Origin of the sequence: Pectobacterium araliae (assembly GCF_037076465.1) — a bacterium.
GTDB lineage: Bacteria > Pseudomonadota > Gammaproteobacteria > Enterobacterales > Enterobacteriaceae > Pectobacterium > Pectobacterium araliae.
Genome location: NZ_AP028908.1, coordinates 2,880,851 through 2,938,521 on the forward strand (window position 1 = coordinate 2,880,851; position 57,671 = coordinate 2,938,521).

Genomic DNA, 57,671 nt, shown 5'->3' on the forward strand with positions numbered 1-57,671 from the left:
AAACGCGGTCAAGATGAAAACCAGCCTGCGCCGCAATTTGAACGTAAGATGACCAACAATATTATTCTGAAAAAGCTGCGTGTCGCGTTTTCACTCAAAACGGATGATATTCAGGCGATCCTGCTGGCACAAAATTTTCGCATTTCAGTACCGGAAGTCACCGCGATGATGCGCGCACCTGACCATAAAAACTATCGCACCTGCGGCGATCAGGTGATCCGCTATTTCCTGAAAGGGCTAACGGCGCGAGTCCGTAAAAGTTAAAAGCAACGCGTTAGCGAAAGAACGTGAGCGTTGCCTGACTGACCTTTCTCGTAAAAGCATCAGCAACGCTCAATTTTTAGTGCGGTATTGTTTAGCTCAGTATCAATGCTGTGTGTCATGCAAGATGGCCGCGACCAGTTGCTCCAGCTCTTCTTCCTCAAGCTGAGTGACCTGCTGCACGCTGTTCTTATCCATTCCCGTTAGCAATAAATTACGGGCAATTTGTCTGGCACTGTTTTTCATCCCTTGTTCAATGCCCTGCTCCAATCCTTGCTGAATACCGTGTTGGATGCCTTCCTCGAATCCCATTTTTTTCAATTGTTCTGCAATCGTCATAATGTCCTCCTGACCAGTTGATAGCGGTGCAGCCAGTGCGTCAATGAAATCTGCGGGTTTGGATGTGTTTCCCGCTTGTGCAATATAAAATAACAGCGCCCGACGCTGCGTCAGCGGCACCGACCAGCGTTCAAATAGTAACCCAATCTCACGCGCCAACTCCAGCATATCACGGGTACGAATATGCTTCTGTACCAGTTCCAGTAACGCCATCCGTCGGTGCGTGCGGATTTCATCGTCTGGCATGACAGTTAAATCCACCAGCGGGAAAGGCTGTTCATACAACGCTTGTGCCAGTACGGGATCGGTGAAACTGTCCAACCAGCGGAGGCTGTAAGGATAAGGACGCGCTCTGCCATGATAAAACAGCAGCGGCACCACGAGCGGTAAGCGATCGTGTCCCTGATCCAGATGCTGCTGCATGGCAGCCAGACAATAGCGCAGCAGCCGGAAAGCCATCTGCTTTTCCGGGCGGCTTTGGTGTTCAATCACACAATAAATATATCCTTTACCTGCGGTGGTACGCAGCGAGTACAGCACGTCCGATATCCGCGCGCGCAGCTTTTCATCAATAAACGACGCGGACTCCAGTTGCAGCGTGTTGAAATCACACCGTGCACGGATTTCATCCGGCAGATGGATAGTCAGAAAATCCCGTGCGATCGCGATATCGCTGAGAAACTGTTTGAAGATCGCATCATGCGATGGCATCTCGTCCCCTTCCCTGTAGACCATGACTAAAAATTCAGTAGGGAGGGTAACGGGGATGCGATAACAAAACAGGAAACAGCGGAGAAAGTGGAAAGCGCCTCGAAGAAAAACACGTTCTTTCACGTTAAAAAGTACTTCACATTCAAAATGAGGCGCTAATCGTCAAAAAGAATCTGTTGCCGTCAGGCGGCTGCATGCTTTTCCATCATCAAACGTGCAGGGGCTGCATCAACATGCAGCGCCGGATGACGGCAGAAGCGCACGACGTCACCCACCACCAACAGGCTCGGCGACTGTGGCTGATAGCGAGCCAACAATGCCGGTAAGGTTGCCAGCGTCGCGGTCAATAACCGCTGATCCGGCTGGGTACCGCGTTCAATAATCGCGACAGGCGTCTGCGCGGACAGACCGTGTTCGATCAGGCGCTGGCACAGTCGACTGCTGTGGCTCAGCCCCATATAGAACACCAGCGTTTGCTGGCTGTCCGCCAGTGTCGGCCAGTCCAATTGCGGTTCGCCATCGCGCGAATGGCCGGTCACGAAGCGTACCGACTGCGCGCAGGCACGATGCGTCAGCGGTAGCCCCACTGCCGCCGCACAGCCTGTCGCGGCAGTAATACCGGGCACCACATGACAGACAATCCCGGCCTGCTGGGCATAATTCATCTCTTCGCCGCCGCGACCAAAAATAAAGGGGTCGCCGCCTTTCAGGCGGATCACCCGTTGCCCAGCCTGCGCCAGTTCAACCAACAGCTGATTGATTTTCTCCTGCGACAAACGGTGGCAGCCGCGCGTTTTTCCGACATCGATACACAGTGCCTGCTCCGGCACCAAATCCATAATCTCCGCCGACACCAGCCGATCGTAGACCACCACATCCGCCTGCTGGATTGCCCGCAACGCCTTCAGCGTCAGCAGTTCTACATCGCCCGGCCCTGCGCCTACCAGCCAGATTTCACCGCCGAGTACGGGCTGACGGCGCTGGCCTGCGGCCAATATTGATTGTGTTGTCATCATGTCACACCTCATTACGCCGTGGCGCTCAACCTGCTTTTTTCAATTCATTGACCGTTATCGGCACATGCTGACGCAATAACGCCTTCAGTTCAGGGATACAAGAACCGCAGTTGGTGCCGCATTTCAGCGTGCCGCCTAACGCTGCCACGCTGTGGCAGCCTTTACGAATCGCGCCGACGATGATCGCTTCGCCAACGCTATAGCAACTGCAAATCGTGGTTCCCTGCTGCACCTGTCCTTGTGGAGCCTGACCTGCCAGCAGCGCATGGCGCTCGTGCGGTAGCTGCGGTGGAGTAATAAACGCCTGACGCACCGCATCGCTGTCGATACGCAGCGCCTGTGCACTCACATAGCAGGCCAACACCACGCGGCCATCGCGCCAGCCAATCAGGTGAAATACGCCATTGCCCTGCGCAACCTGACACTGCATATTCTCCAACCCATAGTGTTCGGTCAGCCATGCCTGCCAGTCGTCTACTGGCTCGCGGTCAGCAAACAGATACTGCGTCACGCCTTCACGAGGGATCTTGCTCCAGTAGGGAGTGGGCGGCGGCAGAACATCATACTCTGCGGGTAAGGTTAATGGCGCTGAAACGGGTTCGTCGGCAAAAAACAGCGTGGCCTGCCAGGCGGTATGCCAAGGCTGGATACGCACCCGACTGTGCTTACTTTCCGGCTGACCGGAATACGGATCGGTAATCGGTGCGACTAAACTGTCAGCCCGCGCCTGAGCGCTGAACTGCTGATTCCAATGCATCGGTACAAACACACTGCCGCGTGCTTGCCCGGCATCGAGTCGCGCCCGCGCCAGCATCCAACCATGCACCGACGACAAACGCACCAGATCGCCCGCCTGAATATCATGCGTCTGCGCATCCTGTGGATGCAGCTCGCAGTAGGGTTCGCTGATATGACGCATCAGCCGAGCCGCTTTGCCAGTCCGCGTCATGGTGTGCCACTGATCGCGAATACGCCCGGTGTTCAGTATCAGCGGATACGCCGCGCTCCACGGACTTTGCGGCAGCGACGGTGTTACCGCCACCAGACGCGCTTTACCATCGGCATGCCAGAATCGGCCATCGTCACCCAGTCGGGCACGTCCGTTCGGAAATGCCGCATTCACTGGCCACTGTATCGGTTCCAACTGCTGCCACTGCTGATTGCTGAGCGTCGCCAGCCCGCTGATATCAAACGCACGGCTACCGTCATTCTCAAACCCGGACAGCGCCGCATGTTCACGAAAAATCTCTGCGGGATGCTGATAGGTAAACGCTTCAGCAAAACCCATACGCTGCGCTACCTGATTCAGCATCCACCAGTCAGCTTTGGCTTCCCCCGGTGCGGTCAGAAAGGCACGCTGACGGGAAAGGCGGCGTTCGGAATTGGTCACCGTGCCGTCCTTTTCTCCCCAGCCCAGCGCGGGCAGTAAGATATCAGCGGTTTCTGCGGTATCGGTATGACGCATCACCTCGGAGACGATCACCAGCGGGCAGCGTTCCAGCGCCTGTTTCACCCGATCGGCATCCGGCATCGACACCACCGGATTAGTGCCCATGATCCACACCGCTTTAATATCGCCGCGTTCAACCGCGCGAAACAGTTCCACCGCATTCAGACCGGGCTGCGTCGCCACATTATCGCTCTGCCAGAAGCGCCCTACGCGCTCGATGTCCTGTGGCGTAAAACCCATGTGGCTGGCAAGCTGATTAGCTAACCCGCCCACTTCCCGTCCACCCATCGCATTTGGCTGTCCGGTTATCGAAAAGGGGCCGGAACCCGACACGCCGATTTTACCGCTCAGCAGATGCGCATTAATGATGGCGTTGCATTTATCACTGCCCGAGGACGATTGATTTACGCCCTGCGAATAGAGCGTGACCACTTTATCGCTGGTGCTGAACAGGTGATAGAAACACTCGATATCGGCTTCATCTAACCGACAGAACTCCGCGACCTGCGCCACCGACCACGCCTGCGCTGACTGTAATGCCTCTTCCACGCCGGAAAAACGCTCGGCCAATTCGGCGATATCGATGCGCGAACCCTGTGCAAGCCAATGCAGCAGGCCATTGAACAACCCAGCATCGCTGCCGGGCTGCAGCGGTAAATGCAGATCGGCAATGTCGCAGGTCGCGGTACGTCGAGGATCGATCACCACCACCTGCATCTGTGGCCGCTGCTGTTTCGCCTGCACCAGTCGCTGGTACACCACCGGATGCGCCCAGGCGGTATTAGAACCGACCAGCACCACCACATCCGCCAGTTCGATATCTTCATAACTACAGGGAACGGCATCCGCCCCTAGTCCGCGCTTATAGCCAATCACCGCAGACGCCATGCACAGCCGCGAATTGGTATCCATATTGGCGACGCCAATAAAGCCTTTCATCAGCTTGTTGGCGACGTAGTAATCTTCCGTCAACAGCTGGCCTGAACCATAAAACGCGACCGACTGCGGGCCGTGCTGCTGCATGGTCGCCAGCAGCCGTTCGGCCACCGTATCGAGCGCCTGATCCCAGCTCACTCGCCGCCCTTCCACCAGCGGCCACAGCAATCGGCCTTTCAAATCCAGCGTCTCTCCCAGCGCAGAACCTTTGACACACAGACGCCCGAAGTTCGCAGGGTGTGCGGGATCCCCGCTGATCTTTACCGCCCCTTGTCCATCGTGTTCTGCCAGCACGCCACAGCCGACACCACAATACGGGCAGGTTGTCCGACAGACGCGCGCGTTCATGATGCTTTCGCCATAGCCGTCTCTGCCAGCGAGACGCTTTCAGGCACGGCCAGCGGTTGACGGCATACCCAGATTTCATCATCTTCCACGCGCACCGGCCACGCACGTACGTACAGCCCGCTGTCATCCGGGCTGACGCCATCCCGCAGCTTGAAGCGTTTTTTGTACAGCGGAGAAATCACGACTGGCTCACCCGCCACGTCACCCAGTAGCCCACGCGACAGCACGTTCGCCCCACTGCCCGGTTCGTGGTTTTCTAACGCGTACACCTGCTGCTCGCTACCCGGTAGGTGGAACAGCGCGATCTGCTGCTGTCCGAGGCGCGCCGCCATGCCAGCATGACGCGGAATATCGCCCAGCGTCGCGACCTGCACCCACTCCGCTTCATGCGCGGCGGGTTTTAGCACCGCGGGTTCTGGCGATACCGCTTTCTCATGATCCTGTGCCGGACGGATCTGCCCACGCTCCGGCACCATCACCACCGCTTCATCCGGACTATCGCTATTCAGGAAGCCGCGGAACAGCGCCAGGCGTTCCGGGCTTTCCAGCGTGGTTTGCCATTCGCACTGGTAGGCATCCACCACGCGCTGCATCTCTTTATCTAACTCTTCGCCGATGTTCAGGCTGTCTTCCAGAATCACCTGACGCAGATAGTCGATACCGCCCTCCAGATTATCCATCCAGGTGCTGGTGCGCTGGAGGCGATCGCCGGTGCGGATATAAAACATCAACACCCGATCGATGGTGCGCAGCAGGGTTTCCATATCCAGATCGCTGGCGAAGAGATCCGCATGACGCGGTTTCATGCCACCATTGCCGCACACGTACAGATTCCAGCCTTTATCGGTGGCAATCACGCCGATGTCTTTGCTTTGAGCCTCCGCACATTCACGGGTACAGCCGGACACCGCCATTTTGACTTTGTGCGGCGAGCGCAGCCCCTTGTAACGATGCTCCAGTTGGATCGCCAGCCCGGTGGAATCCTGCACGCCGTAGCGGCACCAGGTCGAGCCCACGCAGGATTTCACGGTACGCAGCGATTTACCGTAGGCATGGCCGGTTTCGAATCCGGCATCGATCAGCTCACGCCAGATCTCTGGAAGCTGCTCTAAGCGAGCACCGAATAAATCCACCCGCTGGCCGCCAGTGATCTTGGTGTACAGGTTATAGCGCTGCGCAACCTGACCGATAGCGATCAGGCCTTCTGGCGTGATCTCCCCCGCCGGAACGCGCGGTACAACGGAATAGGTGCCATCTTTCTGGATGTTGGCAAAGAAACGATCGTTGGTATCCTGCAACGGCAGGTGCTGCGGTTGCAGCAGGTAGTCATTCCAGCAGGAGGCCAGCATTGATCCCACCAGTGGCTTACACACTTCGCAGCCCAAACCGTGGCCGTAACGCTCAAGGAGACTGTCGAACGAGCGGATCTCATGCACGCGGATCAGGTGATACAGCTCCTGACGTGAATAGGCGAAATGCTCACAAATGTCCTTCTTCACTTCGACGCCCAGCTGCGTCAGTTCGTACTCCATCACCTGTTTAAGCAACGGCACACAGCCACCGCAGCCCGTCCCCGCTTTGGTGCAGGTTTTCAGCGCACCCAGTTCGCCGCAGCCGCCCGCCACCGCCGCCGAGATATCGCCTTTGCTGACGTTATGGCAGGAGCAAATCTGTGCGCTGGCGGGTAATGCCGCCACGCCCAATCCTTTCGGCGCATCACCGGAACGCGCGGGCAAAATCAATCCTTCCGGCTGTGTAGGCAACGGCATACCGTTGAGCATCATTTGCAACAGCGTGCTGTAATCACTGCTGTCGCCGATCAATACAGCACCCAGTAAACGCTTACCGTCGGCAGACACGACAATTTTCTTGTAGACCTCGTTCGGGCCGTCCGTCCACTGGTAGCTTTGGCTTCCCGCCGTGCGCCCATGAGCATCGCCAATCGAGGCGACTTCTACGCCCAACAATTTCAGCTTGGTGCTCATGTCCGCGCCAGTAAATGGCGTATCGCGCTGCGCCAGCGTATCCGCCACGCTGCGTGCCATCTGGTAGCCCGGTGCCACCAGCCCGAAAATTTGCCCTTTCCACAGCGCACACTCGCCGATGGCGAAAATCGCGTCATCGGAAGTCTGGCAGCGGTCGTCAATCACAATGCCGCCGCGCGGCCCTTTCTCTAAATCTAAATCGCAGCTATCTGCCAGTTTGTCGCGCGGGCGAATCCCGGCGGAAAACAGTACCAGATCGGTTTCCAGCACGCTGCCGTCAGCAAAGCAGAGGCGATGCACCGCTTGCTCGCCGTCGGTGATTTCCCGCGTTTCTTTGCTGAGATGAATCTGTACGCCCAGCGCTTCAATCTTGCGGCGCAACATGGTGGCACCGCCGTCATCCAGCTGTACCGCCATCAGACGCGGAGCAAACTCCACCACATGCGTGTCCAGCCCCAGTTGACGCAAGGCGTTTGCGGCTTCCAGCCCCAGCAGGCCGCCGCCAATCACCACGCCAGACTTGCCCTTTTTCGCCTGTGCTGCAATCGCATCCAGATCGTCCAGCGTGCGATACACCAGACAGCCGGGGCGCGTGTTGCCGGGAATCGGCGGAACAAAGGCATAAGACCCCGTCGCCAGCACCAGTTTGTCGTAGGCGGTTTCTCTGCCCTGCGCATCACACACGCACTGACGTTCACGATCGATAGCCACGATCTCGCTGGCACTGCGCAGCTCAATGCCGCTCTCGGCAAAAAAGCCGTCTTTTACCAGCGACAGCGAAGCGGCACTGCGGCCGGAGAAATACTCGGAGAGGTGAACGCGGTCATAAGCTTCATGGCGTTCTTCGCCGAATACGACGATGTGGTAATGCTGATGCAGGTCGCGTTCAACCAGCTGTTCAAGAAAATAGTGGCCGACCATACCGTGGCCGACGACCACCAAAATAGGTTTGCTCATGACAGGGATCCTTACAGCTTCAGGCTGTGGGTCAGAATCAGGGGAAGAAAGGCCGAAAAGCAGCGAGGCAGGCGGAATCATCTCGCCTTCTGTCGCGCTATCCATCGCGGCCAGCAGGCGCTGGCTGTCGTCAGTGTCGCCATACAGCAGGACTCCGCTCAGCCGACCGTCGCGAACGAGCAGACGACGGTAGTGCTGCGTCTGCGGATCAAAAAGGGTGTACACCTCATCATCCGGTGTAACGTTAATATCGCCGCCGCTGACCACACCAATACCGGTGACCTTCAGTCGCGTCGCCGCCTGCTCACGCTGGTAGTCTGCCGGTGTATGTCCGGCAAGGCGCTGTGCCACCAGCGTGGCCTGGGCGAAACACGGGGCAACCAGCCCAAATATTTCGCCATTGAGTTCACAGCATTCACCGATCGCGCTGATATACGGGTCGGCGGTTTGCAACTGTCCATCCACCAGTACGCCACGGTTGCAGGGCAAGCCGCATTCCCGCGCCAGTTGACTGGCAGGAATCACGCCCGCCGTCACCACCACCAGCCCCGCCGGAATCGTTCGGTCATCGCCCAGTGCGACCGCCGTCACCCCGCGCTCATCGCCATACAGCGCCACAACCTGCACATCCGTCTCGCAGGCAATGCCGCGTTCGCGCAGGCTGTCGCACAGTAGGTCACTCGCCGTGGCATCCAGTTGACGCTCCATCAGAACCGGAACACGATGCAGCAACGTGACGTCGGCACCGCGCAGTTGCAGCGCCGCGGCGGCTTCAATACCGAGCAAACCGCCGCCAATCACCACCGCAGGAACGGACTGGCGAATCGTCGCCAACATCAGCTCGACATCATCCAGCGTGCGGAAGCCGCACACGCCCGCCAGATCGATACCCGGCATCGGCGGCATAAACGGCGTGGAACCGGTCGCCAATACCAGATGATCGTAATGCAGTTGCCGTTGCGTGGTTGTCACCTCACGCTGCTGGCGATCGATATGGATTACCCGCTCACCCAGCAGATAATTGACCGGCAGCGCCGCATCGTCGTCGAGAGCCGCTGGCGTCAGCAGCGTATCCGTAAACGCTTTTTCGCCGCTCAATACCGGCGACAGCAGGATGCGGTTATAGCTGGCGCGCGGTTCATCGCCAATCACGGTGATTCGGAAGCGCGTTGCGGCCAGTTGGCGCAGCACATTGACGAATCGCGCACTCGCCATCCCGTTACCAATCACAATCAGATGCGGTTTCATCATCGTTCCGGCCTCGCTGTCAGGCTGCTTTAGGCTGTTTTTCATATAAGAAATGCAGCACCTGCTGACGGTAATGGTGGTAGCGTGGATCGTCGGCCAGTACGACGCGTGAACGCGGACGTTCCAGCTCAACTTTCATGATTTCACCAACCGTCGCCGCCGGGCCGTTGGTCATCATCAGCACGCGATCCGACAGCAGTACCGCTTCGTCGACATCGTGGGTGATCAGCACAATCGTGGTTTGCAACCGCTGCTGAATCTCCATCACCGCATCCTGAAGATGTGCGCGGGTCAGCGCATCCAGCGCGCCGAACGGTTCATCCATCAGCAGGACTTTCGGCTTCATGGCCAGCGCGCGGGCAATCCCTACACGCTGCTTCATCCCGCCGGAGATCTCATTCGGCCGCTTGTTCAGCGCGTGCTCCATATGCACCAGTCCGAGATTGTGGGTAATCCATTCGTGCATTTCGCGCTTGTTCATCTGGCCGCGAAACACCTGGCGTACCGCCAGCGCCACGTTTTCATAGGTGGTCAGCCACGGCAGCAGCGAGTGGTTCTGAAAGACCACGCCGCGCTCCGGCCCCGGGCCGTCGATTTCACGGTTGTCACACAGCAGACCGCCGCTGCTCGGCAGCGTCAGGCCAGCAATCAGGTTCAATAACGTGGACTTGCCGCAGCCGGAATGGCCGATCAGGCTGATCGTCTCGCCAGTGTGAATATCAAAACTCACCTGATCCAGCGCCAGAAACTCACCGCTGGCGGTATTGAAACGCTGGCTCACCTGCTGCACTTGAATAATGGGTGTTGTACGCATCGTCGGCTCCTTAGCGGTTGTCATAGCTGAAACGGTTAGCAATCCACACCAGCCCCTGCTCAAGCAGCAGACCGATAACGCCAATCACCACGATGGCGATAATGATGTTTTCCACATTCAGGTTATTCCACTCATTCCAAATCCAGAAGCCGATACCGACGCCGCCGGTCAGCATTTCCGCCGCAACAATCACCAGCCAGGCGACACCAATCGACAGACGCACACCGGTCAATACGTTAGGCAGCACCGCCGGCAGCAGGATTTTGCGCATGATGGTGAACTCAGAGAGCTTCAACACCCGCGCCACGTTCAGGTAATCCTGCGGGATACGGCGCACGCCTTCGGCGGTGTTGAGGATCATCGGCCAGATAGAACAGATAAAAATCGTCCAACTGGATGCGGGTTCGGCACGCTGGAACAGCAGCAGACCGATAGGCAGCCAGGCCAGCGGACTGACCGGGCGCAGCAGCGAAATGATCGGGTTGAGCATGTTAGCCAGAAAGTTAAAACGCCCAATCAGGAAGCCAGTGGGAATCCCCACCAGCGCCGCCAACCCGAAACCGATGCCGACACGTTGCAGTGAGGCCAATACGTTCCAACCGATGCCCTGATCGTTCGGCCCTGCGATGTAAAACGGATCGGCAAAGAGGCTGAGCGCCGCAAGCCAGGTCGTCCACGGCGTCGGGAAGTTTTCGCTGTTGAGTGCGGCAATCTGCCAGACCGCAACCAGCAGCCCCAGTCCCAGTACCGCAGGGAAAAGTGGTTGAAACAGCTTGCGCAGCAGCGGGCGGTAGGCGAAAGCCGGTGCCTTTGCCGGCGTTGCGGGTTTAGTCGGCAGCGGCGTAATGTCGGCGCTGCGTACGGTTTCCGGGGCGTTATCCGCGGTAATGGGAATGACCTGAGCCTGGTTTTTCATCATCAACCTCACTTATTTCTTCACGCTAAAACTGTTGGCATAACCCGCCGGATCGCTACCGTCCCAGCGGACGCCATCGATGAGCACGCTGCTGCGCATGTCGCTACCGGGCAAGGGCACATTCCCCACGGCATCGGCCGCCTGCTTATAGATATCAATACGGTTAACCTGCTTCGCGACAGCCAGATAATCCGGCTCTTCGGTGAGCAAGCCCCAGCGTTTGTGCTGGGTGAGGAACCACATGCCGTCGGACAGGTACGGGTAGTTCACGGAACCGTCGTGGTAGAAACGCATCGCGTGTTCGTCTTTCCAGCTTTTCCCCAGCCCGTTCTCGTACTGTCCCAGCATGCGTCCAACGATAGTTTCTTCTTTGGCATTGATGTACGCACGTCCGGCAACCACGCCAGCCGTTTCTCGGCGGTTGTCGTCCGAGGTATCAATCCAGCGCGAAGCCTCAAGAATCGCGGCGGTCAGCGCGCGGGCGCTATTTGGGTTGGCGTTTACCCAGTCCGCACGGATGCCCAGCACTTTTTCCGGATGATCTGGCCAAATATCTTGCGAGGTGGCGGCAGTAAAGCCGATGTTTTCGCTGATGGCACGCTGGTTCCACGGCTCGCCGACACAATAGCCAACCATGTTGCCAATCTTCATGTTCATCACCATCTGCGGCGGCGGCACCACCACGGTACGCACGTCGTTCAGCGGATGAATGCCGGCTGAGGCCAGCCAGTAATAGAGCCACATGGCGTGCGTGCCAGTTGGGAAGGTTTGCGCGAAGGTATAGGTGCCCGCTGGGCTGGCAGCGATATGCTTTTGCAGTGCCGCCAGATCCGTGACGTTGGCTGCACGCAGCTGGTTCGCCAGCGTAATGCCTTGTCCGTTTTGGTTGAGCGTCATCAGTGCCGCCATGTTGCTCTGCGATCCAGACAGCCCCATTTGCAGGCCGTATAGCTGACCATACAGAATGTGTGCGGCGTCCAGCTCGCCCGATACCAGTTTGTCACGTACCGCCGCCCAACTGGCTTCTTTGCTGGGAACAATGGTGATGCCGTATTTCTTATCGAAACCTTTCACTGCGGCCATCACAACCGAGGCACAGTCCGTTAACGGGATAAACCCAACCCGAATTTCCTTTTTCTCCGGTGCATCGGAACCCGCAGCCCACGCACTATTCATCAACCCTGGTAGCATCAAGCTGCCCCCCAGTGCGGCACTCCCCAACAAAAACTGGCGGCGAGAGACGGTCATGCTTTTGGTTTTGGAATCACTCATCAACGACACCCTTGTGCAAAAACGCCTTTTCAGGCGGTAAAAACAAAAACGGCGTCCACAAGCCCATGCAGAATCTGCACGCTTATGGACGCCGTTGTCCGATTAACACCTTCCGCACCGCCGTTGGCCCGAAACGCATTATGAATGTTTGGTTGTTGCTAATGAGTTAAAGCAAGGTTTGTGCCAGATATCACAGTTTTGCGTATTGACGAAGAGAAGGGTTTAGTTGAGAAGTGGACTGAAAATTCATTAACCATATGTAAAATATGGTGATTGTTTCGTGCGCCACAATATTGCTATTTCTATGCTACGTCGTAGCACGCGCCCGACACGGGGCGCTCAATCGCCGCCGCCCCGTGACCCCTGGCTTTTTCGCGAGAAATAACGTCGCTACGCGATACCTTCAGAAAAAACAGCCTCTTAACGGACCGCCGTTGACGCGTTCCCGACGCGGCAACGGCTTTCGCGGCTTCCCTGCCGCTCATCCTAAGCCTGTTTTTTCCTCAGCGTTATTTACGCTCATCACAACACAACGACGGCGAGAACCTGCCCATATTCGTTATGCAATGCCCCCTTATCAGGCCCCTCCTTGCACCGCCAACTGGCAGAACACGCACAGTTCATGTGCATATACCTCTTAAGGGGTATCACCAAATACATCAGCCACCGCGAGCATCGCCGTCGCGATGTCAATCAGCTTTTTATTCTGGCTCATCGCCATGCGGCGTAGGGTTTTGTAGGCCTCTTCTTCACTTAACCCACGGTGTTGCATCAGCAAGCCCTTCGCACGATCGATCTGTTTCCTTTCATTCAACGTGGCTCGCAACGCAGCCAATTCATGATCCTGCGCCTGTAAGCGACGCGACTGTTGCTGCACCAGCGACAGCAGCGATCTTCCCAGCTGTGGGCTAACACCATCACTATGCAGCCAGCCGGGCTGCGCACTTTGTCCTTCCACGTCGTGACCAGCGATAAATATCGAATAACCGGGATCGCCATGCTCCTGCTGCGCCATCAGTTCTTCGAGATCCGCACGCTGATCGCTGCACGCCTTGTCCGCCGCCGCAATACGGGTGCGGCAGCGCCGCATCAACGTCTGCTCCAGCTCATCTTCCATCTGTTTCATTTCATCAATGCGCCGCGTAGCAACCGAAAACCAGTGCAGGCTATCGACTTCTGACAGTTTTTCAATCGGGCTGCGCGTACACACAATGCGACGTAGGCGCTCAAACTCGCTGTCTACCGCAATAGTGCACCAGCGCCGCTGGCTTTCTTCGTCGCTAAAATTCAGAAAGGTATCGAAACAGCGCTCCTGCCGTTCAATTAAATCCAGTAGCTTTTGCCGGGTGTCCTCATCAACACTGCCCCCAGCATAAGCCGCCGCACCAACAGCACGCTCCTGCCCTGCCAGCTCTTTACCCTGCATAAAGCTGAACATAGCAATCAGCGCACGGGAAATTCCCGGATCGGCCGCCGTGTCGGACACCTCAAAAACCAGCGCCAAGAGGTTACGAATAATGTCGTTGAAAAACGTCATCGCCTGCGGCTGAGGCAACAAACGCTGGCGAATCTGCTGACGCAGCGCGGGCAGCAGGCTCAGCGCATAAACCACGCTGGCAACACGGCTGAATAAACGGCTCGCCTGCGGCAATTCTTCCGTCATTTTTTCCAATCCGGCCAGATGCGTCATCAAGTGCGTCTGCGCCACCTGCACGTCTTTCTCACGTAGCGCCAACTCATCGGCGAACAATCGTCCGTCGGAGCAAAGAAACAGGTTGGCCGTTCCCCGTTCACGCTGTAATAGATGCACGATCTGGCTGATTTTACCCACCAATTCACCGCTTTGCAGCAGGTAACGCAAGCTGTTCAGCTCACACTGGCGCGAGGCAAGTAAAAATCGAATTGTCGTTGAAGGCTCCGCCACCATCGCCGTCTCTCCTGAAAAAACCACATTCAGGAATATGCAATTAGCGCGCCAGTTAACTCGGGACAGTTCAGGAAAATGCAGCAATAAGTGCCGTTATCTTTTTTAATCGGCAGCGTCTATTCACGGTGAAATAAATGTGCGATTTTCCAGTCAGAGAGAAAATGGCGATAGCGGGAGAAATAGTCTGTTGATCGTTTTTACCTGTTACGCCCTCAGGGAAAAATAAAAATCAATACAAAAAGTAACTGTTATATTTACCCTTATTCAATCTGTACCAACAACTTCATAAACACGATAAAGGTTATATCGAAAAATAAGAATTAAAAACTTAAAAATAAAAACACCACAAATTAATATAATAAAAAATAAAATAAAACATGATAATACCCTGAAATTGACACAAGTTAGGTTTCTACTCAACCGAACGAAACTGTACTATTTATCCTTCAGTTTTTGCACGCTATAATCCCCGCACGTTTTATTTACTATTCATTCTTATCTCACTTCAATCAGTGACGTTAATTTCTGACGGATGCAAATATCGTCGGCGCTAATTTATTCGCATTTTATTCATCACTATTTATTCCGGCAAGCATTGGAATAACAGCATTTTCCTGCCTGAAGCTAGGAGCCTAACATGTTTGATGTCGTTGAGCTGTCGCGGCTGCAATTTGCCCTGACTGCCATGTATCACTTTCTTTTCGTCCCGCTGACGCTGGGGTTGTCTTTCCTGCTGGCCATTATGAACACGACTTATGTGTTGACCGGCAAGCAAATCTATAAGGATATGACCAAATTCTGGGGCAAGCTGTTCGCCATCAATTTTGCGCTGGGCGTGGCAACCGGTCTGACGCTGGAATTCCAGTTCGGCACCAACTGGTCTTACTATTCTCACTACGTGGGCGATATTTTTGGTGCGCCGCTGGCAATGGAAGGACTCATGGCGTTCTTCCTCGAATCCACACTGATCGGCCTGTTCTTTTTCGGCTGGGATCGCCTGACCAAAGTCCAGCACATGCTGGTGACCTGGTTCGTCGCGCTGGGTTCCAACTTCTCCGCCCTGTGGATTCTGGTCGCCAACGGCTGGATGCAAAACCCGATTGCCGCCGAATTCAATTATGAAACCATGCGCATGGAAATGCTGAGCTTCGCCGAACTGGTGCTGAACCCGGTCGCGCAGGTGAAGTTTGTGCACACCGTAGCCGCAGGTTATACGGCAGGTGCGATGTTTGTGCTGGGGATCAGCTCTTACTATCTGCTGAGAGGTCGCGATATCGCTTTTGCCAAGCGCTCGTTCGCCATTGCCGCCAGTTTCGGTCTGGCCTCGGTGCTATCCGTGATCGTATTGGGTGATGAATCCGGCTATGTGATGGGTGATGTGCAGAAAACCAAGTTGGCCGCGATCGAAGCCGAATGGGAAACACAGCCTGCCCCCGCCTCTTTCACGCTGTTCGCCATCCCCAATCAGGAAACGATGCAGAATGATTATGCGATCCACGTTCCCTACCTGCTGGGGCTCATCGCCACCCGTTCGCTCGACAAACCCGTCGTCGGCATGAAAGACCTGATGACACAGCATGAGATACGCATTCGTAACGGCATGACGGCCTATGGTCTGCTGGAGGAACTGCGCTCAGGTAACACCGACCCCGCCGTTCGCGCAAAATTTGAGGCCGCCAAGCGCGATCTTGGCTACGGTCTGCTGCTTAAGCGCTATACCGATGACGTCGCCAACGCCAGCGAAAACCAGATTCAGCAGGCAACCAAAGATTCGATTCCTCGCGTCGCACCGCTGTATATCGCTTTTCGCCTGATGGTGGGCTGCGGCGTGCTGATGCTCGGCATTTTTGCTCTGTCGTTCTGGAGCGTCATACGCGGCCGCATGGGGCAACGCAAATGGCTGCACCGCGTGGCGCTGTATGGCATCCCCCTGCCCTGGATCGCGATTGAATCCGGCTGGTTCGTCGCCGAGTACGGTCGCCAGCCGTGGGCAGTCGGTGAAGTTCTGCCTACCGCCATCGCCAATTCGTCTCTGGAAGCACACGACATCCTGCTGTCGATGGGGCTGATTTGCGGACTGTACACGCTATTTCTGATCGCAGAAATGTATCTGATGTTCAAGTTTGCCCGACTGGGGCCAAGCAGCCTGAAAACCGGCCGCTACCACTTTGAACAACCGACAGCATCGCCACTCGCTGCACCTGCAAAATCTTAACGGGAGCCATAATAATGCTGGATTATGAAACATTACGTCTGATTTGGTGGGGATTGATTGGCCTGTTATTCATCGGCTTCGCCATCACTGACGGCTTTGATATGGGCGTAGGCATTCTGCTGCGCCTGCTCGGCAAGACCGATACCGAACGGCGGGTGATGATTAATGTGATCGCCCCGCACTGGGACGGCAATCAGGTCTGGCTGATCACCGCGGCGGGCGCACTGTTCGCCGCCTGGCCGATGGTTTATGCCGCCGCGTTCTCCGGTTTCTACTTCGCTATGATTCTGGTGCTGGCCGCGCTGTTTTTCCGCCCGGTTGGCTTTGATTATCGCTCCAAGCTGGAAAACCACCGCTGGCGTAATATGTGGGATTGGGGCATTTTCATCGGCAGCTTCGTCCCCACGCTGGTGTTCGGCATCGCATTAGGCAACCTGTTACAGGGCGTGCCGCTGAGCGTCGATAAGTATTTGCGCCTCACCTACCACGGTGGGTTCTTTGGCCTGTTGAACCCGTTCGGGCTGCTGGCAGGCGTCGTGAGTGTTGCCATGATCGTCGCACACGGCGCGATTTACCTGCAAATGCGCACCACAGATGCACTTCAGCGTCGCGCGCAAAAAACCGTCCTAATAGCCAGCGCGCTGATGAGCATCATCTTCTTACTGGCTGGCCTGTGGGTGCTGACCGGAATCGACGGCTACATGATTACCTCCACGCTGGATAAAGCGGCTCCATCTAATCCACTGAATAAAGACGTGATCCAGCAGGCCGGTGCCTGGTTAACCAACTTTAATGCGCATCCCGCGCTGTGGGCGATCCCCGCATTGGGTGTAGTTCTGCCGTGGTTCACCTGTCTCTTCTCGCGTGTGAACCGCTGCGGCTGGGGTTTTCTGACCTCATCATTGACGATTGTCTGTGTGATTCTGACGGCAGGGATTACGCTGTTCCCGTTCGTGATGCCTTCCAGCTTTGATCCCAATGTCAGCCTGACCATCTGGGATGCGACGTCCAGCCAGCTTACGCTTCAGGTGATGACCATTCTGGCCTGCATTTTTGTCCCCACCATCCTGCTTTATACCAGTTGGTGTTACTACAAGATGTTCGGTCGGATCGACGCCCGCTACATCGAAGAAAATAAGCATTCCGTTTACTAACGACTTGAGGAGAAAGAGAATGTGGTATTTCGCCTGGATACTCGGCACGCTGCTGGCCTGCGCGTTTGCACTGGTTACCGCGCTGGCGGTTGAGAACCATGAAGCAGCAAAAGACGCTTAAGAAAGAACGGCGCCCCTTCCAGCAGGTGCGTCATCATTTCGTACGGAGACAGCCATCAGGGCAGACGAAATCCGCCAAGGGCGCTAGAATGCAAACGCTGCGCCCAAATCGGATGCCCTCTTTTAACCTGAAATCAGACGACAACATGACAACGCCCAGACAGGACAAAACCCCGTGGTGGCGTCAGGGGAAAACCCCGGACTACCGTTTTTCATTAGCGAATGAGCGCACTTTTCTGGCGTGGATTCGCACCGCGCTGGCGTTTCTTGCGGGTGCTGTCGGTATCGATCAATTTACCGTTCATATCGATCCGCTGGTGCGTCAGGGGCTGGCTCTGCTGCTGGTCGTCTGCGCGGCGTTGCTCGGCGGTCTGGCCTATCGTCGCTGGGTCAGCAATGAGAAAGCGATGCGTCAGGAAAGTGATATGCCGTATACATCGATGCTGCTGATCGTGACGCTGTTTATCAGCCTTATTGCTATCGCGCTTGCCGCGATGATCCTGTTCGGGTAGCACATGGAAACCACTCGCGATCCGGGTTTACAGCCGCAGCGAACCGGCATGGCCTGGACACGCACCCTGTTTGTAATGTTGATAAATAGCTTGCTGTGTTTTCGCCTAAGTATGGTCGATGACAGCCACGCCATTTTTGCCTGCGCCATGCTGCTCTTGTGCGTCTCTACTCTGATGTCGGTGCTGGCGATTCTGCGCTACCGCTTTAGCGCCGCTTGCCAACCCGTGCTATCACGCGCCAGCCACGGACTGATCGCGCTAACATCAGCATCAATAGTGCTCACCGCTCTGGTATTGCTGCTGCACTTCAGCGGTATATGGCAAGGATACATTTTCTGAAAGAAAAGCGGTGAAGCCCAAACGTGCTTCACCGATTAGACTGGCTATTCGATCGTACTTTCCGGGAACAGGAAGGGGTTGATGCTACTGCGAGAAAAACCTTCTTCCTCCATTTTCACATCCAATACCAACGAGGCCAGATCGTCGGCGACGGCTTCCACGCGGTGATCTTTTTCCTGATACAACAGCTTCAGATACGTGCCACAGTGACCGCAGCTTTCCGTTTTGATCGCGGAGTTTTCACTATCCAGCGACCAGTAATTAAGCTCGCTCGATTCTTCACAGTTGCTGCATTTCACCCGCACCATGTGCCATTCGCTCTCGCACAGATTACAGTGCAGATAACGCAGTCCACTGGTCGTACCTAACTGCACCACGCCCGATACCGGAATACTGCCGCACACAGGGCAGAACTGGCGATGTTCGCCGGGTACTGCACGCGCTTTACCGGGCAGTTGGCTTGCCATCTGCGCCCAAAACAACGACAGCGCCGCCCAGATGAACGGAGCTTTATCGTTGCTTTCGGCACGAAACTGGTGTTGCAGCAGCGCCGTTGCCTGCTCTTCCAGCTCCTGCTCTGAGGCTTTTTCCAGATTCTCCAGCGTAGCTAACACCTGTCCGCTGGCATCCGGTTTCAATTCTTCAATCAACGCATGCAGTAGCGTGTGCCAGTGCGCATCACGCGGAAATACGGCGATATCAAGCGGCGGACGTTCACCGGACTGTTTCAGCACGCCACTCAGGTCAAGTTGCAACGGATGATCGTGTAATACCTTCTGCTGGGCTTCCACTACACCTGCGGCGAAGGTGAGATAATCCCCCAACGGGTGATCTTCAGCTAACTGACGCAGACGTTCCGCACGGCTGCTATACAGGCTTTTCAAATTGGCGAAAAGCAGCGGAGGGATATTTCCTTCCGACATCGATTTTTCGTTCTGTTCTAACTGTTCCTGAGGAACAATGCGAATACTCATCAGGGGGATTTTTCCTGTTATTTACGTTGTCTATCCGATAGATTTCGGGGTGCGGGAAGGCTACCAACGCGGTCCGGGTACAATAGCTAACACCAATCGCTTAAAGATCGAGATACACGGGGCGACCACAGGGGTGAACCCTCCCTACGGGAACCTCCCCCTGTGTTTCCCCTAAAAACGGGCTTAAATGATCAGCATTCGGGTATCGCTCAGCTTTAGCCGGGATTATACGCATCGTGCCTATCGACTTCCTGATTTCCGGCAAGGTTATGGCTGTTTTTCGCCATCGATGCCGTCACCTTCCGTCATGACGGAAACAGTAGCAGAAAAGCGGCAAACATCTCCACACCTCTAAAGGGGTGATCGGGTCAGACGCTCGCCTATCTGCGCCCGAATCAGCGATGCTAAGACGATCACGCTTTGTTCACAGCGGTCGTCCCATTCGTAGGACGCGTTAAAGCGGAAATAGCGATCGAATTGGTCGCCGGTCGTGAACATTTTCCCCGGCGCAATGCTGACGCCCCGCGCCAGCGCACAGCGGTATAGCGCCGTGCTGCTGACACCTTCAGGCAACTCCAGCCAGAGAAAATAACCGCCTTGCGAATGATGAATGCGGACTTCACTGGGAAAGTGTCGGCATAGCGACTGTAATGCCGCATGTTTGCGTTGCTCCAGCGCCCGGCGCAGGCGGCGCAGGTGGCTGTCATAGCTGCTGGTCGCCAGATAATCCGCAATCGCCAGTTGCATCGGTGCGCTGGTTGATAAGGTACTCATTAACTGTAAACGCTGAAGATTTCCCGCATAGCCCCCCGCCGCCACCCAGCCAATGCGGAACCCTGCCACCAGATTTTTAGAAAACGAGGAGCAGTGCAGAATCGTCCCTGTTTTATCCAACGCTTTCGCGGGCAGCGGACGTTGCAGGCCAGTATATAGCTCGCTATAAACGTCATCCTCGACCAGCCCAACACCCTGTTTTTCCAGCATTGCCACCAGCCGCTGTTTCTTCTCCCAGGACAACGTGTAGCCGAGCGGATTATGGAAGTTGGTCATCAGCCAGCAGGCTTTGATCGGGTAGTCATTCAACGCCTGCTGCAACGCATCGAGATCGATGCCCTGCTGCGGATCGGTCGCGATCGCAATCGCTTTGAGTTTAAGGCGTTCAATCGCTTGTAGCGCGCCGTAAAATGCCGGAGATTCGATCGCCACGTAATCGCCCGGCTCCGTCAATACCTGAAGGCTGAGATTGAGAGACTCCATCGCCCCCGCCGTAATCACAATTTCATCGGGCGAGACGGCAATCCCCTGCAACGCGTAGCGCTGAGCGATGTTCTTCCTCAGATTCTCGTTACCCGGCGGCAAATTATCCAGCGCACTCTGTGGCTGCATATGACGCGCCACCGAGGCCAGTGAACGCGTTAACTGGCGCTGCGGAAAGAGTTGCGGATCGGGAAACGCCGATCCGAACGGCATCACCGCCGGATCTTTGCTGGCCTGAAGCACGTCAAAAATGAATGCGTTAACATCCACGTCTTCGGTCAACTGAACGCGTTCCTGCCCAACGGGCGAATGCAGGCTGTCTGCGGGTATTGGTTGCAGTTGCGGAGCGGCGTAGTACCCCGACTGCGGGCGCGACACAATTAGCCCCTGGCTTTCCAGCAGTTGATACGCATGCAGCACCGTCATCAGGCTCATGCCCGCATGCAGTGATTTTTCCCGCAGCGAGGGTAATTTGTCACCCGGTTGCCAGATCCCTTCCTGAAGTTGCTCACGAATCTGGTGAGCGAGCTGTTCAAACTTTGCCATAGCACTGTACAAAATCCAGCAGGATCTTGCGCGCCCAAACAGGCTCTTGCGTGATGTCCATCATCCTATCCACATCCCAACCGCCCTGTCGCAGCGCCGTTTCATTGTGGCGCAGGCACGTCCGCATGATGTCCGCGCTGAATTCCGGGTGGAACTGCACGGTCAAGACTTTATCGCTGTAGCGGATGATCTGGCAGCCGTCCATCTCTGAACTCGCCAGCACCTGCGCGCCTTCTGGCGCTTCCAGCACGGATTGCTGGTGGGTCAGGTAAGCGCCAAACTGCGGCGGATAGTCACGCAGTAAGGGATCTTGTGCCGCGGCTTCATGAGTTGTCACAATCTGAACGCCGACTTCCTTGCCGTTCGGGTTATCCCCTACTTTGCCGCCCAACGCATCGGCCAGCAACTGATGCCCATAACACACCCCCAGCAGCGGGACATCCGCATAATACGCTTCACGCAGCCAGCCAGCGGTGTATTCACTCCAGTCCAGCCGATCCGTAACCATCGACCACGAGCCAGAGATAATCACTGCCGCCAGCGTATCAAACGGCGGCAGCGATTCCCCAAGGTCGGGACGAACCACCTGCACCGGCTGCGTTTTCCCCTGTACCGCATCGGTAAACCACTTCCCCTGCTGCCCAACCTGAGACGCAATACCTTCCGGCGGTTGGCCCAGCTGAATCACCAGCAATACCTTTTCGCTCATCGTCCTGTTCTGCCCGTATTTGAAAAACCATCAACCTGAAAAACCACAAGAATGCGGCGCTCGCTGCTTATAACGAACGTATTTGAGGATCAAAGCCTGGCAAATCAGGAGGGAGATTTCCTCTTTGCTTCAACGCGCGAAGATAGCTCCTTAACCTTCAACCAGAACTGCGCAGAAGAGACAATTGTCCCCAGTGCATTGGCTAACGATTCTTGATCCCAACAATCTACCCTTTCTCCGAGATACTCAATTGTAAAAGGGTAACCATCGGTATGCTGTGCCCACATTGCAATCTCTGCAATCGCATCGTCATAGACGATACCTAGCTCTCCCGTTGAAAGAAGGTTTAACTCACTGCTGCCGTTATATTCTTCTATTAGTTCCCATTCAGAAAATATATCCTCTTGGGATATTCGACTTATTGTTAAATGCCCATCGGATTCGTTTTTTAACTCTTTATTTAGTGAACGGAAAACATCCCCAATATCCTTATGATTTTTTTCAACGAGAGAGGCAGACTCGCGCCCAGCCTTAATAAATTCTTTAAATTCAAACATTCATTGCCCCTTTTTTTCTGATACAGCCGATAACAGGCATGTGATCGAAATAATGCTTACTATCCAAAATAGCAGCACGCAATACATCCGTTAGCACAACACCTGTCGCCGCCTCATCCAGATACCACGGCCCCGTGCTGAGGAAATCCCCTGAGAAGATGATCTGATCGAAAGCTGACCAACCATTACGGTTCCCCGCTTTACTATAACAGGTTCCAAAATCATGTTGCTGTTCCTCAAACGAGAATGGCACCCGTGCCGAGAGCGTTTTCCAATAGGGATTATAGAGCCAATAATCGGGCTGGGAGAGTACCAATGCGCGATCGTTGGTTGCCGACAGGTTTTTAAATAGGCTGTGGGCATAAGGTTCATCGTTATAATCGCCCATTAAAATCACCTGCTTTTGGTCAGCAAGAAGAGACTCAACAAAACCTCTTAGCCCAATAGAGCATTTATTTCTAAAATCCTCGGCAATGGTTCTTAACTGACTTGGCCAGTGTGAAACCAGCATGTTTATTTCGCTGGGCGTTTCCGCTTTAAACGCTATTTTTAATTGTTGTGCAATTTTGAGCGACGAGCTGCCAATCCGACCAGTATGCGTCTTCCCTTGAGTGACCACGATGCGAGCTGAACGATAAAAATAGCCGATATCAAATTGGCCTCCGGTTAGCGTAATGTCATCCATAAATTCAGATGCAATATCGATGTCCTGAAGCCCTTCAACCAGTAATTGGAAAGAGGTTTGATTCACTTCACAAATCGCTAATAGATCAATGTGTTCATGAATAAAGAGATGTCTGATGATCTCAATAGCATCGGCGACGTTACCCCGATTTTGCCAATCTTTTATACCAGGAGGCGATATCGCACAGTTCCAAAAAGCAAAACGAAAACTCAATGTAATCAGCCTTGAGAGAGATAATCCTATACATTGAATTTAATCACAAATCGCTCTGCCATGGTAAGACGCGGGGGGAGATTTCGTGCCACTTCGCAGATTCAAAATATCATCTTGCCCAAAGTTCCAGCGATGCAATGAAAAGCAGAAAGAGCCTGCTAAATGGAAGGCTGCTGGCGGTAGGCCAGTGAGAAGACGTCGTAGAAATCAACGTCACCTTTCGTGCGTTGAATTTTTTCTATCCCGGCTTTCACAGCGGACGGCACCTGTTCGTTACGTAGCAACTTATCCAATGTATCCTGCGATACATGGCGGATCGTAAACCACTCGCCGTTATAGCAAACGCGGAGATCCAGGGTATCGATGTCCTCAAAGCGATAGGTCGGATTAATATCTATCGAGAGTGCCAGCGACATCACCAGCAGGAAGACGGTAAAACCGATCAGGTAGGGCAAACCAAAATAAGGGGCGTAAAACAGGATCATCGCGACTGGCACATAACTCACCAGCATCGCGGCAAACAAATAGGGATGTGACTGCATGAATTTGCGGCTAAAACGTATTTTATTATCGCGTTTTTCTTCCCGATTAATACGTTCGATCTCTTCAGTCAGAAGGCGTTTTACTTCATCCATCGTCATCACCATCATACGTATAAAAACTGTCATGCATTAACAAAAACACAACACGGCTGGCGTTGATTAGAACATAGCCATACAAGAGATAACAGATACAGTTTTCGACAGATTGACTATAACAGTTCATCTGATGCCGGAATGAGCTATCCCGGCAACATAGATGACGACATTGCGAGGATTACGGAATGGCAGGCATCGTGAGATCGGGATCGATCAGATTGTAAATCTGATTACCGAACACAGGTTGTTGCAGCAGTTTATCAACCGCCAGCGCCACATCCCAGCGTGACACCAATCCCAGTGTGGCCGCACCTTGTGTCAGTTGCGCATTGTGCGTTGCGACCACATCCAACAGACCACCAGGACGAACAATACAGTGATCCAACGTACTGCTTTGTAACCAACTTTCTGCCAGCGATTTCTCACGCACTGCGAAACCAAACGCGGCTCTGGCACGTGCCGACAACTGCGCCCAACTATCGCCACAGCCCAGCGAGGTCACCAGTAGCATACGCTTGATACCCGCCAGTTCTGCACCGTCGATCACCGTCCGGTGACCCTGATAATTTACCGTGCCGCCACCCATCGTCGATACCACAATGGCGGACGACCCAGCTACACGACAGGCTTCCGCGACCGTTTCCGGGTCACAGGCATCGCCTTCTACTACCGTCATCCCCTGTTCACGCCAGTGTTTGGCCTGCTCAGGGTTGCGTAATACCAGTACTACCGCCTGCTCGCACTCAATAGCTCGCTGTAATAAGCAGGCGCCGACCCCATTGCCTGCGCCAAAAAGTAACCATGTCATACCTGCTCCGGTTGTAATTCACTCGCCAGCGCATGGAACGCCTCAACCTGAGCGCTCAGCAACTGGCGGTGGCTGTCTCGTCCAAGGAAGATTTTAAACATCGCCGCACCACTGGCATTAAAGAACACCACAGAGGCTGTGTCCATCCCCATGAACTTACGTTCAATAAACGCAATGTGCTGACAGCTCGTCGCACGGATATGTCCGCTCAGGCCATTTTTGCCACGTAAATTAAAATAACCGTGACGATGCGTACCGGTGGGTAGCTCGCTCTTAAACTCCAGAATCGCATCCGCCGTGTGACTAATTAGCGTCACTTCACCCCAGGTCGCAATCGTGTCCCACACCCGATCGAACCGATCGCCCGTCGCCAGCGTACGCTGAGCCACAGGCAGCGCCTCAACGACGGCAAACAACGAGGTATTATATTTTCCGGCAATCTCTTCCAATGTGCCATCAGGGTTGGTTGCCAGTAATTCATTCAGCGTCATGGTCATCGTTGCGTCTCCGGTTAGTGCGCATGCTCTTCGGCATTAAGTTGAGGAATAATTTGTTGTAATGCCTGCATCAGATTATTCGCCCAGAAGCGGCCATCGTTAGTCAGGCGCAGGCAGGTGGAATCGTCACAGGTCAACCCGGCCTGATGCCACTGGCTCAGCAAGGGCTGAAGTTCACGGGCATGCTGGGTAAGCTGCGGCAGTTTGATACGACCGACCTCAATGCCCGCCTGAAGCTGATGCTGCCACGGCCCAGTAGAACTGGCTGGCGTCATCATCATGATCGGTTTTTGCCCCTGTTCGATCTGCTGATAATAACGCTCCAGACTGCGCTCCATCATGTAGGCTTGCCCGTTTAAATTGCCGCCAGCACCGCTTCCCATCGCCAGACAGTCCGCACCTTGCTTAATCAACAGGTTGTACAAATTACGTTCACGCGTGGTGCGCGCCCAGTGGCTGTTACTAAGCTGGTGCCAGCCTGCATCGGCGAGAAACGCCGCCCCCGTCCGGTAGAAATCACGTCGGGCGACGACATCAGGCAGTGCAACACGCTGGTTTTCGGCCGCTTTCGCCAGCGGTGTTGTCGGTAACAGATTAAGCGCATACAGATCGACACCATCTAGCGGCAAATCGCTGACGATCGCCAAATCTTCACGCCAGATTTCCGGCGTTTGTCCCGGCAGGCCAAACATCAGGTCGCAGACGACTGCCGCCCTGTCGCGTTCACACAGTCGCTCAAGGAAGCGAATTGACTGCTGTTTATCTGAGGTGCGTGCCATCCGCTGACGAATTCGGGTATCAAACGTCTGAATCCCGATGGAGAAGCGGTTCGCCCCCGCATCCAGGCAGGCATCGATCCGCTCATCATCAAAATCCATCGCTCGCCCTTCTACCGTGATTTCACAGTCTGGTGCCAGCGGCAGAGAGGTTCGGATCGCCCGAATAATCTGCGACAGTTCATTCGCTGCCAGCGCCGTTGGCGTACCGCCACCAAAGTAAACCGCATGAATCGGCGCAGACTGATGCAGCGGGCTGTCCGCTTCCATCGCCAATTCCTGCAACAGATAGCGCGTATAGGTCGCCGTGCTGTCATCACGCAGTTTGTTCTGGTAAAAGCCGCAGAACGTGCAGTGCGTAGCACAGAAAGGAATATGCAGATAGAGCAGACGCTTACGAGCAGGCAATGTTTGCTGCTTCAGCGCCTGCCAACCGGCCGGAATCTGTTCTGGTGAGAGTGGCACATGGTTGCGCCAAGGCATTGCCATACGTCGGGCACCAAAAGGCTGCTCACCGGGCTCGGCATAATACGGCGTCAAATCGATGTTCATTAACGGCCCCCCAAATAATCAATAAAATAAATTAAATGATAATTATTTTTATTTGGCAACGTGGCGACAGCGTAAATGAATGTGCTGAATTTAAGTGCGACAAAATAGCGACATGGATTAACAAACTGTTTGCTTTTATGCAAACTGAAAGCCCTGCAAAAAAAATCACACTGCTGTGTTATTTCAGATAGTTAGGGTACATCCGTCTTTTCTTTTTTAACAAGTACGAAAAAAATACCGCGTTTATTAAAGTTCGTTAATTTGGGTGATAAGCAGGCAGGATCGGTGAATATTTCAGCGCTATGGCATGAGTAAAAAAGATAAGTAGAGAAGAGAAAGAAAAACTCAAAATAGCCGACCTTCAGCCATTGTGTAGATCTGAAGGTCGGTATATGACTTACTGAATACCCTGACTGCGCAGGTAATCTTCATAGTTGCCGGTGAAGTCGATCACTTTATTTGGCGTAATTTCCAGAATACGAGTCGCCAACGAGCTGACAAATTCACGGTCATGAGAGACAAACAGCAGCGTCCCTTCATACATTTCCAGCGCCATATTCAGCGATTCAATGGATTCCATATCAAGGTGGTTGGTCGGTTCATCCATCACCAGAATATTCGGACGCTGCATCATTAGCTTACCGAACAGCATGCGACCTTTTTCACCACCGGATAACACCTTCACTTTCTTCTTGATATCGTCCTGGCTGAACAGCAAACGACCGAGTACGCTGCGCACGGCTTGCTCGTCGTCTTTTTCCTGTTTCCACTGACTCATCCAGTCAAAAACGGTCAGCGTCTCATCGAATTCGTATTCGTGATCCTGCGCGTAGTAGCCAATTTTTGAGTTTTCAGACCATTTCACGGTGCCGCTATCCGGCTCGAAATCACCGACCAGCGTTTTCAGCAATGTCGATTTACCGATACCATTGGCACCCAAAATAGCGACTTTTTCACCCACTTCAACCATCAGACCCAGCTTGCTAAACAGCGGGCCGTTATCAAAACCTTTGCTCAACGCTTCCACTTCCAGCGCATTACGGAACAGCTTCTTATCCTGATCAAAACGGATAAACGGGTTTTGACGGCTGGACGCTTTCACTTCATCCAACTGGATTTTGTCGATCTGGCGCGCACGCGATGTCGCCTGCTTGGATTTAGAGGCGTTGGCGCTAAAGCGGCTGACGAACGATTGCAGTTCGGAAATCTGCGCTTTTTTCTTGGCGTTATCGGACAGTAAACGCTCACGAGCCTGCGTCGCTGCCGTCATGTATTCATCATAGTTACCGGGATAAATACGCAGCTCGCCGTAGTCCAGATCTGCCATGTGCGTACAGACCATGTTCAGGAAGTGACGGTCATGCGAGATGATGATCATGGTGCTGTTACGTTCATTCAGCACCTGCTCCAACCAACGAATAGTATCGATATCCAGGTTGTTGGTTGGCTCGTCGAGTAGCAGGATATCGGGATCGGCAAACAGCGCCTGCGCCAACAGGACACGCAGTTTCCAACCGGGCGCAATTTCACTCATCAAGCCATAGTGCTGCTCAACGGGAATCCCCACGCCCAGCAACAACTCGCCCGCGCGTGATTCTGCGCTGTAACCATCCATCTCACCGTATTGCACTTCAAGATCGGCGACTTTATAGCCGTCGGCTTCGCTCATTTCAGCCAATGAATAGATACGGTCACGCTCTTCTTTTACCGCCCACAGCTCGCCGTGACCCATGATAACGGTATCCAGCACGCTGTATTTTTCGAACGCGAACTGATCCTGACGCAGTTTACCCAGACGTTCATTAGGATCGAGGAAGACGTTACCGCCGCTCGACACCAGATCGCCGCCGAGAATCTTCATAAAGGTGGATTTGCCGCAGCCATTCGCGCCAATCAAACCGTAACGGTTGCCGCCGCCAAATTTAACGGAAATGTTTTCAAACAACGGCTTGCTGCCGAACTGCATGGTGATATTGTTGGTACTTAACACAGCACTTATACTCGAGTCGGAATGTGATTTGGCGCGCATTATGCCACAAGCGCGCGCCAGGATCGCGGTTAGTTTTGAGTAATATTTAAGCGATGGCGCATACAGGAGAGAAATGCGATGTCTATAGTACGTCGTTTCAAACAGGTCGACGTTTTCACCCAGCAGCCTTTCAAGGGCAATCCGCTTGCCGTGGTTATGGAGGCAAAGGGATTAACCGATGCGCAAATGCAGGATATCGCGCGTTGGACAAACCTGTCAGAAACCACGTTTGTCCTGCCCGCTACCGATCCCTTGGCGGATTACCACGTCCGTATTTTTACGCCAGAATCGGAGATGCCTTTTGCCGGACACCCCACGCTAGGCACCGCACATGCCATGCTGGAAGGAGGATTGTGCCCTAAATCTCTAGGTCAATTGGTGCAGCAATGCGGCGTTGGCTTAGTACCGATCAACATCGGTGATGATGGGAGTCTGGCGTTTCACGCACCACAGGCCACTATCGTTCCGTTTGATGATGAACACACACCGCTGCTGGAAAAAACGCTGGGCATAACCGACCTTGGTACTGCCAGCATCGATAAGCACTATCCTCCCACCGCCGTACATATGGGCATTCGCTGGCTCGTGATTCGGGTAGACAGTGCCGACACCTGTCTTAGCATCATACCGAATGCAGAAGCGCTCGCCGTCGTACAGAACCTCAGCCAGACCAACGGCATCGCCATCTATGGCCCGTACGATAACGCGATGCCCGCCGATTATGAAGTTCGCGCGTTCTATATTGAACGCGGCCATCTCAAAGAAGATCCGGTCACAGGCAGCGCTAACGCCTGCCTGGCTGCACTGCTTCGTCAGCAGCACTCCACCAATAACGTCACCGCGCCACTCAGCTACCTTGCTCGACAGGGCACCATGCTGCACTGCGATGGCCGCATTACCGTGACGTACCTGAACGATGAGCCGTGGATCGGTGGGCATAGCGTCACAATCGTTGACGGGACATTGCAGTATTAACAGGGAGAGAGTTTATGGAAACGTTATCTATAGATGCGCTGTACGAATTAAAGCATCTGCCCCATCTACGCCTAACAATACAGGAAGAGCGCGATGCCGATGTGCTCTTCACCCTGATCCAACAGGAAAAATCGCGGCTGCGGCGAACATTGCCTTGGCCAGATTCCGTCAAGACCGTTGATGACACACGTGAAACCATTCGCGGCAACAGAAAGGAATTCTTCGCCAAAACAGCCGCCGTATATGTCATCCGCTGGGACGACATGCTAGCTGGCATCGTTTCCTTCAATACGATTCAGGATAAAGAAGGTGTCATCGGGTATTGGATCGCAGAAGCATTTGAAGGTAAGGGCATCGTTTCTCAAGCCGTTAGTACACTGATAGCAGCCTATGCCGATGCAAGCCTCATTGAGCGCTGTATCATCAAAGCGTCAACCGCCAACACGCGCAGCAACGCCGTCGCCCAACGGCTTGGTTTCCGTTTTCATCACACGGAAAAAAACGCCGAGAAGATCGGCGAACAGTGGTTCGATCACAAGATTTATCACTATTCCACCTGACATGACCTCGTATTGTCTTCCCTCACCTGATTCGCTGCTCTATCGGGCGCGCATCAGGTTCTTTTCGCTCTGCGGTGCATTCCATTTGCCAATTCGTTATATTTTTGTGACCAACATCACAAAAATGTTGAAATCCAATTTCATCTCCGCTACCATTAAAAACGTGATGAACATCACATTTAATTAACCCGTTAGAGGAGTCTGAAAATGGCTATGTTTAGTAAAATCACCAAATTCTTTAAAAGAATGGGAGATGTTTATGTCAGCTATTGTGAACGTATTGGGTCAATCATCAGCCCGTTCTGATTGTGATGTAAACAATCTCTAAAGCCGCCTTCTATCAGGCGGCTTTTGTTTTTCTTACGCCGCTATTCCCGTTAATCTTCCTTTCCTTTTTGTCTACCCGCACAGCACAGATTTGTGCAGCATGCCGCATGCCTGAACATTCTCTTTTAAAAACAGCCCAATGCATTTCTCTCTCACAGCAAAGTCACCATTAACAGACTATGCTTTTCTGTAGCTGTACTTGCTTCGCGTCCCCGACGTCTGCGCTAAAAGATAAAAAGGACTGACTATGAGTAAAGTGAAACAACAGGATATTGACCGTCTGATCGAATTGGTCGGCGGGCGTGAGAACATCGCGGCCGTTACGCACTGTATCACTCGCCTTCGCTTCGTCTTGCACGATGCTTCCAAAGCGCATCCCAAAAACATTGAAGAAATGCGAATGGTGAAAGGCTGCTTCACGAATGCCGGACAATTTCAGGTCGTGATCGGCACTGAGGTCGACGAGTATTACAAGGCGCTGCTCGCTACCACGGGCAAAGGTGAAATCAATAAGGAAGAAGCCAAAGTCGCCGCCCGCCAGAATATGAGCTGGTTCGAGCGCAGCATTTCACATTTTGCCGAGATCTTTTTTCCACTGCTTCCCGCACTCATCAGCGGAGGCTTGATCCTCGGGGCGCGTAACGTTATCGGCGATATCCCGATGCGAGACGGGCAAACGCTGGTACAGCTCTACCCAATCTGGCAAACCGCCTATGATTTCCTCTGGTTATTGGGGGAAGCCATCTTTTTCTATCTCCCCGTAGCCGTTTGTTGGTCAACCGTGCGTAAAATGGGTGGCACGCCCATCCTCGGTATTGTGCTAGGTATCACGCTGGTATCACCGCAGTTAATGAATGCCTACCTCATCGGTCAACAAACGCCAGAGGTGTGGAATTTTGGCTGGTTCACGATTGAGAAGATAGGTTATCAGGCGCAGGTTATCCCTTCCGTATTAGCTGGGATGGCGTTGGCACTGATCGAAACTCGGCTGAAAAAAATCGTACCGGATTACCTCTATCTGGTGGTCGTGCCCGTAACATCGCTCATTTTGGCCGTTTTCCTGGCACACACGTTAATTGGTCCGTTTGGTCGCATGATTGGCGATGGCGTTGCCTGGGCCGTTAAGGCAGTCATGACAGGCAGTTTTGCTCCCGTTGGCGCCGCGCTGTTTGGGTTCCTGTATGCGCCGCTGGTCATCACGGGCGTGCATCAAACCACGCTGGCGATTGATATGCAGATGATTCAAAGTATGGGCGGCACGCCGGTCTGGCCACTGATTGCGCTGTCCAATATTGCACAAGCTTCGGCCGTCGTCGGGGTAATTCTCATCAGCCGGAAAGCCAACGAACGAGAAATTTCTGTCCCCGCGGCAATCTCTGCTTTTCTTGGCGTGTCCGAGCCTGCCATGTACGGAATTAACCTGAAATACCGCTTTCCGATGCTATGCGCCATGATCGGTTCCGCTGCCGCTGCGCTTATTTGCGGCCTCTACGGCGTAACCGCAAATGGCATCGGCGTGGGAGGACTTCCGGGCATCCTCTCTATCAAGCCACAATTTTGGGGGATCTTTGCCCTCGCCATGCTGGTCGCTGCCGTGATTCCAATTGTACTGACGTCGCTGGTCTATAAGCGCAAAATCAACAATGGCACGCTAGATCCCGAATAACCGTCCCACTCCCTATTCAGCCACGTCTGTTGAGACGTGGCTATATCGCTACAGGAGGATTCTTCATGAGTACATCACTCCCCTGGTGGCAAAACGGCGTAATTTATCAAATCTACCCGAAGAGCTTTCAGGACAGTTCCGGAAATGGCATTGGCGATATTGCTGGCATCACCTCCCGACTCGATTATCTGCAACAATTGGGCGTCGATGCAATCTGGCTGACTCCGGTTTATCTCTCTCCTCAGGTTGATAACGGCTATGACGTCGCTGACTACTGCGCCATCGATCCAACCTACGGTACGATGGCCGATATGGAAACACTGATCGCCGAAGCACATCGACGCCGTATCCATATCGTTATGGATATGGTGTTCAATCATACTTCTACGCAACACCACTGGTTCCAGAATGCGCAGGATCGCCGTAGTCCCTATCGCCATTTCTATATCTGGCGTGATGGCAACGACGGCGCACCGCCCAATAACTGGCGTTCAAAATTTGGTGGCCCCGCCTGGCAGTGGCACGCGGAAAGTAAACAGTACTACCTGCATCTGTTCGCCACCGAGCAGGCCGATCTGAATTGGGAGCATCCGCGTGTGCGGGATGAACTAAAGCAGGTCTGTGAATTCTGGGCGGATAAAGGCGTGGACGGACTGAGGCTGGATGTGATCAATTTGGTTTCCAAGCAGCAGGATTTCCCATCAGACGCACAGGGCGATGGACGCCGCTTCTATACCGATGGCCCACTGATTCATGAGTACTTACAGGAGTTCAGTCAGGATGTTTTTCAGCCTCGCGACCTGATGACCGTCGGCGAGATGTCATCGACCTCGCTAGATCACTGCCGCCGCTACGCGGCAATGGACGGTAGTGAACTCTCCATGACGTTCAATTTCCATCATCTGAAAGTCGATTATCCCAATGGGGAAAAATGGACGCTGGCGGAACCTGATTTTATTCAGCTCAAGCAAATTTTTAATCACTGGCAACAGGGGATGCACAACCGCGCCTGGAACGCCTTGTTCTGGTGTAATCACGATCAGCCGCGCATTGTGTCGCGCTTTGGTGACGAAGGCGAATTCCGTGTGCAATCAGCCAAGATGCTGGCAATGGTGCTTCATGGTATGCAAGGCACGCCCTATATCTATCAGGGAGAAGAGCTGGGTATGACCAACCCCGGCTATACACAGATTGCACAATACCGCGATATTGAAAGCCTGAATCAGTTTGCCGAACAGCGCGATCGCGGTCAGTCAGATGCTCAAATCTTAGCGATCCTCGCCAGCAAATCACGCGATAACGGCCGTACACCGATGCAATGGGATGCCAGCAATCATGCTGGATTTACGACCGGCACACCCTGGATAACCCCATGCCAGAATTTCGATCACATCAACGCGGCACAGGCGCTGGCGGATAAAGACTCCGTTTTCTATACCTACCAACAGCTTATCGCTATGCGTAAAGCACTGCCGCTGCTGACACACGGAGACTATCAGGATTTGCTGCCTGACCATCCTACTATCTGGTGCTATCAACGTATCTGGAAAGGACAGCGACTTCTGGTTTTGGCAAACCTCAGCAAACAGCCCCAGCGCTGGCAACCACCAACAGATATTCATGACCATCGCTGGCGGCTGTTATTCAGCAATTATTCTGACGCACAGCCCCAACCCGCCATTCTGGCACTACGTCCATTTGAATCCATCTATTGGGTACAAGGGATGCAGGAGAAAGAGGACAAGATTCAAGACTAGAGGATATCGTGAGATGTAGCGGGTAACCCCGCTACATTGTCAGGCATGTTACATGATCCATTCGGGTGACATAATTTACTCGGGAATTCGCCCTATCTTGCTCATCGTCACTGAGCGATAGAGCGATTCTGACGCAGAGTGCAGAAACTAGCGCTTAGCCAGCAGCAATCCCAATACCAGGCCAACTGTGGCACCGATACCAATACCGTGCCACGGTTTGTCATGCACATAAACATCGGCTTTGTTGGCCACCTGCTTGGCGCGTGCATAATAGCTGTCAGTCACGCCGATACGGGCTTTGACTTCAAGTAGTGCTTTTTCCGCCCCCTTTTTCAAATCGAGATAGGCTTGATCTGCCTGATCGCCCGTGTAGCGCAGCACCTCATCTAACGTCTCGGACAGAAGTTTTAAATCATCATCAACACGAATTTCTTCAGGCTGTTTTTTTGTCGCTGCCATAAAGTGCTTCCTTCTGTTATGAAAAGTCATGAGTTATAAATCGTTGTCTTTTTAACTATAGACAATTTTTCCTGACTTCTACGGCTTCAGCAGACCAGAGCATTCCTAAAACGTACTTGCTTACTATCACCCCCTCCTGAGGTGACAGTAATTTTGCTGACAAAAAAACGCCGTTGATTCTCATCAACGGCGCTTCATTATTCAACCTGACACTCGTCAGTGGTTACATCATTGGCTGCGCCAACTGCACCAGAGAGATAAGCGGTTGCGGGTACAAACCAAAGAACAGCACGGCGATGGAGGAGATCAGGACGACCACACCGCCAGCCGTTAAGGCCCAGTTATTTGGGGTATCACGCTGTAGCTGTTGAGGCGCATTCAAGAACAAGCTGACCATCACACGCAAGTAGTAGTACAAGCCAATGGCGCTACCCAGTACAACGGCCCCCGTCAGCCACCACAGCTCGGCATTAACGCCGACAGCCAGCACGTAGAATTTACCGAAGAAGCCCAGCGTCATTGGAATACCCGCCAGAGACAGCATCATCACGGTCATCACCGCCGACAGAATCGGTTTATGCCAGAACAAACCACGGTAAGAGAACAGTGAATCGGCATCCGGGCCACGGTACGGACTAGACATCAGACTAACCACACCGAACGCGCCAAGACTGCTAAACAGGTAACCCACCAGATAAACACCGACGGTTTCCAGCGCCAGTTGATGGCTCTGAACCGCGATCAGGGCAACCAGCAAATAGCCCAAGTGCGCGATGGAAGAGTAACCGAGCAGACGTTTGATGTTGGTTTGCGATACCGCCATCACGTTACCGAACAGAATCGACGCGAATGCGATGACACCCAGCACAATTCTGACGGACTCGCTGTCAGCCATCGGCGCGTACAGGAACAAACGCATGACTGCACCGAAAACGGCAATCTTACCAGCCGTTGCCAGAAACGTAGACACAGGCGCAGGTGCACCCTGATACACATCAGGTGTCCACAGTTGGAACGGAACCAGAGACAGTTTGAAGCCCAGCCCAACAATCATCATCCCCAGACCTGCCAGCAACAGCGGTTCATGGATTTGGTGATCGCTCAGGCTCTTACCGAGGCTGGCAAAGCTCATATCGCCTGATTCAGCATAAATCAGCGCCATGCCAAACAGCAGGAAGGAAGACGCCGCCGCCGACAGCAGCATGTATTTAATACTCGCTTCCAGCGAACGTTTCAGGCGGAAGGCATAGCCAACCAGACCAAACAGCGGGAGAGAAAGCAGCTCAATACCGATGAACAGCGAAGCCAGATGATTGGCGCTCGACAGCAGAATCCCACCTAACGCAGCAATGAGAACCAGCAGGTAGAACTCATCACGATTGTCTGGGTAGCCTTGCAGCCACGGATAGGCAAACGTGCTGGTTGCCAGACTGGCAAGCAGAACCAGTCCGGTATAGAACATCGAGAAGCCATCAACACGCAGCAGCGGCGTCACGTCCGTTGGGCCAACCTGACCGACAAAGTACAGTGACAGCAACGCAATATTCAGGCCGATAACCGTCATGGTTGCGTTGACAAAATGGTTGCGTCGCCACGCAATGCACAGCATCACAACCACTACCGTCAATCCGACGATCAACAGCGGCGATAGCGCAATTAGTTGTTGAAGAGTTATTGTCATGGCGAATTACGGCCTTGTTGTTGAAATAATTGAATCTGGAGCAGACGACATAAACCACTGCTGGATATTTGACATCGCGGCACTGGAGGTATCCAGAATCGGTTGCGGGTAAACCCCTAACAACACCAGTAATACCACCAACAGCATCACGATAGACAATTCGCGAAGCGACATACCCTTCAATGGCTCATCAGATTTAGGCGTACCGTAATAAGCACGCTGAATCATGATCAGTGAGTAGACCGATGCAAATACCAGACCGAAGGTTGAGATCACCGTAATCACTGGCACAACCTGATAGCTGCCGAACAGAATCATGAATTCGCCGACAAAGTTGCCCGTTCCCGGCATCCCTAGTGTCGCCACAGCAAAGAACAGAGACAGCGCAGGCAGGAACTTCAAGCGCGCCCACAGGCCACCCATTTCACGCATGTCACGAGTATGCAGACGTTCGTACAATTGACCACACAGAATGAACAGACCGGCAGCGGACAAGCCGTGCGCAATCATCTGAATCACCGCACCCTGATAAGCCAGCTGATTACCGGAATAGATGGCAATCATCACGAAGCCCATGTGGGACACCGAGGTGTAAGCAATCAGACGTTTGATATCCGTCTGTTTAAACGCCAGCCAGGCACCGTAGAAGATACCAATTACCCCCAGCCACATGGCAATCGGTGCAAAGGCATGGGAGGCGTTCGGGAACAGCGGCAGGCTGAAACGCAGCAGACCATAGGCCGCCGTTTTCAACAGGATCCCTGCCAGGTCAACAGAACCCGCAGTTGGCGCCTGGCTGTGTGCATCTGGCAGCCAACCGTGCAACGGTACGACAGGCATTTTTACAGCAAACGCGATGAAGAAGCCCAGCATCAGCAGATATTCAACACCGTATGACATCGGCGTCTTCAGCAGGTCTTCATAGTTGAACGTCCAAACACCAGTGGCATTGTGATGCACAAAAACCAGCGCCAGAATCGCGATCAACATGATCAGGCCGCTTGACTGGGTATAGATGAAGAACTTGGTCGCCGCCGTAATTCTGGTTTTACCGTCAGAGCCTTTATGCCCCCACAGTGCAATCAGGAAGTACATCGGTACCAACATCATTTCCCAGAAGAAGAAGAACAGGAACAGGTCAATGGCAAGGAACACGCCGATAACGCCGCCCAGAATCCACAGCAGATTCAGGTGGAAAAAACCCTGATAGCGCTGAATTTCATTCCAGGAACAGAGAATTGCCAATACCCCCAGCAACCCCGTCAGCACGACCATCAACAGTGACAAGCCGTCCAACGCAAGGTGAATACCGATGCCGAAGCGCGGGATCCATGGCACATAAAACTCGGATTGCCATTGTGGTACGCCTGTCGGTGCCGTCAGTGAATAACCGCCTTGCAACCACAGTTGCAGAGACAGTGCGAGTGTCAGCCCCATTGCAATCAACGCTATCCAGCGCGGTACTTTCGTACCAAAACGCTCTAACTGCCAACACAGCAGACCGCCGATAAAGGGGAGAAGAATTAGCCAAGGTAGTAGCATGGCGTTTTGTGTCCCTAAATTAAAGAAATCTGAAAACTTGCCGTGGCGGGCATTCCTATCTACGGAATGCCCTGCCCTTCATACGTTACCGGATACCGCCTATACCAGCAGTAACAAAGCCAGCACCAGCACAGCACCAAAGCCCATAGAGGCAACGTACCAGCGCAATTGACCATTCGCACTGAGCGCTAGCCCACGGTTACCCCAACGAGTAATCGTGGCCGGGATGGTCATCAGCCCATTTAACGGATCACGCTGCAACAGCTTCGCGATAGCCAGATACGGTTTAACAAAGACATGGTCGTACAACCAGTCGAAACCCCACGCATGGAACCACCAGGTTGAGAAGAAGCGGCCTGGAGCACTGTTCGCAATGCTATTCACCGCCTGACGTTTACCCAGCCACAGCACAGCGGCAAGCAGAATACCGGCAATCGCCACCACGCCAGAGGTCATTTCCAATGTCAGCAACTGACCGTGTTCAAGCGCTGTCGTCGCAGGCAATACACCGTGCAACGGCGGAACAATCATCGCACCAATAAAGGTGGACAGAACCATCAGCACAACCAGTGGTAAGTGGTGAGAAATACCTTTTCCTGCATGCGCCTTGGTTTTCTCTTCACCATGGAACACGATGAAAATCATACGGAACGTATACAGCGAGGTCATAAAGGCACCAGCCAATCCAGCCACCATCAGATTGATGTCACCGTTTGCCCATGCGCCAGCCAGGATCTCGTCTTTACTGAAGAAGCCTGCGGTAACGAGCGGCAGTGCAGCCAGCGCCGCGCCCCCGACCAGGAAGCAGACATAAACCAGTGGAATTGTTTTGCGCAGGCCGCCCATCTTGAAGATGTTCTGCTCGTGGTGGCAGGCCAAAATCACCGAACCAGAAGAGAGGAACAACAGTGCTTTAAAGAATGCGTGCGTCATCAGGTGGAAAATCGCGGCATCCCATGCCTGCACGCCCAGCGCCAGGAACATGTAACCAATCTGGCTCATGGTGGAATAGGCCAGCACGCGCTTGATGTCGGTTTGAACCAAGGCAGCAAAGCCCGCCAGCACCAACGTTACGGCACCCACAATCCCCACCAGATGAAGGACATCCGGCGCCATCAGGAACAGACCGTTGGTACGCGCAATCAGGTAAACACCCGCGGTAACCATCGTGGCGGCGTGGATCAGTGCAGATACCGGTGTTGGACCGGCCATCGCATCTGCTAGCCAGGTTTGCAACGGTAACTGTGCCGATTTACCCACCGCCCCACCCAGCAACATCAGCGTCGCCCAGGTGATTTCCGGTGAACCTTCAGCCAGTTTCTGCGGTGCCAGAACCATCAGCTCGCGGAAGTTAAGCGTGCCCAACTCTTTGTACAGGATGAACAGCGCAAAGGCTAAAAAGACATCACCCACACGGGTAACGATAAAAGCCTTCATCGCTGCCGCGCCGTTCTTCGGATTGGTGTAGTAGAAACCGATCAGCAGATAACTGCACAGTCCTACCCCTTCCCAGCCGAGATACATCAGCAACAGGTTATCCGCCAGTACCAGAACGACCATACTTGCGATAAACAGGTTGGTGTAAGCGAAGAAGCGAGAGTATCCCTCTTCCCCACGCATATACCAGGAGGCAAACAGGTGGATAAAAAAGCCAACCCCCGTCACCACGGACAACATCGTTACCGAGAGACCGTCGAGCACCAGCGTTACGCTAATGTCGAAATTACCAACGGTCATCCATGTCCACAAATGCTGATTAAAGAAGGTGACGCCGCCGCTGTGCTGCTGGCTCATGAAATCGACGACAGCCCAAGCGGTCACTAACGCTGCCAAACCAATCGAGCCAACACCGACTGTCGCAGACGTATTCTCCGACCAGCGACCACGGGAAAATGCGAGCAGCAGAAAGCCGAGCAGCGGGAAGAGTATTGTTAAATAGAGTAAGTTCATCCGCGCATCTCACTGACTGTATCAATATTCAGGGTTTGACGACGACGATACATCTGCAATAACAGCGCCAGACCAATACTGGCCTCAGCCGCCGCCAGCGTAATCGCCAGAATGTACATCACCTGACCATCCGGCTGTTGCCAGTAACTGCCTGCGACAACAAAAGCCAGCGCAGCAGCGTTGATCATAATTTCTAAACTAATCAACATAAACAGCAGGTTACGACGAATCAATAGACCAGTCAGCCCCAGAACAAACAAGATAGCGGCTAAAATCAATCCATGTTGTAACGGAATCATGCGCATTCCCCCGTTATTTTTTTCTCAACGTCCTGGTTCGCGCCTTCTTTATTGATAACGTCACCACGTTTATCTTCACGACCAATATGGAAAGCGACAACCAATCCCGCCAGCAGTAGCATTGATGCTAATTCAACGGCCAGAACATAAGGCCCAAACAGGCTGATACCCACGGCTTTCGCCTCAACAGGCGTGCCAGTGATTCCCTGCTCTTTCAGGCTCAGGATGGCGTTAACCACAATCACCAGTAACGCCAGTGAGAGAATACTTGGGCCGACCCAGGCACTCGGTTTCAACCAATTCCGCTCTTGTTCTTCTACGGAATTGCCGAGGTTGAGCATCATAACCACGAACACGAACAGCACCATGATGGCACCCGCATACACGATGATGCTTAGCGCGCCAGCAAAATTAGCCCCCAGCGAGAAAAAGACGCCCGCGATCGCCATAAGCGAAGTGACCATATACAACAACGCATGCACAGGATTGGTATGCGTAATGACGCGCAGTGTCGCCAATATCGCAATCAAACCTGTGGTATAAAAAGCGAATTCCATGCTAGCTCCTTAGGGCAACAGGCCTTTGACATCAATAGGTTTGGCTTCGTTTTCAGCGTCGCCTTTGTCTTTCCCATCGATTGCCATACCAGCCATCCGGTAGAAATTATATTCCGGATATTTACCCGGCCCCGATATCAGCAGATCTTCTTTCTCGTACACCAGATCCTGACGTTTGTAGTCGCCCATCTCGAAATCCGGCGTCAGTTGGATCGCGGTTGTCGGACACGCTTCTTCACAGAAGCCACAGAAAATGCAGCGTGAGAAGTTGATGCGGAAGAACTCGGGATACCAGCGACCATCTTTGGTTTCTGCTTTCTGCAATGAGATACAGCCAACCGGACAGGCCACTGCACACAGGTTGCAGGCAACGCAGCGCTCTTCACCATCGGGATCGCGCGTCAGCACGATACGACCACGGTAGCGCGGCGGTGGATTCACAGGCTCTTCTGGATACATTCTGGTTTCGCGCTTTTTAAAAGCATTCGATCCCACCATACAGATACTGCGTATCTGGGTGCCGAAACCAACCACTAACTCTTTCAATGTCATGGTTTATTCACCCCTTCTTAAGCGTTGTACAAAATGACGGCCGCTGTCGCCAGCAGATTCAAAAGCGTTATCGGCAGACAGACTTTCCAACCGAAAGCCATCACCTGGTCATAACGCGGACGGGGTAACGAAGCACGAATCAGGATGAACATCATCATGAAAAAGCCTGTTTTCAGCGCAAACCAGACAAACGGAGGCAGGATTGGACCATGCCAGCCACCGAAGAATAAGGTCACCATTAGCGCGGAAACGGTCACGATCCCGATATATTCCCCGACAAAGAACAGACCGAATTTCATACCGGAGTATTCAATGTGGTAACCATCGGCCAGTTCCTGCTCAGCTTCAGGCTGGTCAAATGGGTGACGGTGACATACCGCCACACCTGCGATGGCAAACGTAATAAAGCCAAAGAACTGTGGGATCACGTTCCACAGGTGTTCCTGGGAATCGACGATGTCACGCATGTTGAACGAGCCCGCCTGCGCGACCACGCCCATCAGCGACAGGCCGATGAACACTTCGTAACTCACGGTCTGAGCAGAAGCACGTACCGCACCGAGCAGCGAGTATTTGTTATTACTCGCCCAACCAGCAAACAGCACCGCGTAAACAGCCAGACCCGCCATCATCAGGAAGAACAGGATACCGATGTTCAGATCGGCAACACCCCAGGTTGGGGTGATCGGCACAATCGCAAAGGCAATCAGCATTGACGTAAACGCGATCATCGGTGCCAGCGTGAAGATCACCTTATCGGTAAAATTCGGCACCCAGTCTTCTTTGAAGAACATTTTGATCATGTCGGCGACAAGCTGTAATGAACCGCCCCAACCTACCCGGTTCGGCCCATAACGTCCCTGAAAAAGGCCAAGCAGTCGACGCTCACCCATACTCATGAACGCGCCACAGGTCACCACAACCAGCAGAATCACGACCGCTTTCCCGACAGTGATCAGAATCTCGATTAATTCCGGCGTTAACCAACTCATTGTGCGGCCTCCCGCAGATTTTCAACGGTTGCACCCGCCAACACCGGTGCAATACCCGGTAAGCCCAGCGGTAAACCAACCTGTCCCTGACTCAATTCCGCACTTAAGCGCAGTGGCAAACGTAGCGTTTGTCCTGCACAGGTCAACTCCAGCAACGTACCAGCATTCACACCCAGTGTTGCCGCATCAGCCGGGTTCACCATTACATAAGGCTCAGGCATACGCTGCTGGATCACGTCGGAGCGCTGTGACATTTCGTCACTACCAAACAGGTGATAATACGGTGCAACACGCCATTGACCCGCTTGTGGGACGAAAGCCGCAGGAATGTTGTCGAAGTACGCCAGTGACCCTTCTCCGGCTTCGATCAGACGAATACCGGGATCGCCATGACGCAAATGTCCGCCCACTTCGTCCTGGAATTTGTTCCAGGCTTGCGGTGAGTTCCAGCCTGGCGCCCAGGCAAACGGAATCTGCTGGCGATTGGCTGTCGGGCTGTTGTTTCCTTCCATTGAGAAAGCAAACATGGTGTCTTTATCGACGGGCTGACGCGGTTCATGCACGCTGATATTGGCGCGCATTGCAGTACGTCCGCTGGAACGAATCGGTGAACGTGACAGTTTCTGACCACGAATACGGAACGACGCGTCCGGCGCGGCATCTTTGATTGCCGCCAGTTGCGGCAGAGCAGCAACACACGCATCAATCACGTTATCCAGCTGCGTCCAGTCAACCTGACGGCTGTTATAGGTGATATACAGCGAGTGCAGCCAGCGCCAACTTTCCAACATCACAATCTTGTCGTTGTAATACGTTGGGTCATAAACCTGGAAGAAGCGCTGAGCACGACCTTCCTGGTTCACCAACGTACCGTCGCTTTCAGCAAAGCTGGCCGCAGACAGAATGATGTTGGCCTTATCCATGATGCGAGTACGCTGATGGTCAACCACAATCAGGTTCTCAGCTTTTTCCAGCGCCGCATCAACACGAGCGATTGGGGCATGACGGTAGAGATCGTTCTCCAGAACCACCACGCTGTCGGCATCGCCGTTTTCCAACTGCGCCAGCGCGTCATCCAACGAACCGCCCCCCATGATTGACAACCCGATGCTGTTAGCCGCAGGAGCAACAAAGGTAATACCAACGTCAGAACCGCGATTCTTCAGCGCTTTGGCAACGTTCGCCGCTGCGGAGATCACGTCCTCGCTACCTGAATTGGTGCCGGAGATGATGAGTGGTTTTTTCGCACCGGCCAGCGCCTGTACGATGATATCGACTTTCTGGTCGAGACCTGCCGCCAGATCGGTAACTGCCGGTGCGCTGCTATCCAGACCGTGTGCAATAGCGAAACCAAGACGTGCCTGATCGGCAACTGGCGCACGGTAGTTCCATGCAGCGATGTCGTCCAGACGCGTGTTGTCGACGTTAGTGACAAACAGCGGGTGCTTGGCATGCTGACCAATGTTCATGATCGCCGCAATCTGCCAGTCAGCCACTTTCTGCGCTGCCGCCATTTCACGGGCTTTTCCTTTAACCGCTTGACGAACAGCCAGAGCGATACGCGCCCCCGTCTGCGTTAAGTCTTCGCCCAGAATCAGAACCGCATCGTAACCTTCAATCTCACGCAGCGCTGGCGTTCTCACGCCGCTTTCACGTAACACTTTCAGAATCAGTTGCAGGCGATTTTGTTCTTCCTGCGCGATACCGGTGTAGAAATTCTCAGCCCCCACCAGTTCACGCAAGGCGAAGTTGCTTTCAATACTGGCACGTGGCGAGCCAATACCGATGGTTTTCTTCGCCTGACGCAGCACATCCGCCGCACCTTGCAGTGCCTGATCAGCGTTCAGTGCGATCCAGTCATTACCACGACGTTGCAGCGGCTGGTTCGGACGGTCTTTCTGGTTGACGTACCCGTAACCAAAACGGCCGCGGTCACACAGGAAATAGTGGTTTACGCTACCGTTGAAACGGTTTTCGATACGACGCAGTTCACCATAGCGTTCACCGGGGCTGGTATTACAGCCGACGCTGCACTGTTGGCAAACGCTCGGTGCAAACTGCATATCCCATTTACGGTTGTAGCGCTCGGAGTGCGTTTTGTCGGTGAATACGCCAGTCGGACACACTTCAACCAGGTTACCAGAGAACTCACTTTCCAGCGTGCCATCTTCCGGGCGACCGAAATAGACGTTGTCGTGTGCGCCATAAACACCGAGATCTTTACCATCCGCATAGTCTTTGTAGTAACGCACGCAGCGATAGCACGCGATACAGCGGTTCATCTCATGAGAAATAAACGGCCCGAGATCCTGATTGCGGTGGGTACGTTTGGTGAAGCGATAGCGACGGAAGTTCTGCCCCGTCATCACCGTCATATCCTGCAAATGACAGTTACCGCCTTCCTCACACACTGGGCAATCGTGCGGGTGGTTGGTCATCAGAAACTCAACTATCGTCTTACGGAATAGCTTCGCCTCTTCATCTTCGATCGCGATGAACGCGCCATCGGTTGCTGGTGTCATACAGGACATCACCAGACGACCGCGGGTGTCTTCCGCATTTTGATACTGTTTTACCGCACAGAGGCGGCAAGATCCGACGCTCCCGAGCGCGGGGTGCCAGCAAAAGTAAGGAATATCAAGTCCCAGAGTCAGGCAAGCTTCCAGAAGGTTGTCTGCTCCGTTTACTTCATACTCTTTGCCGTCTACATGAATAGTAGCCATAGTCAGCATGCTTCCATAATGGCCCGTGTTGCCACGAGCGCTAATCAAAAATTCTGTATACCCTCATCTTTCAAACCGCAAATGCGTTGGCTACCTGCGCCTTGAAATCTATTGGGTTTATGAGGGTGGCTTATTTGCGCCACCCTGCGGATACATTTACTGCATCTCGCACGTGTTGAGCGATAGCTTACCAGCGCTCTTTCAACAGGTTAGGCTGAATACCGCCAATCGCTTTGAGGTTGCCTAAATACTGTTTAGAGATACCCGCTTCGAATTCTTCCCGGAAATACTTGATGGCACTTTGCAGTGGTTCGACCGCACCCGGCGCATGCGCACAGAAGGTGTTACCCGGTCCGAGGAAGCGACAAAGCTGCTCCAGCGTTTCGATATCACCAGGCTGGCCTTCTCCCTTCTCCAGCGCACGTAGAATCTTCACACTCCACGGTAAACCATCACGGCACGGCGTACACCAGCCACAGGATTCACGAGCGAAGAATTCTTCGAGGTTACGCGTCAACGAAACCATATTGATTTCATGATCGACAGCCATCGCCAGCGCAGTACCCATACGGCTACCTGCTTTCGCAATGTGCTCAAAATCCATCGGCAGATCGAGATGACTTTCCGTCAGGAAATCTGTACCTGCTCCACCCGGTTGCCAGGCTTTCAGCTTCAGGCCATCACGCATGCCACCCGCGTAATCTTCCAGAATCTCGCGCGCCGTGGTGCCAAACGGCAGTTCCCACAGACCCGGATTCTTGACGCGACCAGAGAAACCCATCAATTTTGTGCCTGCATCTTTGCTTTTACCTGCAGACAACCCCTGATACCACGCCGCACCGTGCTCGATAATCGCCGGTACATTACACAACGTTTCCACGTTGTTGACGCAGGTCGGCTTACCCCAGGCGCCAGCAGACGCCGGGAACGGCGGCTTTGAACGAGGGTTGGCACGACGGCCTTCCAGAGAGTTAATCAGTGCCGTTTCTTCACCGCAGATGTAACGCCCAGCGCCCGTATGCACGAACAACTCGAAATCAAATCCGCTGCCCAGAATATTCTTGCCCAGTAGGCCAGCGGCTTTTGCTTCTTCAATGGCGCGACGCAGATGAACAGCAGCTTCGATGTATTCACCGCGTAGGAAGATGTAGCCACGATAGGCTTTCAGCGCAAAGGCGCTGATCAGCATGCCTTCAACCAGCAGATGAGGCTCTTGCTCCATCAGCAGGCGGTCTTTATATGTACCGGGTTCCATTTCATCCGCGTTACACAGCAGGTAGCGGATGTTCATGCTTTCGTCTTTCGGCATCAGGCTCCACTTCAAGCCTGTCGAAAAGCCCGCGCCACCACGCCCTTTCAGGCCAGCGTCTTTAACCAGTGAGACCACGTCATCCTGTGCCATGCCGGTTAACGCTTTTTGCGCCGCGACATAACCATTTTTGCTGCGATACTCATCCAGCCATACCGGCTGTTTGTCTGCGCGTAAACGCCAGGTCAGAGGATGCTGCTCAGCAGTCAGAACAATGTCTTTACTCATTGATACTGCTCCAATAACGTTTCAATACCTTCCGGCGTCACATGGCTGTGGGTATCATCGTCAATCATCATTGACGGCCCCTTGTCACAGTTCCCCAGGCAGCAGGTCGGCAACAGTGTGAAACGTCCATCGAACGTTGTCTGTCCCGGTTTGATGCTTAGCTTACGCTCCAGCGCTGCCTGAACGCCCTGATAGCCATTGATGTGGCACACAACGCTGTCGCAATAGCGAATAATATGACGCCCGACAGGCTGACGGAAAATCTGGCTGTAGAACGTCGCCACACCTTCCACGTCACTGGCAGGGATACCCAGTAAGTCGGCAATCGCGTGAATAGCACCATCCGGCACCCAGCCGCGTTCTTTTTGCACAATTTTCAGTGCTTCGATTGACGCCGCGCGTGCATCCTCGTAGTGATGTTTTTCGTGCTCAATGGCGTCACGTTCGGCGTCACTCAATACAAAAGTATTGTCTTTTGTCAGTGAGTCGGCTGCCGGTTGTCCCAGAGCGTCAATATGATCGTGATTGTTGTGATCATGCATAGTTAGCGGTCCACATCTGACATTACGAAATCAATACTGCCGAGGTAAACGATCAGATCGGATACCAGACATCCGCGAATGACAGAAGGAATCTGTTGCAGATGCGCATAGCTCGGCGTGCGAATACGGGTACGGTAGCTCATCGTGCCGCCGTCACTGGTCAGGTAATAGCTGTTGATGCCTTTCGTTGCCTCAACCATCTGGAACGATTCATTAGCAGGCATCACCGGTCCCCAGGAAACCTGAAGGAAGTGGTTAATCAGCGTATCGATATGCTGCAACGTGCGCTCTTTTGGTGGCGGCGTCGTCAGTGGGTGATCGGCTTTGAACGGCCCTTCCGGCATGTTCTTAAGACACTGATCCAGAATACGTAAGCTCTGACGCAACTCTTCAACTTTCAACATCACGCGGCTATAGCAATCGCTGATGCCGTCGCCAACTGGCACTTCAAAGTCAAAGTTTTCATAGCCGGAATAGGGACGCCATTTCCGCACGTCAAAACCGATACCAGTAGCACGCAGACCTGCACCCGTTACGCCCCATTCCAATGCTTCTTTCGCATTGTAGGCAGCAACGCCCTGAGTACGGCCTTTCAGAATGGTGTTCTGCAATGCAGATTTGACATAGGTGTCCAAACGAGCCGGCATCCAGTCAAGGAATTCACGCAGCAGACGTTCCCAGCCGCGTGGTAGATCGTGCGCCACACCGCCAATACGGAACCACGCTGGGTGCATACGGAAACCGGTAATCGCTTCAACCAAATCGTAAATTTTCTGGCGGTCAGTAAACGCGAAGAACACCGGCGTCATCGCACCGACGTCCTGAATATAGGTACTGATATACAGCAGATGGCTATTAATACGGAACAGCTCAGACAGCATTACGCGAATCGTCTTGACGCGATCCGGCACCTCAATGCCAGCCAGTTTTTCCACGGCCAGTACATATGGCATTTCGTTAACGCAGCCGCCAAGGTATTCAATACGGTCGGTATAAGGAATGTAGCTGTGCCAGGACTGGCGCTCGCCCATTTTCTCCGCACCCCGATGGTGGTAACCCACATCAGGCACGCAGTCGACGATTTCTTCACCATCCAATTGCAGGATTATACGGAAGGCTCCGTGTGAAGAAGGGTGATTCGGACCGAGGTTGAGGAACATGAAGTCCTCATTTTCAGTACCGCGCTTCATGCCCCACTCTTCCGGTTTGAACGTCAGCGATTCCATTTCCAGATCTTCTTTCTGCTTAGTCAGCTCGAAAGGATCGAATTCGGTTGCACGCGCCGGATAATCTTTACGCAGTGGATGTCCTTCCCACGTCTGCGGCATCATGATGCGCGTCAGATTTGGGTGACCATCGAAGGCCATGCCAAACATCTCCCACGTTTCCCGCTCATACCAGTTGGCATTCGGGAAAAGTTTAGTCACGGTCGGTAGATGCAGGTCATTCTCAGCCAACGCGACTTTCAGCATGATGTCGCGGTTACGCTCAATGGAAATGATGTGATAAAAGACGGAGTAGTCGGCGGCAGGTAAACCTTCACGATGAGTACGCAAGCGTTCATCCATACCGTGCAGGTCAAACAGCATGACATAAGGCTTAGGCTGTTTTTTCAGGAATGCGACAACATCCAGTAATTGCTCACGTTTGACCCACACCACGGGGATACCGGTGCGGGTTGCCTGTACAGTAAATGCATCTGGTCCAAAACGGTTACACAGTTCGCCAACGACCGGATCGTTAAGATGATCGCGAGTTTGCCAGCCTGGCTGAGCGAGATCGTGTGTCGTTAAATCTGTCATAAATATGTCACCACATTAAATGTGCTATTTCTGTAGCTGATAATGACCGCACACTATTATCGGGGTATTACACGGCCACCGGGTTTATCATCTACAGGTCAAATCTCATCAGGCGAACGCAGGTTGGTCACAGCGATTCGCTCGCCACGTTTGCGCTCACGCTCAGATTGCATGTTGGCGCGGTAAACGCCCTGTTCACCTACCACCCATGACAGAGGGCGACGTTCTTTACCGATGGATTCTTTCAGCAGCAACAGCGCTTGCATGTATGCTTCTGGGCGCGGAGGACAGCCCGGAATATACACATCAACAGGCAGGAATTTATCTACGCCCTGAACAACGGAATAGATATCGTACATACCGCCGGAGTTAGCACACGCGCCCATGGAGATAACCCATTTAGGCTCAAGCATTTGCTCATATAGACGCTGAATAACGGGGGCCATTTTGGTAAAACAGGTTCCCGCGACTACCATGAAGTCAGCCTGACGTGGCGACGCACGCAGAACCTCAGCACCAAAACGCGCAACATCATGAACGGCGGTAAACGACGTCACCATTTCTACATAGCAACAGGAAAGACCAAAGTTATACGGCCACAGGGAGTTCTGACGACCCCAGTTCACCGTATCGTGTAATGCATGTTCCAGTTTGCCCATGTAGACACTGCGGTGAACATGTTGCTCCAGAGGGTCGGAAACGATCTCCTGACGTTGCAGGGGATAACGGTCATTCTCACCGTCCGGCTCTATGCGGGTGAGCGTATAGTCCATCTTAAAATGCCTCGCTGTTACTGCGGATGAGTGTTGGTAGTGTTGATGAGGTCTGATTTAACAACTTGTCTTTTGGATCGAACCGGGGTCCAGTCAAGTGCCCCAACGCGAACCAGATAAACCAAACCAGCCAACAGCACCAAAATGAAAATGGTTGCTTCAATGAAGCCAATCCAGCCGCTTTCTTTGATAGACACCGCCCACGCATAGAGATAGAGGGCTTCAACGTCGAAGATAACGAAGAACATAGCGACAAGATAAAATTTAGCAGACAGACGTAACCGCGCTGAACCTACGGAGTCGATTCCTGATTCATAAGGTACGTTTTTGGCCCTGGCTCTGGCTCTCCCACCCAGCAAGAAGCCACCGGTCAGCATGAAGACGCACAAGCCTACGGCAATGATAAGGAATAGCGCAAAAGCCCAATGATGGGCGAGGATTTCAGTAGTTGTTGACATTCTCTTTGCTTACTCATCAAAAGTGGCGGGTAATATCTCTGCTCTGTTATCGGCAGTTAATGCGCCACATCGATTAAAAGGAAGGATTAATAACCACAAAAAAGCACGGAAACGTATCAGGTAAGCCTTGCTTGGTATGGTTGAGCCCCAAATTTGTAACCTTTTTTCAACCTTACTAAAAATAACAGTACATTACTTTACATGCACGCTGTTTTGTTAACATTTTGTGTTCTCACTCGTAGCTAAATCGAGTCAGTGCCTTCATCAGTTAACCAGAGCGCAGCGACACAGAAAGCAAGTTTGCAGCGTTACTATACCATTTTCACAGAAAATGCCTGTTCCCCCATGTGGTTATTAGGGATATTTTTTGATCCAGCACACATTTTTACCAATTTAGTTAGTAAAAAAACCACACGGATTCAAGGCCGGGTTGGATATCATTTTCTATAACATATTTTTAAAAAAATAGAACCAACGTTTTATAAAATCAAGCTGCGCCCTATATCACCGTGCCTAGCCTATTGATGCCAAATGGAAAACGCAAAGTGGGAGAAAACCGGGGAAATGAGGTCAATCAGACACGGTCTACGCGGGTTTAACACCTTAGCCATAAATCATCATCATTCGGGGTGCATCCCTACCCTCCCCGAATGATAATTAACTGCCCATTACGATTAGATGACATCCTTCAGCGACGAGTCGGCAGACAGCGTTCCATCCGCGCGGTTTGCCAACATGTTGACAGATGTAATGTGAGAGGGCTTCCCTGATTCAATCACATTGAAGATTGCTGTCGCCAGTTCATTCTCCTGATTAGGGTTCTGGCAGAGGAAATAACGAGTCTCAGGCAATCTTGGCAACCCTTCCTCTTCACCCAATACCCGCAGCTCCGGGCTCATCATTTCCACTGAACGCACAGTGATACCCATACCTGCCTTCACTGCGGCGCGCACAGCAGAGAGCGTTGACGCCACGTAGGCAATTCTCCAGGGGATACCTGCGGCCGTCAGTTGCTGCGTAGCCAACGAACGGAAAGGGCTCGGTTCATCCGGCACAACCAGGGGAACAGGTTCATTCGCTCGGAACTGATAATCCGCCGCGCAATACCATAACGTCGGGGAACTACGTAATAACACATGCGGAAACACCACACCGTTCATTGTAGTAATAACCAGATCTATTTTTCCATGATTCAGCATCTCCATCATTTCAGCACTACGTTTTACGCTGACATTGACGGAGAGTTTAGGAAATACAGTCGTCACCCGATGTAAAATATAAGGCAGGATGGTGTCTGCTGTATCGTCAGACGCCCCGATGGTTAGCGTACCTTGAATATCACTGTACATTAATGAAATACAGGCTTCATCATTGAATTGTAATATTTTTCTGGCATAACCTAGAAATTGTATACCATGTTCGGTCAGCAATTTATTACGCCCGTGCCGGGCAAAAAGTTCCTTTTCGATGAGTTGCTCCAGCCGCTGCATCTGCTGGCTGACTGCCGATTGAGTCCGATTGACGGCGGCGGCGGCCGCTGCAAATGTATTTAAATCTGCAACGGCAACAAACGTCCTCAGTAAATCAAGATCGAGATTAAGAACTGGTCGATTTGCACTGGTCATACGATTTTTCACTTATCTATTTTAATTTTAACAAAATATTCCTGGTGTTTTATTACATGTACGGGTAATGGCCGGTACATTTAAAGACACTATCGCAGACGCACGATAAGGGCAAAAAAATACTTATATTTCGTTACCCCTATCGCCTTTCCATTGGTAAGACATCACATAATTAAATGGCTCACCAGCCTTAATCCTTTATTCAATAACAACGACACGCTCTCTTTATTTCATTCTACGAAATAAAGACGTTCTACACGTAAATAAACGAGCTATCCCTGTCACCCTATTCTTGCACTAAAAAGTGCGTCCTGAACGGTTTCCCGCCCCCTACCATATCGCACCGTCCAACGAGTACACAACCATATAGTGCAGATGCGCAATCATTTGCAGCAAAAGCGATAATCATTCTTCAAAAGGCACTTTAGGAGGAGTACATTAAGCGGGTTATGCTATTCCGCATGGGAATATGCGCTCTCTGCAAAAGGTTCGTACTATTTATGTCTCCGATTGAAAAATCCAAGAAACTGGAGAACGTATGCTATGACATCCGTGGCCCAGTTCTAAAGGAAGCCAAGCGGCTTGAAGAAGAAGGCAATAAGGTCCTTAAACTGAATATTGGCAACCCTGCGCCCTTCGGCTTTGAGGCACCGGACGAAATTCTGGTCGATGTCATCCGTAACCTACCAACAGCACAGGGCTACTGTGATTCTAAGGGGCTCTATTCCGCCCGTAAGGCCATCGTTCAGCACTATCAGGCGCGGGATATGCGGGATATTACGGTTGAAGACGTCTATATTGGCAACGGAGTTTCCGAACTCATCGTGCAATCTATGCAGGCGCTACTCAATCCGGGTGATGAAATGCTGGTTCCCGCACCAGATTATCCACTCTGGACTGCGGCAGTTTCCCTGTCTAACGGCAATGCCGTTCACTATCTCTGTGATGAGTCTTCTGATTGGTTCCCCGATCTGGATGATATCCGCAAAAAAATCACCTCTAATACTCGCGGTATTGTTATCATCAACCCGAACAACCCGACAGGTGCGGTCTACAGCAAAGAGCTGCTGCTGGATATCGTGGCGATTGCGCGCGAACACAGCCTGATCATTTTCGCCGACGAAATTTACGACAAAATTCTGTATGACGATGCACAACATCACTCGATTGCCGCACTCGCGCCAGATCTGCTGACGGTCACGTTCAACGGGCTCTCCAAGACGTACCGTGTGGCAGGTTTCCGTCAAGGCTGGATGGTACTAAACGGTCCGAAAAAACACGCCAAAGGCTATATTGAAGGGCTGGAAATGCTGGCCTCAATGCGTTTGTGTGCCAATGTGCCTATGCAGCATGCGATTCAGACCGCACTGGGCGGCTATCAGAGCATCAGCGAGTTTATTCAGCCCGGTGGACGCCTGTACGAACAGCGCAATCGCTCTTGGGAATTGATCAACCAGATCCCCGGCGTGTCATGCGTAAAACCACGCGGTGCGCTGTATATGTTCCCGCGTATTGACGCCAAGCGCTTTAATATCCATGACGACCAAAAACTGGTGCTGGACCTCCTATTACAGGAAAAAGTCTTGCTGGTTCAGGGAACCGCGTTTAACTGGCCTTACCCAGACCATGTACGCATCGTCACGCTACCGCGTGTTGATGAGCTGGATATGGCAATTCACAAATTAGGGCGTTTTCTGGGGCACTATCACCAATAACCCAGCAATAAACGCCCCTCGCAGCGCCGGGCAGTCGTCGCCCGGCGAAAACCAGACCTTCGTTTGCATAATCTTCGGCAAGTGCTCACAATAGACACCCACGATATTGCTATTCCACCGTGCTGTTGTCTGAGAGATCGCCATGAATCAGAGCCACTTTTTCGCCCATTTATCCCGTCTAAAACTCATCAGCCGTTGGCCATTAATGCGCAACGTGCGTACGGAAAACGTCTCCGAACACAGCCTTCAGGTCGCCTTTGTCGCTCACGCACTGGCGGTAATCAAAAACCGCAAATTTGCGGGTAACCTGAACGTAGAGCGCATTGCGCTACTGGCGATGTATCACGATGCCAGCGAGGTGCTGACAGGCGACATGCCAACGCCGATCAAATACTATAATGCGCAGATCGCGCATGAGTACAAAAAGATAGAGAAGATTGCCCAGCAGAAGCTGATCGACATGCTGCCAGAAGAGTTACAACAGGATTATCGGATGCTGCTGGATGACAACTATACTAGCGAAGAAGAACGCGCCATCGTTAAACAGGCAGACGCGCTCTGCGCCTACCTGAAATGTCTGGAAGAATTATCCGCGGGCAATGCGGAATTTACGCTTGCTAAAGCGCGGCTGGAAAAAACATTGCAGTTGCGCCACAGCCCGGAAATGGACTATTTCATGACGGTATTCGTTCCCAGCTTTAGCCTATCGCTTGATGAAATCAGTCAGGATTCGCCGCTATAACGGGAGACATGGTCAGAACGGATACAGCCACGGCACCATCACCACACTAACCAGCATCACCAGTACGGTAAAGGGGACGCCAATGCGCACAAAGTCCCCAAATTTATAACCGCCTGGCCCCAGTACCAACGTATTCACCGGTGATGACACGGGTGTCATAAATGCGGCTGATGCCGCCACGGCGATGATCATCGCAAAGGGATAAGGCGACACGCCCATTTGTTTCGCCGCAGCAATCGCAATGGGCGCCATCAGCACCGCCGTCGCTGTATTGGAAATAAACAGGCCAATGACGGCACACAACACGAACAAGCACACCAGCATCACATGTGGCCCAGCATTCCCGGCAACATCCATCAGTCCTTTAACGATCAGCGCCACACCGCCCGTTTGCTGCAACGCCAACGCAAACGGCATCATCCCGACGATGAGAATAATACTCGGCCAGTGGATAGCTCGGTAGGCGCTTTCCATATCGATGCAGCGGAATTTGCCCATCAGTAAACAGGCGATCAGCGCAGCAACCGCATTCGGTATTTCATCCGTCAACATCATCGCGACCATCAGCGCCAGACAAAACAGCGCGTGCGGTGCCTGACTCACTGCGGGCGCAACGTCATCCACTTCAGCAGGGAGATTAAGTAGAAGGAAGTCGTTTTTCTGCGTGTGCAACTGCCGAATCATACGCCAGTCCCCCATCACCAACAGAATATCACCGAGCTGGAGCGGCTCATCGGCGAGGATACCCTCCATCGCTTCACCTGACCGGCGAATCCCTACGACGCTCAGGCCATAGCGGCTACGAAATCCAACGTCGTAGAGCGTTTTCCCCAACAGTTCAGAATCGGGTATCAAAGAAACTTCCGCCATCCCTACATCACGCGCCTGTTCAGAGAAATACTCACCACGCAGCACCATCGGTTCAAGCCGCTGCGAGGTGCAAAATTCACGTAAATCCACCTCAGATGCTGACATATCGATCAGCAGCACATCATTCAGGCGAAGTTCGGTATTGCCAGCCACGCTGATCATCACACGTCGGAATTTACGCCAACGCTCAATCCCGACCACATTCGCCCCAAAACGTTGGCGCAGATGTAAATCGTCCAGACGATGGCCGATAAAAGGCGATCCTGGCCGAATAGCCAGTCGGCGTGCTCTGCCTGTCAGTCGGTAATCACGAATCAGATCGCGAAACGTTCTTCTCTTCCACATCTCTTTTGCTGTTGCCGTCTCAGCGTCACCAAGCCAGTAACGTGCCACCATCATATATGCCACGCCCAGCAACAGGACTACCATCCCTATCGGCGTCACGCTGAAGAACCCAAAGCCCGCAACCCCCTCGCGCATCAACTCACTGCTCACCACCATATTCGGCGGTGTCGCCACCAGCGTCATCATGCCGCTAATCAACCCAGCGAAGCTCAGCGGCATCATCAGCCTTCCAGGGGAAATTTTCATCCGTGCGGAAACACTCAGTACCACGGGAATAAAAATGGCGACAACGCCGGTGGAACTCATGAAAGCCCCCAGCAGCGCAACAGTGACCATCAGCAAGATCAGCATCTTCATTTCGCTGCTACCCGCCACACGAACCAGCCAGTCACCGACCTGATAAGCGACACCGGTACGAACCAACCCTTCACCAATCACAAACAGGGCAGCAATCAAGATCACATTAGGATCGCTGAACCCCACTAGCGCTTCAGATAGCGTCAGCGTGCCACTCAATACAAACGCGATAATGACCAACAGCGCGACGACATCCATGCGTAATTTATTGGTGGTAAACAACACAATGGCGATCAGCAACAGGGATAAAACCCAGAGAAGTTCGCTATTCAAAACGGTTCCCCTGACGGAAAATGCATAGTGAGAGGTGGTGGTTCAGCATGCCATAGAAGGGAAGCTAACACCCACGCAGCGTGAAGTATGACAGGTATAGTCTGCCATAAAAAAAACCTCGCGGATGCGAGGTTTGATCATATTTAGTCACAGTTTTGTCACTATATTACAGACGACCTCTTGGCGCAGAAGCACCTTAACGCCACCTTGTAACTTCTCTATTTCTATCTGTTCCAACGAATCAAGAACCAAATCGACCTGATCCAGCTCCGGCGTATCCGTTGGTGCTTTCACCGCAATAACCTTACAGCCTGCCGCCAGACCCGATAATACCCCTGCGGGTGCATCCTCAACCACGACACATTCTTCCGGTTTCAATCCTAACTTCTGTGCACCAAGTAAATAGGCATCAGGGTGAGGCTTGCCTTTGGCAACCTGCTCCGCCGTAATAAAAGCGCGAGGAGCAGGTAGTTCTCCACGATGATGACGCGCACTGGCAATCGGCACGGTGCCGGATGTCACAATTGCCCAGGGAATATCTAAGGCATCCAACCGTTCCAACAGTGCCTTTGCTCCTGGCATAGCAACAATACCTTGCGTGTCAGACGCTTCGGTTTTCTCCAGCGCATCGAACTCCTGTTGAATCGTTTCTTCGGTTTGCCCTTGAAGAAAATGGCGCAGGGACGTGATGGCCTGTTTGCCATGAATAAAATCCAGCACTTCCTGTGGTTTAATATCGTGATCTTTTGCCCAGTTAATCCACGCACGTTCTACAGCAGGCAGTGAATCAACCAGCGTACCATCGAGGTCGAACAGAAAACCTTTACACTCCACAGAAAGCCCCTTTTTCATTAATCAGGCATTGATGATTTGTGCGATCTCAACCGCACTCAAGTGATACTGGCGCGGGCAGGATTGCCAGACAGCCAGCATTCTGTTGTATTTTTCCCACATTTTTGTCTGAGCGTTAAACCCATGCGTGCCCGCATCAAAGTGAGGATAACGACCCTCAACATGCACCATGAAACGTACAAAACCCAGATAACGCGCTTCCGTTGCCGCATCAAAACCCAGGAAAGTCAGACGGCGTTCATCCAAATCCTGCTTATCTTTCAGATTGGTCCATGACACCTGCAAAGCATGATGCATTTCCATGACGTTAATAATGGTGCGGCACACTTCCTCCGTCAGCTCACCAAACTCACGATCCAGTTCGCGCATCTGCAAACCGTAACCACGCTCGATGATCGTTTGTAGCCGACGATAGCGCTCAGCGTTATCGGGATCGAGCATCGTCATCATTTTGTATTGGTTTGAAAGGATCAATCTCTGGGCATTCGTCATTTCCATGTTGCTCTCCTGAACCCTCTTTGGTGTAAGCCAATGTCGCTAAATAGGTATTATCCGCAGAATCGCATACTGAATCGTGTCACGATAGCGGTAGCCGCCGCTTCTTTGATTTGAAACAGGGGAAAGAAAAAAATAGCCATCAACCCGCACACAGCCTGACGCCGATCACAAATCATCAAGGAAGGTTTTATCAAGCTGCTTAAATGCACGTTTCAGCACATCCGCCAACGCCTGGTAAGTTGGCGCCTCCTCTAGCGGAGCAAGTGCCTGTCCTGATTCCGCAAGCTTATGGCGAATCTCATGGAACCACTGTGCCAGCGTTGGCGGTAAAGGCGTAACAGAACGGCGGCCAAGCCACCACAGGCCTTGCAACGGCAGGCTACAGGCAAACAGCGCGGTGGCAATAGCCGGGCCGAGTTGGCCACCAAGCGCAATCTGCCACGTTAAGGTAAACACCGCCAGTGGCGGCATAACGCGAATA

49 protein-coding genes (2 of these 49 running past the window's edge) are annotated in these 57,671 nt (G+C 53.0%); 12 read left to right on the forward strand and 37 right to left on the reverse strand.

Annotated features, from left to right (window positions below; genetic code table 11):
* Window positions 1-264 carry the 3' portion of a DUF1456 family protein gene (locus AACH44_RS13085; protein WP_338659270.1) on the forward strand. The gene continues 201 nt to the left of window position 1, outside the view, so the window shows 264 of its 465 coding nt (coding positions 202-465); the start codon falls outside the window, past its left edge; its stop codon occupies window positions 262-264.
* Window positions 265-366: 102 nt separating this feature from the next.
* Here the strand turns inward: AACH44_RS13085 and AACH44_RS13090 are convergent, their stop codons facing one another.
* From AACH44_RS13090 to AACH44_RS13125, 8 genes are all read right to left on the reverse strand, one after another.
* Window positions 367-1,311, reverse strand: a complete 945-nt coding sequence (locus AACH44_RS13090; RefSeq protein WP_338659271.1) for an Rpn family recombination-promoting nuclease/putative transposase — start codon at window positions 1,309-1,311, stop codon at window positions 367-369.
* Between the two features lie 182 nt (window positions 1,312-1,493).
* A complete protein-coding gene (cobA, locus tag AACH44_RS13095; protein ID WP_261848022.1) occupies window positions 1,494-2,327 on the reverse strand; it encodes a uroporphyrinogen-III C-methyltransferase in 834 nt (277 codons plus the stop codon).
* A gap of 25 nt (window positions 2,328-2,352) precedes the next feature.
* Window positions 2,353-5,061, reverse strand: a complete 2,709-nt coding sequence (locus AACH44_RS13100) for a nitrate reductase (protein WP_261848021.1) — start codon at window positions 5,059-5,061, stop codon at window positions 2,353-2,355.
* Window positions 5,058-9,254 (reverse strand): nitrite reductase large subunit NirB, encoded by a 4,197-nt coding sequence (gene nirB / locus AACH44_RS13105; protein WP_261848087.1) that lies wholly within the window; start codon window positions 9,252-9,254, stop codon window positions 5,058-5,060. The genes AACH44_RS13100 and nirB overlap by 4 nt, the downstream gene beginning before the upstream one ends.
* A gap of 16 nt (window positions 9,255-9,270) precedes the next feature.
* Window positions 9,271-10,065: an ABC transporter ATP-binding protein gene (locus tag AACH44_RS13110; protein WP_261848020.1), complete on the reverse strand. Its 795-nt coding sequence runs from the start codon at window positions 10,063-10,065 to the stop codon at window positions 9,271-9,273.
* 10 nt (window positions 10,066-10,075) lie between these two features.
* Entirely contained in the window at window positions 10,076-10,981 is a 906-nt protein-coding gene (gene ntrB, locus AACH44_RS13115) for a nitrate ABC transporter permease (protein WP_261848086.1), read from the reverse strand.
* Between the two features lie 12 nt (window positions 10,982-10,993).
* Window positions 10,994-12,253 (reverse strand): CmpA/NrtA family ABC transporter substrate-binding protein, encoded by a 1,260-nt coding sequence (locus AACH44_RS13120; protein ID WP_261848019.1) that lies wholly within the window; start codon window positions 12,251-12,253, stop codon window positions 10,994-10,996.
* 637 nt (window positions 12,254-12,890) lie between these two features.
* On the reverse strand, window positions 12,891-14,180 hold the full coding sequence (locus AACH44_RS13125) for a nitrate regulatory protein (protein ID WP_261848018.1): 1,290 nt from the start codon (window positions 14,178-14,180) through the stop codon (window positions 12,891-12,893).
* Between the two features lie 637 nt (window positions 14,181-14,817).
* On the opposite strand from AACH44_RS13125, the gene cydA reads away from it, so the two are divergent.
* From cydA to AACH44_RS13150, 5 genes are all read left to right on the forward strand, one after another.
* Window positions 14,818-16,395: a cytochrome ubiquinol oxidase subunit I gene (gene cydA / locus AACH44_RS13130; protein ID WP_261848017.1), complete on the forward strand. Its 1,578-nt coding sequence runs from the start codon at window positions 14,818-14,820 to the stop codon at window positions 16,393-16,395.
* Window positions 16,396-16,409: 14 nt separating this feature from the next.
* Complete coding sequence (gene cydB / locus AACH44_RS13135; protein ID WP_261848016.1) at window positions 16,410-17,549, forward strand: cytochrome d ubiquinol oxidase subunit II; 1,140 nt, start codon at window positions 16,410-16,412, stop codon at window positions 17,547-17,549.
* Window positions 17,550-17,568: 19 nt separating this feature from the next.
* Complete coding sequence (gene cydX, locus AACH44_RS13140; RefSeq protein WP_261848015.1) at window positions 17,569-17,670, forward strand: cytochrome bd-I oxidase subunit CydX; 102 nt, start codon at window positions 17,569-17,571, stop codon at window positions 17,668-17,670.
* A gap of 145 nt (window positions 17,671-17,815) precedes the next feature.
* Window positions 17,816-18,181 (forward strand): YidH family protein, encoded by a 366-nt coding sequence (locus AACH44_RS13145; RefSeq protein ID WP_261848085.1) that lies wholly within the window; start codon window positions 17,816-17,818, stop codon window positions 18,179-18,181.
* 3 nt (window positions 18,182-18,184) lie between these two features.
* A complete protein-coding gene (locus AACH44_RS13150) occupies window positions 18,185-18,520 on the forward strand; it encodes a DUF202 domain-containing protein (protein WP_261848014.1) in 336 nt (111 codons plus the stop codon).
* A 44-nt stretch (window positions 18,521-18,564) separates the two neighbouring features.
* Here the strand turns inward: AACH44_RS13150 and fdhE are convergent, their stop codons facing one another.
* The 10 genes from fdhE to AACH44_RS13200 form a co-directional block, all read right to left on the reverse strand.
* A complete protein-coding gene (gene fdhE / locus AACH44_RS13155; protein ID WP_261848013.1) occupies window positions 18,565-19,494 on the reverse strand; it encodes a formate dehydrogenase accessory protein FdhE in 930 nt (309 codons plus the stop codon).
* Between the two features lie 351 nt (window positions 19,495-19,845).
* Window positions 19,846-21,297, reverse strand: coding sequence for a PLP-dependent aminotransferase family protein (locus AACH44_RS13160; RefSeq protein WP_338659272.1), 1,452 nt, complete (start codon window positions 21,295-21,297; stop codon window positions 19,846-19,848).
* The gene (locus AACH44_RS13165; RefSeq protein WP_338659273.1) at window positions 21,284-22,006 is read right to left on the reverse strand and encodes a glutamine amidotransferase; all 723 of its coding nucleotides are present in this window, start codon (window positions 22,004-22,006) and stop codon (window positions 21,284-21,286) included. The genes AACH44_RS13160 and AACH44_RS13165 overlap by 14 nt, the downstream gene beginning before the upstream one ends.
* Before the next feature lie 104 nt (window positions 22,007-22,110).
* Window positions 22,111-22,563, reverse strand: a complete 453-nt coding sequence (locus tag AACH44_RS13170) for a hypothetical protein (RefSeq protein WP_261848011.1) — start codon at window positions 22,561-22,563, stop codon at window positions 22,111-22,113.
* Window positions 22,556-23,461, reverse strand: a complete 906-nt coding sequence (locus AACH44_RS13175) for a hypothetical protein (protein WP_338659274.1) — start codon at window positions 23,459-23,461, stop codon at window positions 22,556-22,558. The genes AACH44_RS13170 and AACH44_RS13175 overlap by 8 nt, the downstream gene beginning before the upstream one ends.
* A 158-nt stretch (window positions 23,462-23,619) precedes the next feature.
* On the reverse strand, window positions 23,620-24,096 hold the full coding sequence (locus tag AACH44_RS13180) for a YlaC family protein (protein ID WP_338659275.1): 477 nt from the start codon (window positions 24,094-24,096) through the stop codon (window positions 23,620-23,622).
* 181 nt (window positions 24,097-24,277) lie between these two features.
* The gene (locus tag AACH44_RS13185; protein ID WP_261848009.1) at window positions 24,278-24,907 is read right to left on the reverse strand and encodes an NAD(P)H-binding protein; all 630 of its coding nucleotides are present in this window, start codon (window positions 24,905-24,907) and stop codon (window positions 24,278-24,280) included.
* Window positions 24,904-25,404 carry a heme utilization cystosolic carrier protein HutX gene (gene hutX / locus AACH44_RS13190; protein WP_261848008.1) on the reverse strand — a complete coding sequence of 167 codons (501 nt, stop codon included), beginning with the start codon at window positions 25,402-25,404 and terminating at the stop codon, window positions 24,904-24,906. Before hutX ends, AACH44_RS13185 begins: the two co-directional genes overlap by 4 nt.
* Window positions 25,405-25,418: 14 nt before the next feature.
* The gene (gene hutW / locus AACH44_RS13195) at window positions 25,419-26,732 is read right to left on the reverse strand and encodes a heme anaerobic degradation radical SAM methyltransferase ChuW/HutW (RefSeq protein WP_338659276.1); all 1,314 of its coding nucleotides are present in this window, start codon (window positions 26,730-26,732) and stop codon (window positions 25,419-25,421) included.
* 397 nt (window positions 26,733-27,129) lie between these two features.
* Window positions 27,130-28,722 carry an ABC-F family ATPase gene (locus AACH44_RS13200; protein ID WP_338659277.1) on the reverse strand — a complete coding sequence of 531 codons (1,593 nt, stop codon included), beginning with the start codon at window positions 28,720-28,722 and terminating at the stop codon, window positions 27,130-27,132.
* A 117-nt stretch (window positions 28,723-28,839) separates the two neighbouring features.
* On the opposite strand from AACH44_RS13200, the gene AACH44_RS13205 reads away from it, so the two are divergent.
* From AACH44_RS13205 to treC, 4 genes are all read left to right on the forward strand, one after another.
* The gene (locus AACH44_RS13205; protein WP_338659278.1) at window positions 28,840-29,736 is read left to right on the forward strand and encodes a PhzF family phenazine biosynthesis protein; all 897 of its coding nucleotides are present in this window, start codon (window positions 28,840-28,842) and stop codon (window positions 29,734-29,736) included.
* Between the two features lie 14 nt (window positions 29,737-29,750).
* Window positions 29,751-30,296 (forward strand): GNAT family N-acetyltransferase, encoded by a 546-nt coding sequence (locus tag AACH44_RS13210; protein WP_338659279.1) that lies wholly within the window; start codon window positions 29,751-29,753, stop codon window positions 30,294-30,296.
* A 574-nt stretch (window positions 30,297-30,870) separates the two neighbouring features.
* Window positions 30,871-32,289, forward strand: coding sequence for a PTS trehalose transporter subunit IIBC (gene treB, locus AACH44_RS13215; protein ID WP_261848003.1), 1,419 nt, complete (start codon window positions 30,871-30,873; stop codon window positions 32,287-32,289).
* Window positions 32,290-32,354: 65 nt separating this feature from the next.
* On the forward strand, window positions 32,355-34,046 hold the full coding sequence (gene treC, locus AACH44_RS13220; protein WP_338659280.1) for an alpha,alpha-phosphotrehalase: 1,692 nt from the start codon (window positions 32,355-32,357) through the stop codon (window positions 34,044-34,046).
* 147 nt (window positions 34,047-34,193) lie between these two features.
* Here the strand turns inward: treC and elaB are convergent, their stop codons facing one another.
* The 15 genes from elaB to lrhA all read right to left on the reverse strand — a co-directional run bounded on the left by elaB (window position 34,194) and on the right by lrhA (window position 51,538).
* Window positions 34,194-34,505, reverse strand: a complete 312-nt coding sequence (gene elaB, locus AACH44_RS13225) for a stress response protein ElaB (RefSeq protein WP_261848001.1) — start codon at window positions 34,503-34,505, stop codon at window positions 34,194-34,196.
* A 223-nt stretch (window positions 34,506-34,728) separates the two neighbouring features.
* Entirely contained in the window at window positions 34,729-36,186 is a 1,458-nt protein-coding gene (gene nuoN / locus AACH44_RS13230; protein ID WP_338659281.1) for an NADH-quinone oxidoreductase subunit NuoN, read from the reverse strand.
* Between the two features lie 6 nt (window positions 36,187-36,192).
* Window positions 36,193-37,728, reverse strand: coding sequence for an NADH-quinone oxidoreductase subunit M (gene nuoM, locus AACH44_RS13235; RefSeq protein ID WP_261847999.1), 1,536 nt, complete (start codon window positions 37,726-37,728; stop codon window positions 36,193-36,195).
* Between the two features lie 99 nt (window positions 37,729-37,827).
* Window positions 37,828-39,678, reverse strand: a complete 1,851-nt coding sequence (nuoL, locus tag AACH44_RS13240) for an NADH-quinone oxidoreductase subunit L (RefSeq protein WP_261847998.1) — start codon at window positions 39,676-39,678, stop codon at window positions 37,828-37,830.
* A complete protein-coding gene (nuoK, locus tag AACH44_RS13245; protein ID WP_005969835.1) occupies window positions 39,675-39,977 on the reverse strand; it encodes an NADH-quinone oxidoreductase subunit NuoK in 303 nt (100 codons plus the stop codon). Before nuoK ends, nuoL begins: the two co-directional genes overlap by 4 nt.
* Window positions 39,974-40,534 (reverse strand): NADH-quinone oxidoreductase subunit J, encoded by a 561-nt coding sequence (gene nuoJ / locus AACH44_RS13250; protein WP_261847997.1) that lies wholly within the window; start codon window positions 40,532-40,534, stop codon window positions 39,974-39,976. Before nuoJ ends, nuoK begins: the two co-directional genes overlap by 4 nt.
* 9 nt (window positions 40,535-40,543) lie before the next feature.
* Entirely contained in the window at window positions 40,544-41,086 is a 543-nt protein-coding gene (gene nuoI, locus AACH44_RS13255; protein ID WP_261847996.1) for an NADH-quinone oxidoreductase subunit NuoI, read from the reverse strand.
* Window positions 41,087-41,103: 17 nt separating this feature from the next.
* Window positions 41,104-42,078: an NADH-quinone oxidoreductase subunit NuoH gene (gene nuoH, locus AACH44_RS13260; protein WP_261847995.1), complete on the reverse strand. Its 975-nt coding sequence runs from the start codon at window positions 42,076-42,078 to the stop codon at window positions 41,104-41,106.
* A complete protein-coding gene (gene nuoG / locus AACH44_RS13265; RefSeq protein ID WP_261847994.1) occupies window positions 42,075-44,801 on the reverse strand; it encodes an NADH-quinone oxidoreductase subunit NuoG in 2,727 nt (908 codons plus the stop codon). The genes nuoH and nuoG overlap by 4 nt, the downstream gene beginning before the upstream one ends.
* Window positions 44,802-44,988: 187 nt before the next feature.
* Entirely contained in the window at window positions 44,989-46,338 is a 1,350-nt protein-coding gene (nuoF, locus tag AACH44_RS13270) for an NADH-quinone oxidoreductase subunit NuoF (protein ID WP_261847993.1), read from the reverse strand.
* Window positions 46,335-46,880: an NADH-quinone oxidoreductase subunit NuoE gene (gene nuoE, locus AACH44_RS13275; RefSeq protein WP_261847992.1), complete on the reverse strand. Its 546-nt coding sequence runs from the start codon at window positions 46,878-46,880 to the stop codon at window positions 46,335-46,337. Before nuoE ends, nuoF begins: the two co-directional genes overlap by 4 nt.
* A 2-nt stretch (window positions 46,881-46,882) precedes the next feature.
* Window positions 46,883-48,682, reverse strand: a complete 1,800-nt coding sequence (nuoC, locus tag AACH44_RS13280; RefSeq protein ID WP_261847991.1) for an NADH-quinone oxidoreductase subunit C/D — start codon at window positions 48,680-48,682, stop codon at window positions 46,883-46,885.
* Window positions 48,683-48,780: 98 nt separating this feature from the next.
* Window positions 48,781-49,455 (reverse strand): NuoB/complex I 20 kDa subunit family protein, encoded by a 675-nt coding sequence (locus AACH44_RS13285; protein WP_005969846.1) that lies wholly within the window; start codon window positions 49,453-49,455, stop codon window positions 48,781-48,783.
* 17 nt (window positions 49,456-49,472) lie between these two features.
* On the reverse strand, window positions 49,473-49,913 hold the full coding sequence (locus tag AACH44_RS13290) for an NADH-quinone oxidoreductase subunit A (RefSeq protein ID WP_261847990.1): 441 nt from the start codon (window positions 49,911-49,913) through the stop codon (window positions 49,473-49,475).
* A gap of 674 nt (window positions 49,914-50,587) precedes the next feature.
* The gene (gene lrhA, locus AACH44_RS13295) at window positions 50,588-51,538 is read right to left on the reverse strand and encodes a transcriptional regulator LrhA (protein WP_261847989.1); all 951 of its coding nucleotides are present in this window, start codon (window positions 51,536-51,538) and stop codon (window positions 50,588-50,590) included.
* 500 nt (window positions 51,539-52,038) lie between these two features.
* On the opposite strand from lrhA, the gene AACH44_RS13300 reads away from it, so the two are divergent.
* Window positions 52,039-53,253 carry a pyridoxal phosphate-dependent aminotransferase gene (locus AACH44_RS13300; RefSeq protein ID WP_261847988.1) on the forward strand — a complete coding sequence of 405 codons (1,215 nt, stop codon included), beginning with the start codon at window positions 52,039-52,041 and terminating at the stop codon, window positions 53,251-53,253.
* A gap of 142 nt (window positions 53,254-53,395) precedes the next feature.
* The gene (gene yfbR / locus AACH44_RS13305; protein WP_261847987.1) at window positions 53,396-53,995 is read left to right on the forward strand and encodes a 5'-deoxynucleotidase; all 600 of its coding nucleotides are present in this window, start codon (window positions 53,396-53,398) and stop codon (window positions 53,993-53,995) included.
* Window positions 53,996-54,007: 12 nt separating this feature from the next.
* Here the strand turns inward: yfbR and AACH44_RS13310 are convergent, their stop codons facing one another.
* From AACH44_RS13310 to yfbV, 4 genes are all read right to left on the reverse strand, one after another.
* The gene (locus AACH44_RS13310) at window positions 54,008-55,840 is read right to left on the reverse strand and encodes an SLC13 family permease (RefSeq protein WP_261847986.1); all 1,833 of its coding nucleotides are present in this window, start codon (window positions 55,838-55,840) and stop codon (window positions 54,008-54,010) included.
* A 147-nt stretch (window positions 55,841-55,987) separates the two neighbouring features.
* Window positions 55,988-56,674: a sugar phosphatase gene (locus tag AACH44_RS13315; RefSeq protein WP_261847985.1), complete on the reverse strand. Its 687-nt coding sequence runs from the start codon at window positions 56,672-56,674 to the stop codon at window positions 55,988-55,990.
* Window positions 56,675-56,695: 21 nt separating this feature from the next.
* Complete coding sequence (locus tag AACH44_RS13320; protein WP_005969861.1) at window positions 56,696-57,190, reverse strand: YfbU family protein; 495 nt, start codon at window positions 57,188-57,190, stop codon at window positions 56,696-56,698.
* Between the two features lie 165 nt (window positions 57,191-57,355).
* On the reverse strand, window positions 57,356-57,671 hold the 3' portion of the coding sequence (gene yfbV / locus AACH44_RS13325; protein ID WP_261847984.1) for a terminus macrodomain insulation protein YfbV. It continues 140 nt past the right edge of the window; the window shows 316 of its 456 coding nt (coding positions 141-456); the start codon falls outside the window, past its right edge — the gene reads right to left on this strand; its stop codon occupies window positions 57,356-57,358.

Excerpts from the sequence above, each read along its gene's own strand:
- AACH44_RS13090 (WP_338659271.1), bottom strand. The coding sequence starts at position 1,311 with ATGCCATCGCATGATGCGATCTTCAAACAGTTTCTCAGCGATATCGCG.
- cobA (WP_261848022.1), bottom strand. The coding sequence starts at position 2,327 with ATGATGACAACACAATCAATATTGGCCGCAGGCCAGCGCCGTCAGCCC.
- AACH44_RS13100 (WP_261848021.1), bottom strand. The coding sequence starts at position 5,061 with ATGAACGCGCGCGTCTGTCGGACAACCTGCCCGTATTGTGGTGTCGGC.
- nirB (WP_261848087.1), bottom strand. The coding sequence starts at position 9,254 with ATGATGAAACCGCATCTGATTGTGATTGGTAACGGGATGGCGAGTGCG.
- AACH44_RS13110 (WP_261848020.1), bottom strand. The coding sequence starts at position 10,065 with ATGCGTACAACACCCATTATTCAAGTGCAGCAGGTGAGCCAGCGTTTC.
- ntrB (WP_261848086.1), bottom strand. The coding sequence starts at position 10,981 with ATGAAAAACCAGGCTCAGGTCATTCCCATTACCGCGGATAACGCCCCG.
- AACH44_RS13120 (WP_261848019.1), bottom strand. The coding sequence starts at position 12,253 with ATGAGTGATTCCAAAACCAAAAGCATGACCGTCTCTCGCCGCCAGTTT.
- AACH44_RS13125 (WP_261848018.1), bottom strand. The coding sequence starts at position 14,180 with ATGGTGGCGGAGCCTTCAACGACAATTCGATTTTTACTTGCCTCGCGC.
- cydA (WP_261848017.1), top strand. The coding sequence starts at position 14,818 with ATGTTTGATGTCGTTGAGCTGTCGCGGCTGCAATTTGCCCTGACTGCC.
- cydB (WP_261848016.1), top strand. The coding sequence starts at position 16,410 with ATGCTGGATTATGAAACATTACGTCTGATTTGGTGGGGATTGATTGGC.
- cydX (WP_261848015.1), top strand. The coding sequence starts at position 17,569 with ATGTGGTATTTCGCCTGGATACTCGGCACGCTGCTGGCCTGCGCGTTT.
- AACH44_RS13145 (WP_261848085.1), top strand. The coding sequence starts at position 17,816 with ATGACAACGCCCAGACAGGACAAAACCCCGTGGTGGCGTCAGGGGAAA.
- AACH44_RS13150 (WP_261848014.1), top strand. The coding sequence starts at position 18,185 with ATGGAAACCACTCGCGATCCGGGTTTACAGCCGCAGCGAACCGGCATG.
- fdhE (WP_261848013.1), bottom strand. The coding sequence starts at position 19,494 with ATGAGTATTCGCATTGTTCCTCAGGAACAGTTAGAACAGAACGAAAAA.
- AACH44_RS13160 (WP_338659272.1), bottom strand. The coding sequence starts at position 21,297 with ATGGCAAAGTTTGAACAGCTCGCTCACCAGATTCGTGAGCAACTTCAG.
- AACH44_RS13165 (WP_338659273.1), bottom strand. The coding sequence starts at position 22,006 with ATGAGCGAAAAGGTATTGCTGGTGATTCAGCTGGGCCAACCGCCGGAA.
- AACH44_RS13170 (WP_261848011.1), bottom strand. The coding sequence starts at position 22,563 with ATGTTTGAATTTAAAGAATTTATTAAGGCTGGGCGCGAGTCTGCCTCT.
- AACH44_RS13180 (WP_338659275.1), bottom strand. The coding sequence starts at position 24,096 with ATGGATGAAGTAAAACGCCTTCTGACTGAAGAGATCGAACGTATTAAT.
- AACH44_RS13185 (WP_261848009.1), bottom strand. The coding sequence starts at position 24,907 with ATGACATGGTTACTTTTTGGCGCAGGCAATGGGGTCGGCGCCTGCTTA.
- hutX (WP_261848008.1), bottom strand. The coding sequence starts at position 25,404 with ATGACCATGACGCTGAATGAATTACTGGCAACCAACCCTGATGGCACA.
- hutW (WP_338659276.1), bottom strand. The coding sequence starts at position 26,732 with ATGAACATCGATTTGACGCCGTATTATGCCGAGCCCGGTGAGCAGCCT.
- AACH44_RS13205 (WP_338659278.1), top strand. The coding sequence starts at position 28,840 with ATGTCTATAGTACGTCGTTTCAAACAGGTCGACGTTTTCACCCAGCAG.
- AACH44_RS13210 (WP_338659279.1), top strand. The coding sequence starts at position 29,751 with ATGGAAACGTTATCTATAGATGCGCTGTACGAATTAAAGCATCTGCCC.
- treB (WP_261848003.1), top strand. The coding sequence starts at position 30,871 with ATGAGTAAAGTGAAACAACAGGATATTGACCGTCTGATCGAATTGGTC.
- treC (WP_338659280.1), top strand. The coding sequence starts at position 32,355 with ATGAGTACATCACTCCCCTGGTGGCAAAACGGCGTAATTTATCAAATC.
- elaB (WP_261848001.1), bottom strand. The coding sequence starts at position 34,505 with ATGGCAGCGACAAAAAAACAGCCTGAAGAAATTCGTGTTGATGATGAT.
- nuoN (WP_338659281.1), bottom strand. The coding sequence starts at position 36,186 with ATGACAATAACTCTTCAACAACTAATTGCGCTATCGCCGCTGTTGATC.
- nuoM (WP_261847999.1), bottom strand. The coding sequence starts at position 37,728 with ATGCTACTACCTTGGCTAATTCTTCTCCCCTTTATCGGCGGTCTGCTG.
- nuoL (WP_261847998.1), bottom strand. The coding sequence starts at position 39,678 with ATGAACTTACTCTATTTAACAATACTCTTCCCGCTGCTCGGCTTTCTG.
- nuoK (WP_005969835.1), bottom strand. The coding sequence starts at position 39,977 with ATGATTCCGTTACAACATGGATTGATTTTAGCCGCTATCTTGTTTGTT.
- nuoJ (WP_261847997.1), bottom strand. The coding sequence starts at position 40,534 with ATGGAATTCGCTTTTTATACCACAGGTTTGATTGCGATATTGGCGACA.
- nuoI (WP_261847996.1), bottom strand. The coding sequence starts at position 41,086 with ATGACATTGAAAGAGTTAGTGGTTGGTTTCGGCACCCAGATACGCAGT.
- nuoH (WP_261847995.1), bottom strand. The coding sequence starts at position 42,078 with ATGAGTTGGTTAACGCCGGAATTAATCGAGATTCTGATCACTGTCGGG.
- nuoG (WP_261847994.1), bottom strand. The coding sequence starts at position 44,801 with ATGGCTACTATTCATGTAGACGGCAAAGAGTATGAAGTAAACGGAGCA.
- nuoF (WP_261847993.1), bottom strand. The coding sequence starts at position 46,338 with ATGAGTAAAGACATTGTTCTGACTGCTGAGCAGCATCCTCTGACCTGG.
- nuoE (WP_261847992.1), bottom strand. The coding sequence starts at position 46,880 with ATGCATGATCACAACAATCACGATCATATTGACGCTCTGGGACAACCG.
- nuoC (WP_261847991.1), bottom strand. The coding sequence starts at position 48,682 with ATGACAGATTTAACGACACACGATCTCGCTCAGCCAGGCTGGCAAACT.
- AACH44_RS13285 (WP_005969846.1), bottom strand. The coding sequence starts at position 49,455 with ATGGACTATACGCTCACCCGCATAGAGCCGGACGGTGAGAATGACCGT.
- AACH44_RS13290 (WP_261847990.1), bottom strand. The coding sequence starts at position 49,913 with ATGTCAACAACTACTGAAATCCTCGCCCATCATTGGGCTTTTGCGCTA.
- lrhA (WP_261847989.1), bottom strand. The coding sequence starts at position 51,538 with ATGACCAGTGCAAATCGACCAGTTCTTAATCTCGATCTTGATTTACTG.
- AACH44_RS13300 (WP_261847988.1), top strand. The coding sequence starts at position 52,039 with ATGTCTCCGATTGAAAAATCCAAGAAACTGGAGAACGTATGCTATGAC.
- yfbR (WP_261847987.1), top strand. The coding sequence starts at position 53,396 with ATGAATCAGAGCCACTTTTTCGCCCATTTATCCCGTCTAAAACTCATC.
- AACH44_RS13320 (WP_005969861.1), bottom strand. The coding sequence starts at position 57,190 with ATGGAAATGACGAATGCCCAGAGATTGATCCTTTCAAACCAATACAAA.